Source organism: Cohnella terricola (assembly GCF_007786475.1).
GTDB lineage: Bacteria > Bacillota > Bacilli > Paenibacillales > Paenibacillaceae > Cohnella > Cohnella terricola.
The window spans coordinates 1-57,671 of sequence record NZ_VNJJ01000020.1 but is presented as its reverse complement, the minus strand read 5'-3'; the positions used below and the strand labels follow the sequence as shown (position 1 = coordinate 57,671).

At 53.8% G+C, this 57,671-nt stretch carries 58 protein-coding genes, 1 rRNA gene and 1 riboswitch (1 of these 60 running past the window's edge); of the genes, 4 read left to right on the top strand and 55 right to left on the bottom strand.

Annotated elements, in window-relative coordinates:
* From nadC to FPZ45_RS22695, 8 genes are all read right to left on the bottom strand, one after another.
* On the bottom strand, positions 1-171 hold the start of the coding sequence (gene nadC / locus FPZ45_RS22730) for a carboxylating nicotinate-nucleotide diphosphorylase (protein WP_144706833.1). The gene continues 726 nt to the left of window position 1, outside the view; the window shows 171 of its 897 coding nt (coding positions 1-171); it begins with the start codon at positions 169-171; its stop codon lies beyond the left edge, outside the window.
* A complete protein-coding gene (gene nadB, locus FPZ45_RS22725) occupies positions 164-1,780 on the bottom strand; it encodes an L-aspartate oxidase (protein WP_144706831.1) in 1,617 nt (538 codons plus the stop codon). The genes nadC and nadB overlap by 8 nt, the downstream gene beginning before the upstream one ends.
* A gap of 46 nt (positions 1,781-1,826) precedes the next feature.
* Positions 1,827-2,765, bottom strand: a complete 939-nt coding sequence (gene nadA, locus FPZ45_RS22720; protein WP_144706829.1) for a quinolinate synthase NadA — start codon at positions 2,763-2,765, stop codon at positions 1,827-1,829.
* Positions 2,766-3,337: 572 nt separating this feature from the next.
* Positions 3,338-5,347 carry an ATP-dependent zinc metalloprotease FtsH gene (gene ftsH / locus FPZ45_RS22715; RefSeq protein ID WP_144706827.1) on the bottom strand — a complete coding sequence of 670 codons (2,010 nt, stop codon included), beginning with the start codon at positions 5,345-5,347 and terminating at the stop codon, positions 3,338-3,340.
* Between the two features lie 90 nt (positions 5,348-5,437).
* Complete coding sequence (hpt, locus tag FPZ45_RS22710) at positions 5,438-5,977, bottom strand: hypoxanthine phosphoribosyltransferase (protein WP_144706825.1); 540 nt, start codon at positions 5,975-5,977, stop codon at positions 5,438-5,440.
* A gap of 58 nt (positions 5,978-6,035) precedes the next feature.
* Positions 6,036-7,454, bottom strand: a complete 1,419-nt coding sequence (gene tilS, locus FPZ45_RS22705; protein ID WP_246120551.1) for a tRNA lysidine(34) synthetase TilS — start codon at positions 7,452-7,454, stop codon at positions 6,036-6,038.
* A gap of 27 nt (positions 7,455-7,481) precedes the next feature.
* Positions 7,482-8,405 carry a serine/threonine protein kinase gene (locus tag FPZ45_RS22700; RefSeq protein WP_246120550.1) on the bottom strand — a complete coding sequence of 308 codons (924 nt, stop codon included), beginning with the start codon at positions 8,403-8,405 and terminating at the stop codon, positions 7,482-7,484.
* Positions 8,389-9,147 (bottom strand): vWA domain-containing protein, encoded by a 759-nt coding sequence (locus FPZ45_RS22695; RefSeq protein ID WP_144706823.1) that lies wholly within the window; start codon positions 9,145-9,147, stop codon positions 8,389-8,391. Before FPZ45_RS22695 ends, FPZ45_RS22700 begins: the two co-directional genes overlap by 17 nt.
* A gap of 67 nt (positions 9,148-9,214) precedes the next feature.
* Here FPZ45_RS22695 and FPZ45_RS22690 point away from each other — a divergent pair, with 67 nt between their 5' ends.
* A complete protein-coding gene (locus FPZ45_RS22690; protein WP_144706821.1) occupies positions 9,215-9,553 on the top strand; it encodes a hypothetical protein in 339 nt (112 codons plus the stop codon).
* 254 nt (positions 9,554-9,807) lie between these two features.
* Here the strand turns inward: FPZ45_RS22690 and spoIIE are convergent, their stop codons facing one another.
* The 18 genes from spoIIE to pth form a co-directional block, all read right to left on the bottom strand.
* Positions 9,808-12,357: a stage II sporulation protein E gene (gene spoIIE / locus FPZ45_RS22685; RefSeq protein ID WP_144706819.1), complete on the bottom strand. Its 2,550-nt coding sequence runs from the start codon at positions 12,355-12,357 to the stop codon at positions 9,808-9,810.
* Positions 12,358-12,995: 638 nt separating this feature from the next.
* The gene (locus FPZ45_RS22680; RefSeq protein WP_144706817.1) at positions 12,996-13,439 is read right to left on the bottom strand and encodes a S1 domain-containing RNA-binding protein; all 444 of its coding nucleotides are present in this window, start codon (positions 13,437-13,439) and stop codon (positions 12,996-12,998) included.
* Positions 13,440-13,566: 127 nt separating this feature from the next.
* A complete protein-coding gene (locus FPZ45_RS22675; RefSeq protein WP_246120549.1) occupies positions 13,567-13,875 on the bottom strand; it encodes an FtsB family cell division protein in 309 nt (102 codons plus the stop codon).
* 137 nt (positions 13,876-14,012) lie between these two features.
* A complete protein-coding gene (yabQ, locus tag FPZ45_RS22670; RefSeq protein ID WP_144706815.1) occupies positions 14,013-14,606 on the bottom strand; it encodes a spore cortex biosynthesis protein YabQ in 594 nt (197 codons plus the stop codon).
* Positions 14,603-14,884 (bottom strand): sporulation protein YabP, encoded by a 282-nt coding sequence (gene yabP / locus FPZ45_RS22665; protein WP_144706813.1) that lies wholly within the window; start codon positions 14,882-14,884, stop codon positions 14,603-14,605. The genes yabQ and yabP overlap by 4 nt, the downstream gene beginning before the upstream one ends.
* A gap of 65 nt (positions 14,885-14,949) precedes the next feature.
* Entirely contained in the window at positions 14,950-16,023 is a 1,074-nt protein-coding gene (locus FPZ45_RS22660) for a lactonase family protein (protein ID WP_186438527.1), read from the bottom strand.
* A gap of 105 nt (positions 16,024-16,128) precedes the next feature.
* The gene (locus FPZ45_RS22655; protein ID WP_144706809.1) at positions 16,129-17,829 is read right to left on the bottom strand and encodes a hypothetical protein; all 1,701 of its coding nucleotides are present in this window, start codon (positions 17,827-17,829) and stop codon (positions 16,129-16,131) included.
* Between the two features lie 237 nt (positions 17,830-18,066).
* Positions 18,067-18,348: an RNA-binding S4 domain-containing protein gene (locus FPZ45_RS22650; RefSeq protein WP_144706807.1), complete on the bottom strand. Its 282-nt coding sequence runs from the start codon at positions 18,346-18,348 to the stop codon at positions 18,067-18,069.
* Positions 18,349-18,351: 3 nt separating this feature from the next.
* The gene (locus FPZ45_RS22645) at positions 18,352-18,624 is read right to left on the bottom strand and encodes an HU family DNA-binding protein (protein WP_144706805.1); all 273 of its coding nucleotides are present in this window, start codon (positions 18,622-18,624) and stop codon (positions 18,352-18,354) included.
* Positions 18,625-18,819: 195 nt separating this feature from the next.
* Positions 18,820-20,301, bottom strand: coding sequence for a bifunctional methyltransferase/pyrophosphohydrolase YabN (gene yabN, locus FPZ45_RS22640; RefSeq protein WP_144706803.1), 1,482 nt, complete (start codon positions 20,299-20,301; stop codon positions 18,820-18,822).
* Between the two features lie 6 nt (positions 20,302-20,307).
* Positions 20,308-22,011: a polysaccharide biosynthesis protein gene (locus tag FPZ45_RS22635; RefSeq protein WP_186438526.1), complete on the bottom strand. Its 1,704-nt coding sequence runs from the start codon at positions 22,009-22,011 to the stop codon at positions 20,308-20,310.
* Positions 22,012-22,185: 174 nt separating this feature from the next.
* Positions 22,186-22,728 carry a stage V sporulation protein T gene (spoVT, locus tag FPZ45_RS22630; protein ID WP_144706799.1) on the bottom strand — a complete coding sequence of 181 codons (543 nt, stop codon included), beginning with the start codon at positions 22,726-22,728 and terminating at the stop codon, positions 22,186-22,188.
* Positions 22,729-23,027: 299 nt separating this feature from the next.
* Positions 23,028-24,017, bottom strand: a complete 990-nt coding sequence (locus FPZ45_RS22625) for a GAF domain-containing protein (protein ID WP_144706797.1) — start codon at positions 24,015-24,017, stop codon at positions 23,028-23,030.
* A gap of 6 nt (positions 24,018-24,023) precedes the next feature.
* Entirely contained in the window at positions 24,024-24,494 is a 471-nt protein-coding gene (locus FPZ45_RS22620) for a hypothetical protein (protein ID WP_144706795.1), read from the bottom strand.
* A gap of 497 nt (positions 24,495-24,991) precedes the next feature.
* A complete protein-coding gene (locus FPZ45_RS22615) occupies positions 24,992-26,068 on the bottom strand; it encodes a peptidylprolyl isomerase (RefSeq protein WP_186438525.1) in 1,077 nt (358 codons plus the stop codon).
* A complete protein-coding gene (gene mfd / locus FPZ45_RS22610; RefSeq protein ID WP_144706791.1) occupies positions 26,055-29,576 on the bottom strand; it encodes a transcription-repair coupling factor in 3,522 nt (1,173 codons plus the stop codon). Before mfd ends, FPZ45_RS22615 begins: the two co-directional genes overlap by 14 nt.
* A gap of 204 nt (positions 29,577-29,780) precedes the next feature.
* Complete coding sequence (gene fin / locus FPZ45_RS22605; protein ID WP_144706789.1) at positions 29,781-30,011, bottom strand: anti-sigma-F factor Fin; 231 nt, start codon at positions 30,009-30,011, stop codon at positions 29,781-29,783.
* 81 nt (positions 30,012-30,092) lie between these two features.
* Positions 30,093-30,662: an aminoacyl-tRNA hydrolase gene (pth, locus tag FPZ45_RS22600; RefSeq protein WP_144706787.1), complete on the bottom strand. Its 570-nt coding sequence runs from the start codon at positions 30,660-30,662 to the stop codon at positions 30,093-30,095.
* Between the two features lie 126 nt (positions 30,663-30,788).
* Here pth and FPZ45_RS22595 point away from each other — a divergent pair, with 126 nt between their 5' ends.
* Positions 30,789-30,989 (top strand): hypothetical protein, encoded by a 201-nt coding sequence (locus FPZ45_RS22595; protein WP_144706785.1) that lies wholly within the window; start codon positions 30,789-30,791, stop codon positions 30,987-30,989.
* A gap of 73 nt (positions 30,990-31,062) precedes the next feature.
* On the opposite strand, the gene FPZ45_RS22590 is transcribed toward FPZ45_RS22595, so the two are convergent.
* The 15 genes from FPZ45_RS22590 to FPZ45_RS22520 all read right to left on the bottom strand — a co-directional run bounded on the left by FPZ45_RS22590 (position 31,063) and on the right by FPZ45_RS22520 (position 44,276).
* The gene (locus FPZ45_RS22590; protein ID WP_144706783.1) at positions 31,063-31,707 is read right to left on the bottom strand and encodes a 50S ribosomal protein L25; all 645 of its coding nucleotides are present in this window, start codon (positions 31,705-31,707) and stop codon (positions 31,063-31,065) included.
* 56 nt (positions 31,708-31,763) lie between these two features.
* Positions 31,764-32,720, bottom strand: coding sequence for a ribose-phosphate diphosphokinase (locus FPZ45_RS22585; RefSeq protein ID WP_144706781.1), 957 nt, complete (start codon positions 32,718-32,720; stop codon positions 31,764-31,766).
* 17 nt (positions 32,721-32,737) lie between these two features.
* A complete protein-coding gene (glmU, locus tag FPZ45_RS22580) occupies positions 32,738-34,135 on the bottom strand; it encodes a bifunctional UDP-N-acetylglucosamine diphosphorylase/glucosamine-1-phosphate N-acetyltransferase GlmU (RefSeq protein WP_144706779.1) in 1,398 nt (465 codons plus the stop codon).
* A 172-nt stretch (positions 34,136-34,307) separates the two neighbouring features.
* A complete protein-coding gene (gene spoVG / locus FPZ45_RS22575; protein ID WP_144706777.1) occupies positions 34,308-34,592 on the bottom strand; it encodes a septation regulator SpoVG in 285 nt (94 codons plus the stop codon).
* 110 nt (positions 34,593-34,702) lie between these two features.
* Entirely contained in the window at positions 34,703-35,101 is a 399-nt protein-coding gene (locus tag FPZ45_RS22570; protein ID WP_186438524.1) for a RidA family protein, read from the bottom strand.
* A gap of 17 nt (positions 35,102-35,118) precedes the next feature.
* Positions 35,119-35,943: a pur operon repressor gene (gene purR, locus FPZ45_RS22565; RefSeq protein ID WP_144706774.1), complete on the bottom strand. Its 825-nt coding sequence runs from the start codon at positions 35,941-35,943 to the stop codon at positions 35,119-35,121.
* A 92-nt stretch (positions 35,944-36,035) separates the two neighbouring features.
* Positions 36,036-36,893, bottom strand: a complete 858-nt coding sequence (gene ispE / locus FPZ45_RS22560) for a 4-(cytidine 5'-diphospho)-2-C-methyl-D-erythritol kinase (RefSeq protein WP_144706772.1) — start codon at positions 36,891-36,893, stop codon at positions 36,036-36,038.
* 134 nt (positions 36,894-37,027) lie between these two features.
* Complete coding sequence (locus FPZ45_RS22555; protein ID WP_144706770.1) at positions 37,028-37,210, bottom strand: small, acid-soluble spore protein, alpha/beta type; 183 nt, start codon at positions 37,208-37,210, stop codon at positions 37,028-37,030.
* Positions 37,211-37,351: 141 nt separating this feature from the next.
* Positions 37,352-37,627, bottom strand: coding sequence for a biofilm formation stimulator Veg (veg, locus tag FPZ45_RS22550; RefSeq protein ID WP_144706767.1), 276 nt, complete (start codon positions 37,625-37,627; stop codon positions 37,352-37,354).
* 149 nt (positions 37,628-37,776) lie between these two features.
* The gene (gene yabG, locus FPZ45_RS22545) at positions 37,777-38,655 is read right to left on the bottom strand and encodes a sporulation peptidase YabG (RefSeq protein ID WP_144706765.1); all 879 of its coding nucleotides are present in this window, start codon (positions 38,653-38,655) and stop codon (positions 37,777-37,779) included.
* A 71-nt stretch (positions 38,656-38,726) separates the two neighbouring features.
* Entirely contained in the window at positions 38,727-39,608 is an 882-nt protein-coding gene (rsmA, locus tag FPZ45_RS22540; RefSeq protein WP_281284925.1) for a 16S rRNA (adenine(1518)-N(6)/adenine(1519)-N(6))-dimethyltransferase RsmA, read from the bottom strand.
* Entirely contained in the window at positions 39,609-40,160 is a 552-nt protein-coding gene (rnmV, locus tag FPZ45_RS22535; RefSeq protein WP_144706763.1) for a ribonuclease M5, read from the bottom strand.
* A 173-nt stretch (positions 40,161-40,333) separates the two neighbouring features.
* Entirely contained in the window at positions 40,334-41,491 is a 1,158-nt protein-coding gene (locus FPZ45_RS22530) for a resuscitation-promoting factor (RefSeq protein ID WP_144706761.1), read from the bottom strand.
* Between the two features lie 300 nt (positions 41,492-41,791).
* Positions 41,792-42,008: riboswitch (cyclic di-AMP (ydaO/yuaA leader) on the bottom strand.
* 178 nt (positions 42,009-42,186) lie between these two features.
* A complete protein-coding gene (locus FPZ45_RS22525) occupies positions 42,187-42,960 on the bottom strand; it encodes a TatD family hydrolase (RefSeq protein WP_144706759.1) in 774 nt (257 codons plus the stop codon).
* A gap of 23 nt (positions 42,961-42,983) precedes the next feature.
* Complete coding sequence (locus tag FPZ45_RS22520) at positions 42,984-44,276, bottom strand: HD domain-containing protein (protein ID WP_144706757.1); 1,293 nt, start codon at positions 44,274-44,276, stop codon at positions 42,984-42,986.
* Positions 44,277-44,608: 332 nt separating this feature from the next.
* Here FPZ45_RS22520 and FPZ45_RS22515 point away from each other — a divergent pair, with 332 nt between their 5' ends.
* Positions 44,609-44,863, top strand: a complete 255-nt coding sequence (locus FPZ45_RS22515) for an AbrB/MazE/SpoVT family DNA-binding domain-containing protein (RefSeq protein ID WP_144706755.1) — start codon at positions 44,609-44,611, stop codon at positions 44,861-44,863.
* A 111-nt stretch (positions 44,864-44,974) separates the two neighbouring features.
* Here FPZ45_RS22515 and rsmI read toward each other — a convergent pair whose 3' ends face one another.
* From rsmI to FPZ45_RS22450, 13 genes are all read right to left on the bottom strand, one after another.
* Entirely contained in the window at positions 44,975-45,928 is a 954-nt protein-coding gene (rsmI, locus tag FPZ45_RS22510) for a 16S rRNA (cytidine(1402)-2'-O)-methyltransferase (RefSeq protein ID WP_144706753.1), read from the bottom strand.
* 4 nt (positions 45,929-45,932) lie between these two features.
* Complete coding sequence (locus FPZ45_RS22505) at positions 45,933-46,751, bottom strand: tRNA1(Val) (adenine(37)-N6)-methyltransferase (protein WP_144706751.1); 819 nt, start codon at positions 46,749-46,751, stop codon at positions 45,933-45,935.
* A gap of 135 nt (positions 46,752-46,886) precedes the next feature.
* Positions 46,887-47,255 carry an initiation-control protein YabA gene (locus FPZ45_RS22500; protein ID WP_425457042.1) on the bottom strand — a complete coding sequence of 123 codons (369 nt, stop codon included), beginning with the start codon at positions 47,253-47,255 and terminating at the stop codon, positions 46,887-46,889.
* A 33-nt stretch (positions 47,256-47,288) separates the two neighbouring features.
* Positions 47,289-48,089, bottom strand: coding sequence for a PSP1 domain-containing protein (locus FPZ45_RS22495; protein WP_144706747.1), 801 nt, complete (start codon positions 48,087-48,089; stop codon positions 47,289-47,291).
* Between the two features lie 2 nt (positions 48,090-48,091).
* Complete coding sequence (gene holB / locus FPZ45_RS22490) at positions 48,092-49,069, bottom strand: DNA polymerase III subunit delta' (protein WP_144706745.1); 978 nt, start codon at positions 49,067-49,069, stop codon at positions 48,092-48,094.
* Between the two features lie 25 nt (positions 49,070-49,094).
* Complete coding sequence (locus tag FPZ45_RS22485) at positions 49,095-49,538, bottom strand: YaaR family protein (protein ID WP_144706743.1); 444 nt, start codon at positions 49,536-49,538, stop codon at positions 49,095-49,097.
* Positions 49,539-49,559: 21 nt separating this feature from the next.
* Positions 49,560-49,889 carry a cyclic-di-AMP receptor gene (locus FPZ45_RS22480; protein ID WP_115995932.1) on the bottom strand — a complete coding sequence of 110 codons (330 nt, stop codon included), beginning with the start codon at positions 49,887-49,889 and terminating at the stop codon, positions 49,560-49,562.
* 89 nt (positions 49,890-49,978) lie between these two features.
* On the bottom strand, positions 49,979-50,620 hold the full coding sequence (gene tmk, locus FPZ45_RS22475) for a dTMP kinase (protein WP_144706741.1): 642 nt from the start codon (positions 50,618-50,620) through the stop codon (positions 49,979-49,981).
* A gap of 19 nt (positions 50,621-50,639) precedes the next feature.
* The gene (wsfD, locus tag FPZ45_RS22470) at positions 50,640-52,109 is read right to left on the bottom strand and encodes a glycan biosynthesis hexose transferase WsfD (protein ID WP_144706739.1); all 1,470 of its coding nucleotides are present in this window, start codon (positions 52,107-52,109) and stop codon (positions 50,640-50,642) included.
* A 17-nt stretch (positions 52,110-52,126) separates the two neighbouring features.
* Positions 52,127-53,599, bottom strand: a complete 1,473-nt coding sequence (locus FPZ45_RS22465; RefSeq protein ID WP_144706737.1) for an aminotransferase class I/II-fold pyridoxal phosphate-dependent enzyme — start codon at positions 53,597-53,599, stop codon at positions 52,127-52,129.
* Positions 53,589-55,838, bottom strand: a complete 2,250-nt coding sequence (locus FPZ45_RS22460; protein ID WP_144706735.1) for an MMPL family transporter — start codon at positions 55,836-55,838, stop codon at positions 53,589-53,591. Before FPZ45_RS22460 ends, FPZ45_RS22465 begins: the two co-directional genes overlap by 11 nt.
* On the bottom strand, positions 55,835-56,455 hold the full coding sequence (locus FPZ45_RS22455; protein WP_281284927.1) for a TetR family transcriptional regulator: 621 nt from the start codon (positions 56,453-56,455) through the stop codon (positions 55,835-55,837). The genes FPZ45_RS22460 and FPZ45_RS22455 overlap by 4 nt, the downstream gene beginning before the upstream one ends.
* Positions 56,456-56,608: 153 nt before the next feature.
* On the bottom strand, positions 56,609-56,800 hold the full coding sequence (locus FPZ45_RS22450; protein WP_342780084.1) for a sigma factor G inhibitor Gin: 192 nt from the start codon (positions 56,798-56,800) through the stop codon (positions 56,609-56,611).
* A 248-nt stretch (positions 56,801-57,048) separates the two neighbouring features.
* Here FPZ45_RS22450 and FPZ45_RS22445 point away from each other — a divergent pair, with 248 nt between their 5' ends.
* The gene (locus tag FPZ45_RS22445; RefSeq protein ID WP_144706731.1) at positions 57,049-57,483 is read left to right on the top strand and encodes a transposase; all 435 of its coding nucleotides are present in this window, start codon (positions 57,049-57,051) and stop codon (positions 57,481-57,483) included.
* Positions 57,484-57,553: 70 nt separating this feature from the next.
* Here FPZ45_RS22445 and rrf read toward each other — a convergent pair.
* A 5S ribosomal RNA gene (gene rrf / locus FPZ45_RS22440) occupies positions 57,554-57,670 on the bottom strand.
* Between the last annotated feature and the right edge of the window lies 1 nt (position 57,671).

The following is a 57,671-nucleotide window of genomic DNA, read 5'->3' as shown; positions in this document are numbered from 1 at the left end:
CCCCGCCTGCTTGGCATGAATAATTCCTTTCGAGCGATGGCCATAAGGCACGGTCGACATCGTGCTGACATCTCCCGAACCGAGATCCTCGCTAAGCCATGCGCGAAGCTGATCCTTTACCGCTTCGACTGCCGGTCCTCCGTTCGCCCAATCGCTTTCCCGTTCAAACATCGTCGTCTACCCTTTCTGTGTGAATCCCTTTATTCCGATTAATTATCGTATGCGCTCGCCAGTTCTGATCATCCCTCTCCGGATAATCTTCCCGATAATGACCGCCTCGGCTCTCTTCGCGATTTAATGCACCTTCCGCGACAAGCAGCGCGCAAGTAAGCAAGTTGGCGTATTCCAACTCTTCTATCTTCGAGAGATTCATCTGGAATAATGGCAGCTGCTTCTTCAAGTCTTCAAGCCCTTTTAATAGACCCGAACGGTCTCTCCGAAGTCCGACGTAGCGAACCATGCTCTTCTGTAGCTTCAGCCGTCTTTCGATTAGCGTTCCCGTAAGCACCACGTCTCTCTCCCCGGCGGGGCCGTAATCCGCGGCGAGCCGATTCGGAGAAAGTTCGTTAATCTTATCAACGATACGCTGTCCGAATACGATCGCCTCCGACAAGGAGTTGCTCGCCAGACGATTCGCGCCATGCACGCCGGTCGAAGAAGCTTCCCCGCATGCGAATAAACGCTGGATGCTCGTCTCTCCGTGCAGATCCGTCTTCACTCCGCCCATCATGTAATGAGCGGCGGGAGCTACCGGAATCCAGTCCGTCGTCATATCTAGCCCGTAGTTCAGGCAATATTCGTAGATCGTTGGAAAACGATGCCGAATCAGATCCGGCGATTCATGCGTAATATCGAGATAAACATAAGTCGATTTCGTCGCTTCCATCTCATTGATGATCGCGCGAGCCACGACATCCCTCGGCGCAAGCTCAAGCTGAGGATGATAATTTTCCATAAACCGCTCGCCGCGAATATTCCGTAGGTACGCCCCTTCTCCCCGAACCGCTTCGGAAATCAGAAATCTCGGAGCTCCCGGATAGCATAACGCAGTCGGATGGAATTGATTAAATTCCATATCCCGTATGTCCGCGCCTGCCCGGTAAGCGATCGCCACGCCATCTCCGGTAGCGATTTCCGGATTGGTCGTGTAGCGATACAGTTGGCCCGTACCGCCGGTACATAAAATGGTGGCAAGACCGAATACCGCCACTCGGGTCCCGTCCGGCTTCTGCACGAGCGCTCCGCGGCATTCCTCGTCCTCGGTTAGCAAGTCGAGCACGAAATGATCTTCCCATAGCTCGATAGCCTGGTTATTCTTGACCTTTTCCACCAATGCCCGAACGATCTCATAACCGGTCGCGTCCCCATTGGCATGAAGAATCCGACGCTGGCTGTGCGCGCCTTCTTTGGTTAAGGCATATTGTCCGTCCTCTTCGTCGAAGTTCGTCCCATAACGAATCAGTTCTTGAACGCCGCGAGGCCCTTCATGCACAAGAACGTCAACCGCCGAAGCCTCGCAAAGTCCGGCTCCGGCGATTAACGTATCTTGAGCGAGAAACTCAGGAGAATCGTCATCCGACATGACGGCGGCGATTCCGCCCTGCGCATATCGGGTATTGCTGTCGAACAGTGATTTCTTCGTTATCATCAATACGCGTTTCGTTTCGCTTGCCTTCAGTGCCGTAAAGAGGCCGGCTATGCCGGCCCCGATTACGATGACATCCGTTTCCACGCGAGGAAGCTTATCCAGATCAAAATCGACAACGTACCGAGGTATCATGATTAGTTCGTCCCCACTCAACAATAGAGTTAGCACAGGCTGCGGCTTATTTCACCAGCAGCATGCGCTCCAACGATAAACGGGCTTTGTCCGCAACGTCCTGCGGCACATAGATTTCCGGCTGCATCGTTTCAAGTGCCCGAACAACCTTCTTCAAGTTGTTCACTTTCATGTTCGGGCACACGAGGAATTTCGAAGCGAAATGGAACGTTTTGTCCGGGCTGTCCAGACGAAGCTGATACCCCGTACCGTCTTCCGTTCCGACAATAAATTCTTTATGATTCGACTCGCGGCAATATTTCAAAATTCCGGTCGTGCTTCCCACGAAATCCGCCATCGCGACCACTTCCGGGCGGCATTCCGGATGAACGACGAATTCCGCGTTCGGATATTTCGCCCGCATTTCTTCTACATCTTTAATTGTGAGCATATCGTGAGTATTGCAATAGCCTTCCCAGATGATCATTTTCTTGTCGGTATGCTGGGACACGTAATGGCCCAAGTTTTTGTCCGGACACCAGATGATCTCATCGGAATCGACCGAGTTGACGACTTTAACCGCGTTCGCCGACGTACAGCATATATCCGTTTCCGCTTTTACGTCCGCGGAGGAGTTAATGTACGTAACGACCTTCGCATTCGGATGCTTCGCTTTCAGTTCCCGCAGACCGATCGGATTGACCATGTCCGCCATTGGACAGCCTGCGCGTTCGTCCGGTACGAGCACGGTTTTGTGGGGAGCGAGAATCTTGGCGCTCTCCCCCATGAAATGCACGCCGCAGAAAACGATAACGTCCGCATCCGTAGAAGCGGCCTTCTGCGCGAGTAGGAACGAGTCACCGCGGAAATCTGCAACCTCTTGTATTTCATCACGCTGATAATAATGAGCTAGAATAATGGCGTTGCGCTCTTTTTTAAGTTGCATAAGCCGTTCGCGCAGTTCTCGATTCTGCTCGGCTTTACGCTCCAGGGCCAAGGCCTCCATTAAGCAATCTCCTCCCTAAGCTGCCAAGTTTGTGAATGTATGCACAATCTAGGCGGGAATGCTGTCTTTAGTGTGGACGAAAAGGACTTCGTTCATTAACACTTAATTTACACTTGCCGGGTAAGGCTGTCAATTGATCTGAACAGGTTTTCCGGCAGGTTTTTGGCGTTCCTTCGGCGGAAGCGCGCTGAATGCTCTTTCGCACTTCCTCATTCCCGGTTCATCAGGTTTTGTCGGACTACACTCGCCTCTTCCCCATTCTGCACCGTCCAATCAGGTTTCGCCGGACTACACTCGCCCCTTACCCTATTCTGCGCCGTCTAATCAGGTTTCACCGAACTACACTCCCTCTTCCCCCCATTCTGCACCGTCCAATCAGGTTTCGCCGGACTACACTCGCCTCTTCCCCTATTCTGCGCCGTCCAATCAGGTTTCGCCGGACTACACTCGCCCCTTACCCTATTCTGCGCCGTCTAATCAGGTTTCGCCGGATTACACTCGCCTCTCCTCGCGCCAACAAAAAAACGGGATGTTCGCCGGCGCCGACTTGGCGCGGGAACATCCCGTTTGCTTTATTTAGGCTCTTCCGAGCTTTCGTCTTTGCGTAAATCCGGCGTAGTCAACGGCTCGTCGTCGTCACGGGTTTGAATCCGGACTTTAACGTTGCCGAGCGTATCGACGATCGGTTCAGCCTTCGATTCCGCGGAACCCTCCGAGGAAGAACCTTCACCGTCTTCGCTAACCTCGATGACGCCTTTCTCGATCAACGACTTGATCTGTTCCAGATCAAGCGTTTCTTCATCAAGCAGCGTCTTCGCGATCAGATGCATCTCTTCGCTCTTCTCGGTCAGCAACTTCTTGGCACGATCGTAACATTCGCGCGTAATGCTCTGCATCTCTTGGTCGATCTCGTACGCGATCTTATCGGAATAGTTCTGCTCGTGTCCGATATCCCGTCCCAGGAACACCTGTCCTTGCGACGTACCGAATTGCATCGTTCCGAGCTTCTCGCTCATCCCGTATTCCATGATCATCGCGCGTACGATACTCGTCGCTTGCTTAAAGTCGCTATAAGCGCCCGTGCCGATCTCGCCGATGAAAATTTCCTCAGCAGCGCGACCCGCGAGCAAGCCGGTTACTTTATCCAGCAGCTCTTGCTTAGTGACCAGCATGCGGTCTTCCTTCGGAAGCATGATGACATAACCGCCCGCGCGTCCGCGTGGAATGATTGTCACCTTATGCACAGTATCGGCATGTTCGAGGAAGAAACCCGCAATCGTATGGCCCGCTTCGTGATAAGCGACGATCCGCTTCTCGCGATCGCTGATGACCCGGCTTTTCTTCTCGGTACCGACGACGACGCGGTCGATCGCTTCGTCGACTTCCTGCATCGCGATGTCTTTCTTGTTGCGGCGAGCGGCAAGCAACGCCGCTTCGTTCAGCAGGTTCTCTAAGTCGGCGCCGGTAAAACCGGTCGTCCGCTTGGCGATCGTGCCGAGTTGCACGTCTTTGTTGAGCGGCTTGCTGCGCGCGTGGACTTTCAGTACCGCTTCGCGGCCCTTCACGTCTGGACGGTCAACCGTGATTTGACGGTCGAAACGGCCCGGACGGAGCAAGGCCGGATCGAGAATGTCCGGACGGTTCGTTGCCGCGATGATGATGATGCCTTCGTTCGCGCCGAATCCATCCATCTCTACGAGCAATTGGTTCAACGTCTGCTCGCGTTCGTCGTGTCCGCCGCCGAGGCCCGCGCCCCGTTGACGACCGACGGCATCGATCTCATCGATAAAAATAATACATGACGCGCTCTTCTTCGCGTTCTCGAACAAGTCGCGAACACGGGAAGCGCCGACGCCGACGAACATCTCTACGAAATCCGAACCGGAGATCGTAAAGAACGGAACGCCCGCTTCGCCCGCAACGGCACGAGCCAACAGCGTCTTACCTGTACCCGGAGGGCCGACGAGAAGAACGCCTTTCGGAATGCGCGCGCCGAGCGCGGCAAACTTGCGGGGATCCTTCAAGAACTCGACGACCTCAACCAATTCTTGCTTCTCTTCGTCCGCACCAGCTACGTCCTCGAACGTTACCCGTTTTTTCTCTTCATTATAAAGGCGGGCACGGCTCTTGCCGAAGTTCATCACTTTACCGCCGCCGCCCTGCGCCTGATTGATCAGGAAGAAGAACAGAACGAACATGATGATGAACGGAATGACGGATGTTAAGAAAGTCAGCCAGAAGCTTTGTCCCGGCATTTTTTTAGGTATGAATTCGAAGCCCTTCTGCAAGCTCAAATCAGAAAATTGTTTAATGGCGTAATCCGCTAAAGGCGCGCGACCCATGAAGGTTTCGCCCTTCTCGTTCGGAGACTTCGGATTATTAAACTCGCCGGTAACCAAATAAGTTCCGTTCTGGATTTGCATCGTGATTTGTTTGACATTGCCTTGCTCAACGACTTTAACGAGCTCGTTGTAGCTGTATTCTTTCGTTGTATCTTGCTTGCCGATAAAAAACTGTACGATCCCGACGGTCACCAAAAAAATAAGTAAGTAAAAGCCTGTGTTCCGGATGAACCGATTCATCCCCGACCTCCTCTCGACACGCTCACATCATTTTAACATAGCCTGTCTTGGCATCACAATCAAATCGCGTCCCCGCGCGAGCGGAGGACGTTAATTCGTATAAATCTCCGGCTTAAGTACGCCGACGTATGGAAGATTGCGGTATTTCTCCGCGTAATCCAGTCCGTAGCCTACGACGAACGCGTCCGGAATGATAAAGCCGGTGTAGTCCGCGTTCAAATCGACCGTTCTGCGGCCCGGTTTATCGAACAAAGCTACGACGTTGACGGAAAGCGCGTTGCGGCGTTCCAGGACGTCAATTAGGTAGCTTAGTGTAAGCCCGCTGTCGATAATGTCTTCCACGATAATGATATCGCGGCCCTCGACCGAGGAATCCAGATCCTTCACGATCTTGACTTCTCCGGAAGAACGCGTGGAATTGCCGTAACTCGATACCGCCATGAAGTCGAGCTCGATCGGTATCGTAATGTTTTTGGACAAGTCCGCCATAAAAATAAAAGCGCCTTTCAATACGCATATCACGAGTGGATTGCGTCCTTCATAGTCGCGGCTAATCGCCGCTCCCAATTCTTGTACCTTCTGCTGTATCACTTCTTGCGAGTAAAGAACTTCTTGAATGTCGTTTTGCAAAGAAGGTGCCTCCCAGTGAGATTATTACACGGTATGATGGCTTTGACACGATCATGCCCTAGTTTTCGGCGTCGACGAAGGTGATCCGCAGCGTCTCTTGGGTCTCGGCGCCGATTAATGCCCAGCTCGAACGCCTCATGCCCGGGATCCATAGCACGCGCCCTTCCCGATCCGCAAGCAACGGCAGCTTATCGCGGCGAGAACGCGGCACTTTGGCATCGACGAACATATCTTGCACTTTTTTGGTGCCGTTTAGTCCGTACGGCTGCATGTAATCGCCGGGCAGCCGACTGCGGATGCGCAGAGGAAACGAAATTCCATTCGCGTCGAAGCAAGCTTCGTGGCGGTTCGTCCGATCTGCAGGAACGGAACCTTTAACCCGCTCGAACCGAACACGCTGCCCGATTTCTTCGATCGCGATTTCGCTCGCCGCCTCGGTGACGATGTACGTAAAACCGGCCAATTCCGCCGGTTCCGGTCCGATGTACGCCTCGTCGTATTCCCTTTTCAGTACCCACCCGTCCCCAAGATCCAATCGATTAACCGTCGGATGCTCCTGGGCGATTGCTGTCGCGATTTCCTCCACTTGCCGGAAATCCAGCATTCGGCGCGGGTCTGAAGAACAGTTTAATATTAATTTAATCAATCTTCGTTGTAAAGCGACGTGAAGGCCGCGGAACCGTCGTCGCTCCAACCGGAAGCCCTTTTCCGAAGGGGTCACACCTTCGCGGAACGCCTGAAGGGTTTGTTCTTCCATATAATCGTCATCCGCCGACGCCATATCGGCCAATCTGATTAATGATTCCTTAAGCCTCGGATTGTAAGGCTCCAGCATCGGCATCAGGTCAAGCCGCACGGCGTTGCGAAAATAATGTCGGTCGATATTGCTGCTATCAACCGCGTAAGGCACCCCGTTTCGCTTACAGTAATCCAGAAGCTCACATTTGGTTATACGCAGGAGAGGCCGAATCAGTTCCAATTCATCCTCTTTTCTTCGAAACCGGATGCCCGCAAGCCCGCCTATGCCGGTTCCCCGGATGACTCTCATAAGCACCGTCTCCGCTTGATCATCGGCATGATGGGCTGTCAGAAGATAGGTCGCGCCATAGTTGCGGGCAACTTCCTTCAGGAAATCATAACGCTTCTCCCTTGCCGCAGCTTGTGCGTTCTCCCCGCTATCCGACAGATAGGCCGGCATACCAAGCTCCGTCGTCTCGAACGGAATCCCCCATTCTCCGGCGACGCGGCGGACCAGCTCTGCCTCGGCATCGGATTCCGCTCCGCGGAATTGATGGTTGACGTGAGCGGCCACGATCCGGAAGGACTCCTCATTCGCCATCGTGCGAAGAAGATGAAGCAGCGCCATGGAATCCGGTCCTCCGGACACTGCGGCGACGACCGTTGCGTCGGAGCGCCGCCAGCCGTCAGACCGCGCCTTCGCTTTGATGTCATGCGTCCAATCGTCCTGCGGTTGCACCGTTTGTTCTCTCCGTTTCCTATGTACTTATTGCAGGAGCCATATCGCCGCCAACGTCGTGCTGATCACGATAGCGGCGCCGAGCAGGCCAGCCATCCAAGCGGGAACCCGGTCGCTCGAGGCCTTGGGCTTCTGTGAGATCCGAACGGCCTCCCTCCATTCTCGGCTGGATTCCCTAGTGCTTGAGAATTGGCCGGCCAATGCTTTCTCGATCCAGCCTTCCAACGGTTGCAGCCGAGGATTGCTCTTCACGAGCTTCATCAATTCTCTCGGATGGCGATTTTGCGGGATGAGTGTGCGCGTAAGTTGGATCAATCTTTTGCCGTCCATAGCATGCAGCCATAAGAGGCCCACCGCAAATAGATCGTACGACGGCTCCGCGGTCCGGCTTCCCCCCGACCAGTAACCGCGATCATAAATTTCCGTAAACTGGCGAACGCTTCGGCCGATGGCCGAAGCTCCCCCGAAATCAACCAATTCCACCCGCCCGTATTCTCCAACGAGCACGTTCTCGCTCTTGATGTCCCCGAACACCCATCCGGCCTCATGCAATTGCGACAATCGCTCCAATAACCGGTAGCCGATCACTCCCATCCAATGCGGACCATGCTGGCGCAAAAAAGCTTTTAGGGGAATCCCGGGTACATATCTCATCACGTAGAAAGGCACGTTCTTGCCTGCCACCACAGCATCGTCCACGTCTAGTAGAAACGGCGGGCGGCCTTTCTCCGAATGGTCGAGAGAGGTCAGGATATTCACTTCGCCTTGCAGCTCGGCGGCTTCATGGCCGATCTTAACCGCATAAGTTGACCTTTTCTCCGACGAAGCCAAATAAACCTGCCCGTTCGAGCCGAGCCCGAGCAGTTTTTCCAAGCGATAGCGCTTCCCATTCCATTTGCCTCTAATCTCCGTGCCTCTAGCTAAAGGTTGCTTCTCAGATGACGTTATCACTCCGCACCTCGCTCGACTCGCCCGGCGATGCTTGAATCGGCTCGTCCATTAGCTCTATTCTGCTTATTTTACCACAAGTCTCGCGAATATAATCAACGACCTGCAATAGAGCCGGTCCCGTCGGGGTCGTGCCGCGCATGCGGATTTTGCCGAACAAGGATCCGATGCTTGAAGCATTGGATATCCATCCCGTATCCATCATGCAATATGTGTACTGGTTTTCACCCGGAAAATGGAATACGGACACCTGGCTCCTGCCCTTGCGGGCTTGCAGACTCAAAGTCAGATCGCGAATTGCCTCCTCCACGGCGTGCAGCTTCGGTTTCATGCTGGCGCTGGCGTCGATTAGGAGCGCGACGGAGAGTGACATCGTTTCCTCCATCTCCTCCATCACTTTAACGACTTCTCCGCGCTTGGGCGGGGGCAAAGCCCCGACATCCTCCACCCCGAACAATTGGCGCAGTTCGTGGTTGACCGCCTGCCTGATCGTGCCTGCCACCGTCTGCCTCGTCATCATCTGCACCGTACGGGAGAGCTGGCGGCTAGTGACGATCCGGCTGATTCCTCCGCCTGCCCGGGCGATCTCGGCAATCTCCGTCGCCCCATACTCTCCGATCGCGCCTTCGTCCACGACGCCGGCGACGTTCACGGTGATCCCTTCGGCAAAAGCCTGCGCCGCGGCGACGACCGGGCTTTCTCCGACGTTCGAACCGCCGTCCGTAATGAGTAAAATCTGTTTCATTTCAAACACTCCTCATAGGTTTCTAGTATCTATTAAGAGTGTCGCCAAAGATTGCGAGATTTAACCTTTGACTGTCGCCATTGCTGCTTTTTGCGACAATGAGAGGGATGTGGCTCCTATGGACCTCTCCATTGCTGCTTTTTGCAACAATGAGAGGGATGTGGCTCCTGTGGACCCCGCCATTGCTGCTTTTTGCGACAATGAGAGGGATGTAGCTCCTACGGACCTCGCCATTGCTGCTTTTTGCGGCAATGAGAGGGATGTGGCTCCTGTGGACCTCGCCATTGCTGCTTTTTGCGACAATGAGAGGGATGTGGCTCCTGTGGACCTCGCCATTGCTGCTTTTTGCGACAATGAGGGATGTGGCTCCTGTGGACCTCGCCATTGCTGCTTTTTGCGACAATGAGAGGGATGTGGCTCCTGTGGACCCCGCCATTGCTGCTTTTTGCGACAATGAGTGGAATGTGGCTCCTATGGACCTCGCCATTGCTGCTTTTTGCGACAATGAGAGGGATGTGGCTCCTTTGGACCTCGCCATTGCTGCTTTTTGCAACAATGAGAGAAACAGCACATCTCAACGCAGGCGGTTGCATCAAAAAAGGGCTGCCCATCGGTCACCGGACCTCTCGGACACCCCTGCTTATCAAGTCCCCCTCCCCCTCAGCTCACCGTCCGCGGCCGCTCCAACCGAGCGAGGCCCGGCCACTTGAAAGCCGCCCACTCCGGATAATGGCGCGTGATCCTCGTGACGACTACCGTCATATCATCCTTCGCTCCGCCCGGATGCTGACGCAGCGCCGTATCGAGAAGCGCATCGGCGATATCCTGCGGCTCGTCGGCATCCAGCTCCTGGAGTACCCTTTTCATCCACTGCTCCTTGTTTACCGCATAGTCAGGCGCGTCCAGAATGCCGTCCGTCATCATGATCAACGTATCCCCCGGCTGCAATTGTATGCTCAGCAGATCGATCTCGATATCGTGCAGAATGCCGATCGGCAAGTTGCTCGCGGCAATCGGAATAATCTCCCTCCCTCTCTTGATAAAGCTTGGCGTCGAACCAATCTTCAGCATCGTCGCGTGCGCCGTGTACAAATCGATCAAAGCCAGATCCACTGTCGCGAACATCTCGTCCGGCGACCTGAGCAGCAGGATCGAATTGACCGACTTGACCGCGAGCCGCTCATCTATCCCGGACTGCAGTAGCTGTTCCAACATCGACAAGGCCGCGCTGCTTTCCATTCGCGCCCGGACCCCGTTGCCCATGCCGTCGCTTAACGCCACCGCGAACTTGCCGCTGCCCAGCTCGACCATGCTGAAACTGTCTCCCGACAGCATGTCGCCGCCCTTAGCGGCGCCGGCCACCCCCGTCTCCACTTCGAAGAGCTTCGCCGAAGCGAACGTCACCGTGCTCAGGTGAGCCGCGGGAACCCCGACTCTCTCGCTGGCGACCGTGACCGTCTCACCCAAAATCTCCGTGAGAATCGGCGCGATCATCTTGCGGCATTCGTCGTAACCGGTACGAAAGGCGTGCACCATCTCAATGTCGACATGTCCCTCCTCCAGGCTGATAATATCTATGCTTTGAATCGCTAATCCCAGATGGTCAAGCGCATCGCGGATCTGTCTCTCTTGCATCTCCATCTGCTTGGCTTCGCGCCGAATTTCTTTCACGAGATCGTCCATGACCTGGGACACGCCGGACAACTGATCCGCTACCAAGAAGCGGCTGTCTTGCAGCTGCTGCCGCCAAACCAGATCATGGCGGTACACTTCGTACTGGCGTTTCAACACGTCGAGCACAAGCGGCGTCTTCACGCATACCCGGCTCCACGACTTCGGCATCTCCGCCGGCATGATATCAGGCCGCTCTTCCACCGCGGTCATCATATCCGTCATGAGCTTGTACGTCTGGATGAATTGCCTGTCCCAGCACAACCCGCAACGATGGCAGTTCGAGCAAGCGCGCTCATGCACCTCGTTCACGAAATGATCGAAATCGCGGTTCTGCATCGCTGGTTCCCCGGTCTGGGTCATCTGGCGAAAGCTGCTCGACAACTGACGGAACACATCGGAGAACCTCTCCACCCGTTCGGCCGTCAAATCTCTCACTCTCCGGGCATAATCATGCTGGAGTTGCGCATAGGATGAATGACTAGGCACGAATTGGGACAACGACTCCATGAGCGAACGCGGAGTGAGCAGCAGCATCACCGCGGCCACGACTGTCGCCCATGTGGACGCCATCGTATCCGACGCGCTCCCTCCGAACAACGCAAGGACGGAAGTACCGAGCAGCAGACCGAACACGGATGCCGCCTTGCCTCCTTCCCGGAGCAATCCGGCCATTAAGCCGCCGAAGGCCAGCAACCCGATCTCCGAATTCGCGCCGACATTGGACAAGGCAAGGATCATCCCTGCGACCACGCCGGCGGAAGTTCCTAGGGCGGGACCGCCCGCAACTGCCGTTACGACGACAAAATAACGAGACAGTATGCCAGCCAGTGAAACCCCGTATATCGTCCAGCCCGACAACCCAGTCAGCAGACAGGCCAACAGAATGGCAACGCCGATCCATTCCTCATGGCGCAATTCGGACGATTTTCCGACCTTGGCAAGAACGGAGAGGGCGTGCACGAAAAGCAGCGTCAGCACGAACGCCAACAAAGCTTCGACAAACGTCAAAACATAAGGAAGCCAGCCGGTGCCGCTAATCAGCAATGCACTAAACAGCTTTACGATCAACGTCGCGGCGAATACGACGACCGGGGCCTGCGATAGATCCGCTTTCTCGTACATCACCAACCCGCGATAGAGTAAATAGATGACCGCGATCTCCGCGCAGATGGCCGCCGGCATTGGATCGGTCGCCCAGAAGCTGCCTGCCGTAAGGGACACTAGCGCCCAGAAAGCCAGATCCTTGCGTAAATAAAGCACGACTCCGAAAAAGGCCGCCGCAAACGGAGCGATTCCTCCTAACATAGAAGCCCTGCCCAATAAAAATCCGGCTCCGACGATCAGCAGCAGCCATTGCTGCGCGCGAACCGCCTCCCCCCACCTCGCCCATATCGAATGCTTGCGAGAATTCCCTTTGGATTTCGAATCGGCGGAGAATATCCGCTTTCGGTACCAGCCCTTACTTTCCCTGCCCGGCATGGAGGAAGGGCCTGTTCCCGTGCGCGGCACGAAAGGAACGACCGACGGCTTGTCCATGATGCACACCCCATTCACAGTTTGAATTGTGTTTTTTATTATAGGGGGGCCGTTATATGAAGTTTGTCAGAAACGGTTGCCGGGAAAAAAGTTTTTTCCGACAGGTTCGGCCGGGATTTGGCGATGCCCCGCGCGGTCCGGTCAAACCTATGGCGCCCATGGCATTCCCCTCTCCACTGCCGTATGCTTGGACAGCAAACCCATCAATTACGACAGCGAAAAAACGCGCTCATCCGACGAGGGATGGCGCTCCTTGCCGCCGGTCCGCAGACGCGAACCGCGCACGCATGCCGGATAGTCGCGAAGGATGCGGGCAAACTATTTTTTCTTGTAAAAGAGGAACTAGAAATACGATGCCTATCATCGTTATTCCGTTCGTTCGCCCATGCTGCTATCGCAATAACGATGTTCGTCACCGTTAATTGCCGATAAATTGGTCATTTGACCGCGATTGTACGTCTAGTAGGATGTTATGCATCGCTATTGGCTAACGTCCACCCGATTAACGATCATTAGCGATGTTTTGCATCCCTATTACTATCCAGTAACCAGGCCCTCAGCATCCATGCCGGAAGCCGCCATAAACAGCAAAGCCGGACCCTAGGGGTCCGGCTCGATAAAATAGCGTAGCTTATATCTTAAGAACGACGTCCTCCGCGTCCGCCACGTTTGGATTCGGTGCTTTTCTTAAGAGAAGAAATACGTTCTTCGCTGTCCTTGAGGAAGCGAGACAATTTGTCATCAAAAGAGGGAGATCTTCCGAAACCACCTGGTTTGGAGGGACGACCACCACGATCGCGAGGTCCGCGTTGTTGCACTTGTTGCATTTGTTGCTGTTCCGGCGGTTTGTCCACGGCTTGACGAATGGAGAGGCCGATCTTGCCATCCTTATCCACGTTAATGACTTTTACCTTTACCATGTCATTAATCTTCAAATGCTCATGAACGTCTTTCACGTAGCTGTCTGCGATTTCGGAAATATGGACAAGGCCCGTAACTCCACCCGTTAAATCCACGAAGGCTCCGAAATGTGTAATGCCGGTAACTTTGCCCTCCAGTTTGGTTCCCACTTCGATGGCCATAAAAACCAATGTTCCTCCCTGAACCTAATTATGCCCAGACGATATAAGTCCGGTTATGAAAATTATATACGACAATCCGAATCAAGGTCAACAGACGTTAGACTAACCATTGGTGGGATGGATTGGGTTATTTGGTCTTGATCGGAACTTCCCCGGGTAAACCCAGCCCATATTCTTTACGGGCAATCTGACCGATATATTCATCGTCGTTCAAACGCGCGACTTGCTGCTTCAATTGTTCGTTCTTCGCTTGGGCCTCGGCTAACTTCTGATTGGCTTCGCTCAATTGACCCGAGCGGTCGCTAATCTGTCCGTATTGGGAGATCAGAACGTAAGCTGCCCAACTCATGAACAGAATCAAGACGAAGAGCAACAGCTTCAATCTTCTGCGCGCACCTGTCGCGGCGGGTGTAACGGTCATCGTGCGTGAAGACAATCCAAGGCCTCCTTCCCAAGCAAGTAAATCATCCATGCCCCCTGACTAGAGAGAGACGCGATCATTATAACACACTGCGCACTTGGGAAAATATCCTTCTAACGATGCAATTCAGCAAAAACACTGTCGAACGAAAGTTACGGTTTTTTCCTGAAAATGTCCCTAATTTGTCGGATTCGCTCGCGAGTTCGCCGATAAAGGTTCACGACCGGGGCGAATTTCCGTCTGACCGGAAGAAGCTTGGCCCATAGCCATCCCCCTAATCTACTCAACGGTTTGAGGAGCAGCTTGCCGATCCAGAGAACTAATGCGGCCGTGACAATAAACAAAACGTCCAGAAGCTTGGCCAACAAACGAACGATCCAGAGAAACGGAACGATCGCTAGCGTATCCGTCAGCTTCCAGACGAACCGGGAGAGGGCTTTGACGATGTCGATCAGCTTACCCGAAAGCTTGACCACAAAACCGCTGAACAAGCCGAAGTAGCCTGTCACGCCGATTCCCAGACCTAAGAAAACATACAGCCGAACCTCGCCTTGATTGTGGTTCAGCAGCACGGAGAACACGCCCAAGGTAGCCGCTGCCCAGTACGCCACGTCGAGCCCGGGAAGGAGCCAGCGTGCCACATGAAACCGGTGGGAGGCGACACGATAGACGTCAAAAACGAGCCCCATGGCGAGTCCGCACAGCATCATGGAGGCGATCGTCATGCCTTGAGCCGCCGCACTCACTTGAACAATTTCCCAAACAGGCCTTTAGACTTATTTCCGGTGCTGCCGTCCAGATAGACGAGGGAATGGATTTGCCCCTCGATCGAGACGAGCCCCTGGTCCAGGCTTAAGTTTTTCATATGCAGATTTTGCCCGCGTACGGTCAAGTACCCGCATTCGGTTTCCAGCAGAAACTCCTCGTTGTCGAAGCTTTCCACATTGCTGACGCCCGTAATATCGAGCGACTTCCGGTTCAGCATGCGGACTTCCTGATGCTTGGCTCCCTTAACGTGCTCCATGGCGCGTCCCTCCTTGCCTTTAAGACTAGCCTATGGGCGCGGCAAGGAAATTAGAACAGCTTGCCCTATCGAATCAGCACGCAGACGGGCTTGCTTACCGCAATCTCCGTTCCGGCATAGATCGGCAAGCCGGATTGCGGTTCAATGCGGAACAGGACGACTGAGTCGGAGTTCTGGTTCGCGGCGATCAACCAGGCGCCGTCGGGAGACAGCGCGAAATTCCGCGGCCATTTGCCCCTTGTCGAGACGTGGCCCGCAGGACGCAGCTCGGCCGTGCTTTCGTCGACCTGGAAGACGGCAATGCTGTCATGTCCGCGGTTGGAGGCGTACACGAAACGGCCGTCCGGAGAGACGAGAATCTCGGCGCAGTAGCTTTCTTCCTTGTAAGAGGCAGGGAGCGTGGACAACGACTCTTGTCGCGTCAGCTTGCCGTCCTCGTGGGTAAACCGCGTTACCGTACTATCTAATTCGTTCACCGAGTATACCGTTTGGCCCGACGGGTGAAAAGCGAGGTGGCGCGGTCCCGCGCCCGGCTCTAGCGAAACGGCGTCGTACGCGGACCACATGCTCTCGGGATCGCGGGCATAGATCATGATCTTGTCCATTCCGAGGTCGGGAACGAACAAATATCGGCCGTCCGGGGAAAAGGCGACCGAATGCGGATGGGGCGCTTCCTGACGCTGCTCGTTCGGTCCGCTTCCGCTATGCCTGAAACGAATGGACGGCGGTCCCGGCCGCGTGTCCGGCGCGATCACGTACATCGTGACGGAAGATCCGCTGTAGTTCGACACGGCCAACCAATCTTCCGTCGGCGTCAGCGTCAGGTGGCACGGATGAGCTCCATGTGTAGGCTGGAATTGTCCCGGTCCGAGCTTGCGCGTCTCCGCGTCGATCGGGAAAGAAGCGATCTGTCCGCCTTCGGCTTGATCTCCGTCCGCGTCGATGTGATCATTCGTCTCGCTGACGGCATACAGACGCGTACCCGCTTTGTTCATCCGCAGAAAGGACGCATCGTCGATTCCGCTATACTCCGATGTCTTGAACAGCTCCCCGGTTGCCGGGATCAATTCTGCCCGCGTGATTCCCGCTTCGTTCTTGGCGCCGTAGCCGCCGATCCATATTTCGAGAGCTCTTGTCATCGCACCTTGCTCCTTCGGATAAAAAATAGAGGCCCGCCCACAAACGCGGAACCTCCGTCTATCATACAACATTTAGCTTTATTCCACAGGGGAAGAATCTTCGCATTATAGCCTGCGGGACGCGCCCAAGAACACTTCCGAGGTCAAAAACCTGCTCAATAGCAATAATAGGAGAACCGGCGGGAGACTGACGATCGCTCCGGCCTGCAGCAGGGTTTCGGGATATTGATGGATATCCACATTGTTTCCTAATACAGCGAATTTAGCAATCGGAGGATAATATTGGATTCTACTAAGATAAATTATTGAATGGATATACGAGTTCCATAGGCAGACGAAATTCAGCACGCCAAGCCCCAATAGCGGTTTCCATACCTTGGGAATGAATAGCAGGAAAAAGGCGCGCATTTCCCCGCGGCCCTCCTGTTCGGCCTGGAGCTTCAACGACGCGTAGCTTGCGTTGAACGTCCCTTTAAGCACGAATACGCCCGTGATTGCGATAATTCCGTTAAATAGCAACGGCAAGACCGTATTGATCATTCCCATCTCCCGATAAACCATAAATTCGTGCAATGTCCCGCCCGTTCCGATCGTCAATGCCAACAACAGCAGGAGCTTGTACAAGCCGCGTCCGGGCAGCTTGGAAACGGTCAAAGGATAAGCAAGCATAATGATTATCATCAAGCCGATCAAGGTTGTTATTCCGTAAAGGAGAAGGAAACCGACGAAATTCGCAGCCGAGAACACATCGGACAATCCCGGACCGCCGCTATCGCCATGAAGGAAAGGATGGACGAACAAGAAATAAAGAAAGAAAAGCACAATCGCCGAATAGAGTGATGCCGCGAGAATTCCGAGTGCGTTCTTCCCCGATGACAAACCGGATTCGATGCCGGCACTCTCGTTGGTCTTCGATAATTTTATCGGAGCTTGTACTGTCCCTTCGGCGAACAGATCCCGAACAAACCACGTACGAATGAGAAAATAGACGATTAGGGTAAAAGCAAGCTGAACCGCGAACTGAAAAACCCACAAAGCCGAGCCCATGCTGAAATTGGCGTTCATAAAGCCGATTCGGAAGCCAAACGTATCCACCGTATCGCCGACCGAGTAAACGATCGGATTGTTCAGCCGGTTAAGCAGCTCGAAATCGGTGGACAAAATCGTGGACAGTTGGATGAGCAAAAAAGCGACGAGCACCCGGAAAGCGGGGTAGAATGAAGAAGTCTGCCGAAATCCGGACGCAAGCGACCTTGAGCGGTAAGCCCGTATCGCGGTTAACGCGAGAAAGACGGGAATGCCGCAGGTTTTCAAAGTTTCCAGCAAATAGACGACCGCCCTGAAGTAGGCGGGATCGGATAAAGGGAAAAAGCCTCCCCCCGATAAAATCGATTGCGACGGCAATAGCAGGTATGCCGCGGTATCTGCGAATACGGCGGAAGGAATGAAATAGGGAATGAGGAATAAAACAACGAACGCATTTCGCAGCCTGTCCGAACGTATTCCGCTAAGAGCGACCGCCAGAAGAAGCGATAGAGCTCCGACGACTCCCAGATAGGATAGCTTAATTGCGAGCGTATTCGTCAGGATGTTCCCGAATTCCCGCATATCGAACAAGGCTTTAAAATTCGCCCAGCCCATCCATTCGCTCCCGAACCACCCGTAAAACGTCTTATAATCAACGAAAGCCATGTAAATGCCGATAAAAAACGGAATGAATTTCAATAATAAAATAACCAGCAGAGGCAAGAACGCCAGCAAATAGTGAAATTTGTACTTCCAAATCCGTTCGAGAAAAACGTTCAACGTATGGGCCTCCCGTGCTCGGCTAGGTAGAACTACTCCGTCAGTTTACACTATTTTCCTTCCTCCCTCTACTAATTTCTCTCAAATATTGATACTTTCGACATTACTTAAAGCCCGCAAACAAGAAAGAAAAGCGCATGCCGCTCCAATGTGAACAGGAGCGGCATGCGCTTTCTTTATGTGAAGTGAGACTAGAATGATGTAGGTTGGACCATAGACGTCGAAGAGATAGACTGCTCACAGTCCAAAAGGATCTTCCTCGCGCTTGCGAGCTTCTTCCTTCAGCACGGTGTAGAGCCCCGTGACGTCTTCCTTGCGGCTAGACTCCGTCAACCGTTCGATCTGCACGGTCAACGTGCGCTGTCCGTATTGGATGTCCAGCACATCCCCGATCTTGACGGTCGCGCTCGGTTTTGCCTCTCTACCGTTTAGAAGGACGCGCCCTTGATCGGACACGTCCTTCGCAACGGTGCGCCGCTTGATTAGCCGCGACACCTTTAGGAATTTATCAAGACGCATTTATTACTTTACGGCGTCTTTCAGTTTGTTGCCCGCTTTGAAAGCAGGAACTTTGGAAGCTGGAATCGTGATGGATTTGCCCGTTTGCGGGTTGCGGCCTACGCGGCCGGAACGGCTGCGAGTTTCGAACGTGCCGAAGCCGATCAGTTGAACTTTGTCGCCTTTGGACAGAGCGTCCGTGACTTCGCCCAGGAAGCCATTCAATACGGATTCTACGTCTTTCTTCGTTAAGCCGCTTTTGTCTGCGATGTTGTTGATCAGATCTGTTTTGTTCATGATAGGGAATTCCTCCTATTGATCGTTACTTTGCGTTCCGCCACGCCTTATAGGCCGTCGGAATCGTTGATTTTTTGATGCATGAAGGATACTATTCTGTCCCTTGTTAAAAAAATCCTGCCAGTTAGTAAAAAAATTTCTCGAAATAGGTAGAAAGTATGGGGAAATCGGCGAATTTTAGATTATTTTTAGGTTCTAAAGGCGCTCTTTCGCCTCTTGCCACCACTCTTCCATCTCTATCAAGCTAGTTTCTCCGAAAGTGCGTCCGCTTATACGCAATTGCTTCTCGATGTATTTGAAGCGCTCCGCGAACTTCCGGTTCGTGCCCGCAAGAGCTTCTTCCGGATCGGCCTTAATGAACCTCGATGCGTTGACGACCGCGAACAGCAAATCTCCGAGCTCATCTTTCTGGCGCTCTAGGGACTCTTCGCGTACCGCGCGTTTCAGCTCTTCCAGCTCTTCTTCGATTTTGTCGAATACGCCGTCCAGATCCGGCCAATCGAAGCCGACGGATGCCGCCTTTTTCTGCACCTTGTGGGCGCGGGGCAGAGCGGGCAAGTCCTTCGGAATGCCGTCGAGAAGCGATTGCCGTTCAGGCGCGCCTTTGCGCTTCTTCTCCTCGGCTTTCATCTGCTCCCAGTTTTTCAACGCCTCTTCGGCATCTTGCGCGTTCTCGCCGCCGAACACATGCGGATGGCGGAAAATCAGCTTGTCGTTCAGTTCGGCCAGCACGTCGTAAACGTCGAAGGAACCGGTCTCCTCCTCCATCTGGCTATGCAGCAGCACTTGCAGGATGACGTCGCCGAATTCCTCCTTCATACCGTCCGGATCGTCCAGATCGATTGCTTCGATCGCCTCGAACGTTTCCTCGATAAAATTGCGCCGGATCGATAGGTGAGTCTGCTCGCGATCCCAAGGGCAGCCTTCCGGACTGCGCAGTATGCCGACGATCTCGTGAAGCCGCTCGAATGAACGCCTGCGAAGGCCATCGTCCTCGCTCGCCGCTATGTAGATCAACATCAGGTTGCCGTAGCTCTCCAATCGGTCAAGCTCGTACAGAGGGACGCGCCGGATATTCTCCTGCCCTTCCACCCCAAGCGCTTGTCCGACGATGATAGGATAGTCGTCCGGATAGACGTTCATCAGCGTCAGTTTGACTTCGGAGGCGGTGTAAACGTCGTAGACCTGACCGATGACGGTGTGCAGGCGGGGCCTTATTTGCTCCCTGGTTAGATCTCCGGCATCGAGCAACTGGAAGCCTTCGATCGGATCGAAGCCCAATCTGGTGAACGCCTGGTCAAGAAAGCTCTCGCCGCCGAGCAGTTTCAGCTCGATGCCGGCTGCCGGAGCCCGCTCTCTGAGAAGCTGCACCGTCCGCTCCGCGACCATCGGATGCCCGGGAACGGCGTATACGATCGTCTCTTCGGGGCGGTCCGCCGCTTCGGCAAGCAGTTCGCTTGCGATCGTTTCATATACTTCCTCAAAGGAATCCAGCTGCTCGTACAATCGGTCGTACGCTTCGAACGCGATGCCCCGAAGCTTCAAGTCCGCGACGGCCGGGTGATCGGCCGTACGTAAGAAACGGCGGGAGGTTTGCTCCAATACTTTAAGCGTGCCGAGCGTGAGCTGGTCCTCTCCTCCGGAGCCGAGCCCAACGATAGTGATCGAGGGTTTCATCTATGATCATCCTTCCTGGTTATCCCGATGAGTCAGGGATCGAATGCGAAGCAGTATGCCATCGGCGCGAGAGCCGGAGATACCCGGCAGCTCGCGCCAGTCGCGCGGAGCGATGGCGCCCGAGGCGACGAGCGCCGCGGCGAAGACGGCGGCCCCAACCGCGACACCCGGCAGGGCGACGAGGAGGGCCGATACGCGCTCGGGCAAGGCTGCGGTCAACGCGCCGAGCCCTAGCGCGGCAAGCGCGACCGCGGCCGCCATCGCGGCCAGCGCAGCGCCGGAGCGCCACGCGAGGCTCGCGCGCGGGGCGGGCAGTTGGACGCGCTGGCGTAAGCTCAGCGCGTTGAGCACGGCCGCCATCGCGTAGGCGATAGCGATGGCGGCGGCTGCGCCCGCGATACCGTAGGCGGGCACGAGGGCGACGTTCAGCGACAGCTTCAGCAGAGCGGCCGCGGCCAAGTTGACGGCGGGCGCTCGCAGCTCGCCCAATCCTTGCAACAGCGCGGCGCTTACCGCCTGAAGCGTGCCGCCCGCGGCGGCTAGGCCGACAAGCGCCATTGCGCCCGTACCGCTGCCGTCGCCGAACAATGCTTTATTGATCGGCGACGCGAGCAACACCAAGCCGATGGCGGCGGCGCAGCCCGCCCACCAAGCCAGTCGCATCGCGAACCGGGCGCGCGAAGTGAACGCCTCTCCATCGCCGCGTGCCCGGGCGGCCGTAAATGCTGGCACGAGCGCGGACGCGGCCCCAGCGGCGCCCATTATGACAAGTTGCAGCAGAGCGACCCCGCGGTTGTAGACGCCGAACTGAGCCAGCGCCCAAGCAGCTTCCTCGCTCCCCCGTTGCAGCAGCCGAGGAATGGAAAAAGCATCGATTAATCCGATTAACGGAGCGACGACCGACGCGATAGCGACCGGAATCGCTACGCCGATAATCCGTTTCAGCAGTGCCCGGCGCGACTCGGGCAGGCTCGCTGGACGAACGGGCGCAGGCGTGTCGCCGTCTGGGCCGAATCGTTTTTTCGCGCCGATCGAGCTAATGACGATCGGTCCGTTCCGGCGGCCTCCCGCATAGACCATCATCGCGAGGAGTCCAGCGATCGCCCCTGCCGACAGTCCTCCGTGAACGGCAGCGGCCGTCGCCGAAGGCGACCACGCGGCGTTCAGAGCCATCGCCAGTGCCGCCAGCATAAAGGCGACGCGCGCGATCTGCTCGGCGAGTTGCGATATCGCAGGTCTAAGCATCTGCATTCGGCCTTGGCGATCTCCGCGCAAGACCGCAGTCGCCGGAGCGAATAGCAAAGCCAGCGAGGACATGCGGATGGCATCCGCTGCGGAATCCGCTCCCATCCACATGGCGAAACGGTCTGCTCCTATCCATAAGATGCTGAACATGATCAATCCGCTAATCGTCAGCAGACCGAGCGCCCATCTGCGGATTCTCCGCGCGCCCTGTTCGTCGCCCTGCGCCGTGCGCTCGGCAACAAGCGCGCTTACGGCTACGGGAATGCCCGCCGAGGCCAGCGTCATCCACATAATCGCCAAAGCGTATACCGCGCTGTACAGGCCGAATACTTCGTCTCCGGCTAAGTTCTGCAGCGGAATTTTCTGCAGCGTGCCGATCAGCTTGGAGAGCAGCGCCGCCCCTCCGAGCAGCGCCGCTCCTTGCCACAGCGTCTTTTTCCCGGCATGCCGGGCCTCGTATTCCATCCGCATCCCCGTTTATTCCCCATTCCCTTGCGCCGATAGCGGCTTCCGATCTCTCCGTTCGTATCCCGTAATATGCATTATAATCGAAAGCCGTACAGCAAAAAAGCTTCCCAGAGAACAGACCGAGCTGCCCGGGAAACTTTTTCGTTCTCTTCGTTCGCGCCGATCCTGCCGCTATTGCTCCATTTGCTTAGCCAGGAACCCCGCCGCAGTTTCTACCATCTTGCTTTCCATCTCGCCCATGCTTACCCCCGCGTCGCGGCTGAGAAGAACGACCGTTCCGATCGGATCTCCGCCCGCCACGATCGGCGCGGCCACGAACGAGCTGATCGATTCGTGCACATCCCGCAATACCTCATAATTGCCGGACGCGGGTTCCAACATGATCTTGCGGTTTTCCATGCAGCTCTCAAGCACGTTCCCAATCGCCTTGTCGAGGTATTCTTTCTTGGAAGCCCCGGCCACCGCGATAAACGTATCGCGATCGGAGATCATCGCGATATGTCCCGTGCTTTCGGACAACGACTCCGCGTATTCCTTGGCGAAATCGCCCAATTCGCCGATCGGGGAATATTTTTTGAGAATAACTTCACCATCGCGGTCCACGAAGATCTCGAGCGGATCTCCTTCCCGAATGCGGAGGGTTCGACGGATTTCTTTCGGAATGACGACTCTTCCGAGGTCGTCAATGCGGCGTACAATTCCGGTTGCTTTCATAACCTTTGTTGCCCCACTTTCATTGGTGTATTCGCTCTGCTGCCGCCGGCGCGAATGACATGCCGGCCTGTATGACGAACGTTTGAACAATCGGAAAAAGGTGTCATGGAATCGTAAGGGTAGTATTCAACCTCTCCCATTTTCTTATGCGTTCGCCCTCTGCTGGAGGAATCATCCAATGAAGCGGAAACGTTCAGAACAATCGAATATCCCGCTTGTCGAGAAAGCGAAGCGCCTCCTCCAGCCCGTCCGGAGCGATCCCGAAAGTATGGCGCATCATCTTCATCCAAACCTGCCGGTCAGTATATTCGTGGACTTGCACCGTATCTTTGGTCTTGACCCACAACTTGTTGTTGATGACGGAATAAGCCGTATCCGGAGTAAACAGCGTTGCCACGATTCTTCGCATGAACGGATTGTCGTTCCGGTAAGCTCCCATCTCCAGCATCCGGTCGAAAACGTTCGCCTATCTTAGCCAGATAACGATCGTCCAGATCGTCGAAAGACTTTTCCGCTATGCCCGTTTCTTCGCAGCAGACGACCCCGATCCGTTCTCCGAAGGCCATGACGGGAAAGGCCAGCAAATGATTCGGCAAATCTCCGCCACCCCATTCTCCCCGGTCCGATCGGCTTGAGTTCGCATATCTCATCTGTGAGCTAATATTTTGCATCCGAATCGGCATATCCCCCGACCCTGCCCATTCTGCAAATCGCCTCATGGACGCGAACGCGGAGCCTTCCTTCTCCGCGCCGGGTATGCCGCGTGAAGCAAGCAATCGCGGCGACTGATCCTCCTCGTCCAGCGCCCAATACGCGGCGCGGTTCATGCCTAACGTCTCCGAGAGCACCTTCAGCAGATCCCCACAAGTTTCCGGAACCGGAGCGAGATGCTGCGCTTCTTCCGAGCATTTCCGAACGGAAAGCACGCGGAAAATCAGCATCGAACGGAGCGGCAGCGGGTTCGCCAATCCGGCCATCCAAGCGATCGCGTCCATATGCTGCCGAACCGACTCGAATAAGGCGCCGCCCGACTCCGCGTGTATATATTCGGCTTCAAGCTCCCAGTGCAACAAGTCCCCCGGCGTCGCGGTCTTGATAAAGACAAGTGGACGAACGGCAAGATTAAGCTCCGTCTTGTTCAGCATTTGATTGGCAATCGCTATGTGCTCATCATCCACTAACCATATTTTCGATAGATTCGCGACGTTAGGCCGCCCGTCTTCTCCGCTGGTCACGATGATCGAGGGAATCGCTCCGCGAAATGCGGACATCATTTGGGACAGCATCATCGACGGTCAGCCCTCCCTTTCATACAACAAAACACCGGCGTCAGGGCCTGGCGTTTGCTGGTAGACGGCCTGCGCCCGGATCCCGATACTCACGCAATCGGCCGGGTTAACGGAGATCAGCGGAGCATAATCGGGAAAATGACGGGACGTCAAACGGATTTGCGCCTCTAGGAAGGATCTGTCCCGGGCGTTCAAATCCTCCTGCCTCTCCAGCTCGCCTTTGACTTGATAGGACTCATTGTCGATGCCGCAAGTTAACAACGCCGCAAGCGCGGTATGCTGCCGCATGCATGCTTGAAGGCGGATCCACTGGCTCTTCAGGATTCCAATCCGGACCAGACCGCCCTCGGCATCGAATCTTGCCGTGTAGCCCCTGCAGCCGAAAGGCGGGCGACCCTCCCCTGCCGCCGCGATATGGATATAGATGGGTACCGGCCGTTCCAGAAATCGGTCAAACGCGACTGGCCACTGCATCATAAGATTGCCTCCGTTACGTCTTCTTCAGCAAAATTATACCATTTCTCGGCGGGATGCCTATACGCTTAGAGAAGAATAGCAGAGTGACAACCCGGATTTCCTAATTAGCGATGCAAATCATCCTATTTACTCCTAACCCGTGCCTCACAAGGCGAAAGTACGATGTTTTTCATTGCTAATAAGACCCGGGAACGAAGAAAAATAGTGCCACGCCGTTACTAGCGATGTTTTGCATCGTACTTGCTCCCAACCCGTGCCTCACAAGGCGAAAGTACGATGTTTTTCATTGCTAAAAAGACCCGGGAACGAGAAAAAGTGGTGCCACGCCGCTACTAGCGATGTTTTGCATCGTACTTGCTCCCAACCCGTGCCTCACATGGCGTAAGTACGATGTTTTTCATCGCTAATCCGGCCCGGGAACGAGAACGAACAAAAAACGCGCCCGGAGCTTCATCGCCTTGTGGCGGTTGAAGTTCCGAACGCGTCGGTAGTTTGCATTATTTTGCGGACGCCGAAGGCGAAGCGCTAGGGGATTCGGACGGAGACTCACTAGGAGCGCCCGACTCGCTTGGGCTTGGCGACGGCTCTGGCGGCAAGGTGATCTTGATGCCGAGCTTGTCCTCTTGTTCCTTCATGTAATCGCTGAATTTGTTGCCCGCTACTTCCTCGATAATGACGTCCTTCGCTTGCTGCGAAAGCTTGTCCGCGGAAGAAGCTTCCTCGCGTTTTTCTACCTTGATTACGTGGTAGCCGAATTGGGTTTGCACCGGATCTCCGATCTCGCCGATCGGCTGCTTGTTAGCCGCATCCTTGAATTCGCCGACCCATTTCTTGGCAACTTGATTCTCGTACAAGCCACCGTTATCTTTCGACCCGGTGTCCGTGGAATACTCCTTAGCCAGAGCAGCCCAGTCTCCTCCTGCTTCCAGCTTGGCTTTGACTTCCTCGGCTTTCTTCAAAGCATCCTCGTCCGACATGAGCTCGGCGCCCGAATTCGGATCGTTCGTTCCGATCAGAATATGCCGGACCGTGACGACGTTGTAATCCGACGGCGTCTTGTCGAATTCCGTTTTGATTTCATCGTCCGTCACTTGCTTCTTCAGTTCATCTTCCTTAGCCTTATAAGCGCTTTGCAGTTCGGCCGTTTCTTGGTACATCGCGACCGCATCTTTCACGGATAAGCTGTCCGCGTCCATTTGTTTTTTCAGATCTGGATTCGTCTTTCTCGCTTGCTCCAGCGTTTTCTTGAACGAGTCCGCCGCCGTTTTGGCTTGTTTCTTATCTTCGTCGGAGACCGATTTGATTAACTCTTTGTTGATGATATATTGCTTGATGATCTGTTCCTTAAACTGAGGAATCGAGGCGTACATTGCCATCTGATTTCCAAGAATCGAGCCTTGGAACGCGATATACTTGTCGAACTCCTTGTCCGTAACCTCGCCGCCGTTGTACGTGGCGATTACGGTCGCTTTCGCTTCTTTCTTGCCGCATGCGGAGATCAATGCGACGAGCATGACCGCTGCCAGCGCTAATAAAGCGAGCCGGCGATACGGCATGCTTCTATGGTGCAACATCCTGTAGTTCCCCCTTTGATTTTGTCGCTTCTTTGTATTGTACCAGAAAGTCCTCGACGAGCGCCAACAAAGCGTTCTCATCGAGCCCTCGTACCTTAAAGCGCGCGAGGATCTGCTGGTCGCTGGTATCCGCGATCATTCTTCCCTGAAATTTCGCTTCCAACGCCTTCAGCTTCTTCCGGTCGACATCATCGCGACGGCGTTCTTCCAGCTTTAATGTCACGTCATCGCCCCTGCGAACGATGGACTCGATGCCGTATTTGCGTCCATATACCTTCAAGCGGGCGACAGCCATCAAGTTAAGTACCGCTTTTGGCGGCTCGCCGAACCGGTCGATCAGCTCTTCGAACAAATCCTCGACGTCCTCGAGCGATACAGCTGCCGCGACTTTCTTGTATATCTCGATCTTCTGGATACTGTCGTAAATATATTCCGGAGGCAAATACGCATCCACGCCCAGGTCGAGCTGGGTGTTCACCGGCTGCGGCGGAAGAGCCTCGCCGCCCAACTGCAGCTTGCGGCTTTGGATTTCTTCTGCAAGCATCTGGGAGTACAGATCGAAGCCGACCGATGCGATGAAACCGTGCTGCTCGGCACCAAGCAGATTTCCCGCTCCGCGAATGGACAAGTCCCGCATGGCGATCTTAAAGCCGGAGCCCAACTCCGTAAATTCCTTAATCGATTGCAGGCGTTTCTCTGCGACCTCGGAGAGCACTTTATCCCGTTGATAAGTAAAGTACGCATAAGCGATCCGATTGGAACGTCCGACGCGGCCCCGCAGTTGATACAACTGGGACAGCCCCATTTTATCCGCATCGTGCACGAGCAGCGTGTTCACGTTCGGGATATCGACGCCGGTCTCGATAATGCTCGTGCTAACCAACACGTCATATTCACCGTCCAGGAAGTCCAGAATCGTCCGTTCCAGCTCTTGTTCGGACATTTGACCGTGCGCGACGGCGATGCGAGCAGCCGGTACGAGCGCGCCGATCTGTTCTGCCATCTGGTAGATGCCTTGCACGCGGTTATACAGATAATACACCTGTCCGTCCCTCGCGAGCTCCCGCTCCACGGCCTCGCGTACAAGCGTCGGACTGTATTCGACCACGTAGGTTTGCACGGGGAACCGATTCTCCGGCGGTGTCTCGATGACCGACAGATCCCGCACGCCGAGCATGGACATATGGAGGGTGCGCGGAATCGGCGTCGCCGTTAACGTCAGCACGTCTACGTTCGTCTTGATTTTCTTTAGCTTTTCCTTATGGGTGACCCCGAAGCGCTGTTCTTCGTCAACGATCAGCAGCCCGAGCTCCTTAAACACGATATCCTGAGACAATAATCGGTGCGTGCCGATGACGACATCGACCGTGCCAGCCTTTAGCCCTTTCATCGTCTCGGTCTGCTCCTTGCGGCTCCGGAAGCGGCTCAGCACTTTAATGTTAAACGGATAACCGGAAAATCTCTCGCGGAAAGTCTCGTAATGCTGCTGCGCCAATATCGTCGTCGGCACGAGCACGGCTACCTGCTTGCCTTCGATCGCCGCTTTGAACGCGGCTCGGATGGCCACTTCCGTCTTCCCGTATCCAACGTCTCCGCATAACAAACGATCCATCGGCCGAGGGATCTGCATGTCTTTTTTGATCTCGGCAATCGCCCGAAGCTGGTCGGACGTCTCCTCGTAAGGAAACATCTCCTCGAATTCCTGTTGATAAGGCGTGTCTTCCCCGAAGCCGAAGCCGGTCGTTGCTTGCCGTTCCGCATACAGCTTGATCAGATCGTCAGCGATATCCTGCACGGAGGAACGAGCCTTAGACTTGGCCCGGTTCCATTCCGCGCCGCCCAGCTTGCTCACTTTCGGTTCTTTCTCTTCGTTCCCGATGTATTTCTGGATAAGATCGAATTGCTCTACCGGGACGGAGAGCCGGTCGCCTGCCGCATAGACGATATGAAGGTAATCCTTGTGAATGCCGCCCACTTCCAGCGTGCCGATGCCCAAATACTTACCGATCCCGTGGTTCTGGTGGACGACGTAATCGCCGACTTTCAGCTCGGTATAGCTTTTGATCCGTTCCGCATTGTCCAAGTGGCGATCGACGCGTCTGGCTTTGCGCTGCTTCTGGCTGAACATCTCACCTTCGGTAATGACGACGAGCTTGATCGAAGGCAGCTCGAAACCGCTCTGCAAGTTGCCTTGCAGAATTTCCGGAGGTTCGATCTGATAGTCTTCCAGAACCCTGCGCATTCTGTCCGCTCGCTCTGCATTTCCCGCCAGCATCAGAATCCGCACGCCGCTTTTGCGCCAGCGCTCCGTTTCCGCTTTCAGAACGTTCATCTGGCCGTGGAAGTTCTGCATTGAGCGGTAGACGAAGTTGATGATATTTTGCGGTTGCGTATGAGGTATTTGCCGAACGAACAACGACAAATACACCGTTTGGAAGCCCTTAGGATACAGCGCCTGCTCCGCGGAAACGGCGAGTACGTAACCGGGCAGAGATTTGCCCTGCTGCAGAAGATGGGTCGTCCACTCCGACTCGTCGCGCTCCAATTGGCGCGCGGTCTCCCCAAGCCTGTTCGGCTCATCCATCAGCAGAATCGTCTCTTTAGGAATGTAGTCTAGCAGCGTCTGTCGTTCCGGATAGAGCAGTGAAATATATTTGTAAATTTCGGGAAAATACACGTTTTGTCGCAATAGCTCGATTTCCCGGGAAATCTCCGAATGAAGCCTTTCTTTGGCCTGACGGTCTGTCATTCGCTCCAACTGCTGATCGAGCAAATCCCGCGCATGTTGAGCGGCGTTCTGGAATCTTCTCTCCACCGCAATCCATTCCCTGCTGGGCTGGACCGTATAGGCTTCGAGCTTGTCGATGGAACGCTGATCAGTTGGATCGAACGTCCGGATGGAGTCGATCTCGTCGTCGAACCATTCGACTCGGTATGCAATCGCGGACGCGAGCGGGAAGAAATCGACGATTCCGCCGCGCACGCTCATATGCCCTTTCTGCTCAACCCGGTCCACTCTCTCGTATCCAAGCTCGACCATTCTGCGCAGGAAATGCTCCATAGGCAGAGTCTGGCCCACGCCGAGATCGATGCGGGCTTCGGACATCGTCTTCAGATCGGGTTGAAATCTCCGAACCCCTGCGAACGGCACGACAATAACGCCGCGGAAGCCTTCCGCAAGCTTAAGAATGACGTCCAGACGGCGCGCAGACGTCTCCGGACTAGATATCGCCGTCTCAGCGGCGATCAATTCGTTCGCCGGGTAGAGCAGCACCTCTTCGGACGAGAGACATTCCTGAAGATCGTCAGCGATCTTCTGCGCCGAGAACATATTATGAGTAACGACGAGAATCGGCCGCCCGATTTCCCGATACAAGCCGGCAATCGCCGCCTGGCGCGCGGAGCCGGACAAGCCGGCGACAAGCTGCTCCCGCATCCCGCCTTTGAGCCCTTGTATCACGCTAATTAAATCGGGATCCTTGACTAACGATTGGATTAGTGGCTTCATGGCATTTCCCCTCTCCAAGACCAACGCTTCATCCGTTCATCGTGCCTTCTGCCCTGCGAGCCATGCTTCCGCAAGTTCGTTCGTCACGGGAAAGCTGAAGCCATTCTATAGTTCATTCGTTAAAACTTCCGCGTAAAATCAAGAAAAAAGCCCCGGCACATGCCAAGGACTCCTTAAGGATGTCGGAACGTGATGCTGTCGGCGTTATTGCAACGGATTGGAAAGCAAAGCAAGCTCCGGATGCGTCTCCAACGTTTGGCTGCAATATTCGCAGATGACCCGTACGGTCACGTCCCCGTTGGAATTATACGCTATTATACGCTTTCGCTCTTCGGGGGTCAAGAAATGAAGGCCCAGCTTGTATTCCGGAACTTCCGAATTCTCGAACCGTCCGAGCGGCATGCCGCAATGTCGGCAAATATAGTTTACAGCCATATGTATGCCTCCTGGAGTAAGCTTATGCGGCATTCCCCGCGTCTTCTCTCCATTATGCCCGTAAACCCCGACTTTTAAGCGTCAAGATCCTTTCGCGTTATATTTAGCCATCGTTTGTTCGAACGAATGGCCCAGCGCGTACTCAATTGCGTCGCAAGCTTCCTCTATCGATTTGCGCAGCGCTTCCTGTTCCGACTTGGCGAATTTGGACAGAACGTAATCCGAGATGACGATTCCCGGTTCCGGCCTTGAGATTCCTACGCGGACGCGGTTGAAGCTTTGAGTACCTACATGCTGAATAATCGATTTAATGCCGTTATGTCCGCCCGGGCTTCCTTGGTATCGCAGACGAATCCGGCCCACATCAGTATCCAGGTCGTCGTAGACGACGATCAAGTCTTCCAGTTTTACCTTGTAATAATCCATAAAAGCGCGCAGGGATTCGCCCGACAAATTCATGTACGTCATCGGCTTAAGCAACGCCGCTTTTGTATCTCCTACTCGCGCTTCGCCTACTAAGGCTTTGCATTTCTGCGCAGAGACATCGATGCCCCATCTGCGCGCCAGTTCGTCAACGACCATAAATCCCGCGTTATGCCGCGTATGGGCGTAAGACGATCCGGGATTCCCCAATCCGACTATCCAACGCATATCCCAGCTCATCCTCCTGATGTAAACTGAACAAAAACTGAAAAAATAATCGATTGATGCAACGATTCCCGCTTTCCGCGTGTCCTACATTTTAAACACACTTTTCGAAAGGGGGGGTGAATTGATATGTATATGAACGGCCAGATGATCTATGAAGATCGGCACTTCCTAGATCATATGTCTTCCCAGGTTCCCGTGCAAATCTATTACGGTCAGCGGCACAGCGACATCGGGCTCATCGAATATTATGGCAAAGAATTCGTTCAGGTCAACAATATTTTCTACAATCGCAGGCAATTTACCTTCGTTTCGCGTCCGGGATATTAACGATCTGTTTCAATGCCGATTCGCTTTTACCGTCGAAAGGGGCCGCGCAGCGAGCGCGGCCCCTTTCCCTGATTCAGTCCTTCTCCACTGCTATGGCATTTTCTCTATTTTTCCGGTTCTCTTCCACTTCGACGTCCATATCGTCCAGCTCGTCCTCCGAACGTTCCTTCTGAGGAGCGAGAACGGCGACGACAATCGTCTCCGGGTCTTGCGTAGAAGTCACCCCGGAAGGTAGCTTTAACTCCCCGACGGTCAGATGATCTCCCATGCCAAGTCCGCTGACATCCGCTGCGATCGCATCCGGAATATCCTTCGGATAACATTCGATGTCGATCTCGTGAAGAACGAGCTGCAGCATGCCGCCTTCCTTCTCTCCCGGAGACGCGCCGGTAATATCCACTCGCGCTGACGTCGCGATCTTCTCGTTCATATTGATTTTATGAAAATCGATATGCGTCACGTGCCTGGAAATCGGATCCCTCTGCAAATCGGACATCATCACGGGCTGCCGTCCTGTTCCAGGGATATCGATGTCGATAACGGCATAAGGATGGCTTCTCAGCATTGCCTCGACATCTTTGGCGTTGACCGTGATGGCGGAGGGGGCGCTAAGGCCCTTACCGTATACGACTCCCGGAACATAGCCAGTAGAACGGATTCGCCGTAAATCGCCTTTAGTGGAAACTTCGCGTAATTGCGCCTGAAGCATCGGACTCATTCCTGTTTCCTCCCTCGAAAGCGGTATAGCTTTGTTTTACCCCAGGGAGGAGATCATTAAACATGCGGTTCGAACAGCTTGCTAAGCGACTGCTGCTCATGGACCCGCACGATCGCTTCCGCGATCAGCGGCGCCACGGACAATACCTTGACTTTATCGGTTCCGCAAGGCTGCCTTAGAGGGATCGTATCCGTAACGACGATCTCGACGAGCGGCGAGGCCTCAAGACGTTCGATCGCCGGGCCGGACAAAACCGGGTGCGTGCAGCATGCATAGATATCGGCAGCCCCCGCTTGCTTGAGTGCGTTCGCGGCCAATGCAATCGTACCAGCCGTATCGATAATATCATCGATCAGAATCGCCGTTCGGCCCGACACGTCCCCGATAATGTTCATCACCTCGACGACTCCGGGCTCCGGCCTGCGCTTGTCGATGATGGCAAGCGGAGCCAGCAGCGTATCCGCCAATCTGCGAGCCCTCACAACTCCGCCGTGATCCGGAGAGACGACGACCGGAGACCGCAGATTTTTGCTATGAAAATAATCGCCCAGAATGGGCACGCCTAACAAATGGTCTACGGGGATATCGAAAAAACCTTGAATCTGCATCGCATGCAAATCCATGGCGATTACCCGATGAGCGCCCGCGGTTTCGATCAGATTGGCTACAAGCTTAGCCGTGATCGGATCGCGGGAACGGGCTTTACGGTCCTGTCGAGCGTAACCGTAATAGGGCAGCACAACGTTGATCGTCTTGGCGGAGGCTCGCTTGAGCGCATCGACCATGACAAGAAGCTCGATCAGATGATCGTTGACCGGAGCCGACGTCGATTGGATAACGTAGACGTCAGCCCCTCTGACGCTGTCATCCAGTCGAATGTGGATCTCCCCGTCGCTGAAGCGGTTCATGACGGCATTGCCTAGCTCTACCCCGATATGCTTCGCAATCGATGCGGCCAGTTCCGGATTGGAGCTGCAGGAGAAGAGCTTTAAGGTTGGATCCGAATAGACCATCGAATTACCGCCTTTGTTTATTCGGTGTCTTTATCTTTCTTCGATCGGGCGCGGGAGCGAATTTTATCCGCATACCCCGGTTTGTTGACTTGGCGCTCCCGCGCGATGGCGAGATCGTTATCCGCTACATTGTGGGTAATGGTGGATCCCGCGACGACATACGCTCCGCTGCCTATTTTGACAGGTGCGATCAGGTTCGAATTGCTTCCTACGAAAGCATTGTCGCCGATTTCGGTAATCGATTTATTATACCCATCGTAATTGGCCGTAATCACGCCGCAGCCGATATTCACGCCCTTGCCGACGATCGCGTCGCCTACGTAGCTCAAATGCGGCACTTTGCTATGTTCCCCGATTGTCGTGTTCTTAATCTCTACGAAATCGCCGATCTTCACATAGTCTCCGAGTTTCGTTCCTGGACGCAAGTATGCGAAAGGACCAACTTGGCATTCCTCTCCCAGTTCCGCCCCGTCCGCCACCGACTGGCGCACCGTTGAACCGCTGCCGACGATCGTATCGTTAAGATCTGCCGACGGACCGATCACGCAATCGGAACCGATTGCTGTCTGTCCGCGGAGAACGGTTCCCGGGTAGATAATCGTATCTTCCCCTATCGTTACCGTAGCTTCGATATACGTATTATCCACATCGATGAAGGTCACGCCATTCAATTGATGTCCTCTATTAATTCTGGCTTTCATCAGCCGTTCGGCTTCTCCGAGCGCGATGCGGTCGTTCACTCCGAGCGCCTCCGCCGAATCGGAAGCCAAATAAGCGCCGATCGTGTTGCCTTCTTGCTGCAAAATACCGATGACGTCCGTCAGATAATACTCGCCTTGGGCGTTGTTATTGGTCACTTTCTTGAGCGCTTCGAACAGCATGCGGTTATCGAAGCAGTAAATTCCCGTATTAATCTCCTTGATCGCGGCCTCTTCCAGAGAACAATCTTTATGTTCAACGATGCGCAGCACTGCGCCATCCGCTCCTCGAACGATTCGGCCATAACCGGCCGGTTCGGCGAATTCGGCCGTGAGGATCGTAGCCGCAGCTCCTATGCGCGTATGCAGGTCGACCATCTCGTTCACGGTCTCCGCACGCACAAGAGGCGTATCCCCGCATAGAACGACGGTTACGCCTTCTTCCTGCTCCATCATCGGAGCGGCCTGCAGAACGGCATGTCCCGTCCCAAGCTGCTCCGCTTGCAAAGCATATTCCGCTGCGTCGCCTAAAGTAGCCTTAACCGCCTCCGCGCCATGTCCGACAATGACGACGGTTCGTTCGCATGCAGCCCTCCGTGCAGTATCCAGAACATGCTCCACCATCGGCTTGCCGCATACGGAATGCAGCACCTTATATAATTTCGATTTCATGCGCTTGCCTTGACCGGCGGCAAGCACGATCGCCATTTTCTTCATTTGTTACATACGCTCCTTTCCTTCCATCCCCTGACAAAGAACTTTCTTCAGAATCATAGCTTATTCTTGCCAAATTGAAAAGGGAGCGAGCTGCGGTCCTCTTCTCATTTTTTTCAGAATCTTAATCAAATGAAAAGAGAGCCAGCTACGGCCCTCTTCTCACGGTGACATATTAAGCCCCTTCTACCAAAACTTCTTCATCCTGCGCAGCCCGCTCATATTCAGCCAGCACTGCGGCTTGAATCTTCTCGCGCGTTCCGGAAGAAATCGGATGGGCAATATCCCGAAACTCCCCATCCGGTGTCCGTTTACTCGGCATAGCGACGAACATGCCATTGTTCCCGTCGATGACGCGAATGTCGTGTACGACAAACTCGTTATCGATCGTGATCGAAGCAATGGCCTTCATACGCCCCTCCGAATTGACGCGGCGGAGTCTCACGTCTGTAATTTGCACTTGTGTTCACCACCTTTGTCCCATCAGAAAGACTTGGTGTAATATTCCACAAATCCATGCAAATTCCTTCTTAAATATGGAAAAACAACTGCTAAAAATCAAATAATTTTTTAATTCTTTACAGTTTCGACAGTTATCGCCGCGATCAATTCTATTTCGACAAAAACATCTTTAGGCAGTCTGGACACTTCGACAGTCGAACGAGCTGGCGTATGCGTGCCGAAGTAACTTGCGTACACCTCGTTGAACTCTCCGAATTGATTCATGTCCTTCAGGAACACGGTCGTCTTAATGACATCCTGAAATCCGATTCCTTCCGCCGCCAAAACCGCTTTCAGATTGGTTAACACTTGGTGGGTTTGTTCCTGAATCGTGCCGATCACGAGCTCGCCAGCAGGCGTTAGCGGGATCTGGCCTGACGTATAGAGCAAATTGCCTGCGCGTACGGCTTGAGCGTATGGCCCGATAGCTGCTGGAGCCTGGGAAGTGGAAACGATCTTGAGCGTCATGATAAGTCCTCCCTCTTCTAGTAGAAAAAGTTACCCGGCTGGACTTTGATCTGACGGGTCTTGAGATCGACCTCCGTCAGTCGGGCAAGCGATACGTAGTCGTGAAGCAACCGTTCTTCGCTATCGATCTCTCCCGATTCCACGAACACGCCGACACCGGCGACGACGGCGCGGAACTCGTACAGCAGATCGACCATCCCTTGAATCGTTCCGCCGGCTTTCATAAAATCGTCGATGATCAGAACGCGAGACTCTTCCTTAAGTGCGCGGCGTGCCAGCGACATCGTCTGAATCCGCTTGGTCGAGCCCGATACGTAATTGATGCTTACGGCGGAACCTTCCGTCACTTTATGATCGCGGCGCACGATCACGACCGGAATGTTCAAATACTGAGCGGTCGCATGCGCAAGAGGAATCCCCTTCGTCTCGACGGTCATAATGACGTCGATATTGCGGTCCGCAAAAGCCGTGGCGAAGATGCGCCCAACCTCTTGCATCAAAGCGGGCTGTCCTAATAGATCGGTCATGTACAAATATCCGCCCGGTAGCAATCGATCCGGTTGTTCCAACTCGCGGCATACCGTATGGATCCGCTCCAGAGCTTCGTCCTTGCGGCATTTCGGAACGAATCGTACGCCCCCGGAAGCGCCGGCTAGCGTCGTCAATTCGCCGATTCCTTCATCCTCGAACACTTCTTTTATGATCGCCAAATCTTCGCTGATTGACGATTTAGCCGATTGATAGCGCTCGGCGAATGCTGTTAGGGAAATTAACGTATGCGGACGGGCCAATAAATATTGCGTCATCTCCACGAGCCTAGCGCTGCGTTTCAACTTCTTCAAGTTCCCCTCTCCCGTCCAAATCCGAATATTTTACGAGTATATTATCATTTTTATACGGTTTTGTCCAAAATGGATGACCCAATTCAATCCAATTATGTTAGCATTCTTGCCACATAAACTTCTTTACAGAAGCCACGCAGGCCGTTATAGACGCGCGCAACCTTCACTTCCTTGGAGACAAGCCCGAACACGGTCGGACCGCTGCCCGACATCAACACACCGTCCGCGCCCGATTTGATCATGCAATCCTTGATTTGCTTCACCTCGGGGTAACGGTTCAGAGTCACCGACTCCAATACGTTGCCAAGAGACGCGCACATATCGTGGAAGGACTGGCGGGACAATGCGCCCATCATATCCGCAACGGAAGGATGCTTCGGGATATCGCTCACCCGGAATTTCCCGTATACGTCAGCGGTTGAGACGTTGATCGGCGGCTTCGCCAAAATAACCCAGCATTGCGGCGGCGGCGAGATCGTCTCCAGCTTCTCCCCGCGTCCTCTGGCTAGGGCGGTACCTCCGCGTATGCAGAAAGGAATGTCGGAGCCTAGCTCAGCGCCCAGCGTCTCCAGTTCTTCCGTGGATAAGTTCAAGTTCCATAGGCGGTTAAGCCCTCGCAAAGCGGCTGCCGCATCGCTGCTCCCGCCCGCAAGGCCGGCTGCAACCGGTATCTGCTTGTCCAAATGAATATATACGCCTCTCTTGACTCCGTATCGCTCTTTAATGAGCCGGGCAGCCTGAAAAGCCAGATTTTTCTCGTCCAAAGGAATAAAGCCGGCTTGGCTAGACAATACAATCTGATCCCTCGGCAGTTCTTCCATCTCCAACCGATCCGCCAGATCGACCATTGTCATGACCATCTCGACCTCGTGAAAGCCGTCTTCCCGTTTGTTTAATACATCCAATACCAAATTGATTTTGGCAGGCGCTTTCTCATAAATCTTCGACAACTTTAATCACCACTTCCCGAATAAAACGGCTCCAAGTATCCTTTACATATTATAACAAAGGGAGCCCCTAAATGCGAAAAAGAGGTCGAACCCCCGGATATCGGGAATTCTTCCCCTTCGTTGTTTGGCTGCCGTTATGGGCGCTGTGACCGGGCTGCCGCCTGTTCGGCAATCTGTATCGCCCGCTTCACCATGTTTCCGGCATCCTTCGTGCTGATGCTCCCCCAGCCTTCCTTCTGCACCGTATCGTATATTCCCAGATCCTTGGCGATCTCCGCCTTAAACTGTTCCGACATTACGCTTCTTCTGCGGCCCATCCCCTTCGCCTCCTCTTAGATTCTCGTCCAATCAAGCGGCGGTTCCGTTCCTTAGGATGCCTCGAAAAAACGCCGGGCATGCAAAACGGGCAGCAAGGCGCCGGTAAAAACCGGTGCGATGCTGCCCGTACTATAGAACCGTCAGTGCGATAAATAATTGATGCGAACCTCACCATCGTCATTGCACAGCATGACTTCCACGGATTCGGTTAAGATATCGGCGTAACTGTACGAAACCCGCTTAAATGTGTGCTGTTCCTGATCCAGTTTAACAATGAAAACCGATGGGTAGATTTCTTCCAATACTCCCGTGCGTTCGATGGTTTTGCGTCGACCACCGTTGGCGCGGAGCATGATTTTGGACCCGACGTGCGGTTCCAGGCTTCGCTTGATCTCGAGAAGGGCATTTTTAGCCATGATCCACTACCACCTCTTTCCCTGTAAATTATATCTAAAAACAGGGGAGGTGTCAAATGAATAAAATATTATATCAACGATGCTGAATTTCTGTCAACGGTCATTTTCCTTACAGGATGCGGGTTCTTCTAAAAAAATCTTTATTTTTGTCACAAAACGTTCACATTTGTCTCGGAATTTGCGACTTTCGTATTCGGAACGCCGATCCGATATCGTCCCATTGTCTCGATACCGCCTACGCCCTGCCTTCCGCTAATCGTATGCGCGATAACATCAGTAATATTGATCGTGTCGCGAAACGGCGTAAATGCGGCTCTTACGGCCACGTACACCGGGTCCAGAGCATGGATCATGATTCTTCCCGGGGAACTGGCGAAATTCGCTCCCGCATGCAGCAAAGCCTCGAAATGGGATTGGCAAGCGCCGGCGACGACGACCAAAGAATCGCGGCTTCGCTCGTATTCCCTCGCGACGTTAACCGCATGAACAAAATTTAATGAATTTTTGTAGCTACTAAGCTGATCTAGATCCTCACGCTGCTTCAGCACGCCGTCATGGCCCGTAATCACAACGATGTCCGGGCGGTATTGAGGCAGCATACGCATCAGCATGTGCGCCATTTGGGATTCGTGGCAGTAGATGCCCTCCGCTGGAACTTTAAGCTGCGAGTAAACCTGCAAGCTTTTCTTCAGATAATTGGCGTCGCCGTCCAAGTGTAACACTTTCCCAGGCATTTCGAAGAACGGCTGCCGCCGGTCGTCGAGAAATCCCATATATCCGACTCGCCCGGCCTGCCGATTGCGTTCCTCGCTAATCCGGCGGAACGATTCGTTCGCCATGATGCGCGCCTGACGCGTTCCCCCGAGCATGTCCGGATTTCGTACCGTTTGAAGATCCTCGATCGGCGCGTCGGCGAGCAAGCGGTAATCCGTTCCTCTCAGCACAGCTTGCTCTGCAGCGAACGCCGCTACGCGGAACAACACGTCCCCGCCATAGGATTTCCGTACGACTAGATCCCCTTGCTTCATGGGCCACTCACCTCTTCGTCTATCCTATGGAACGGTGAGACGATGGGTGCGCGTCCAGATGCATATCGAGTTTACGCCAGCATTCCGTGCCTAGTCAGCATCTCGCACACGAGAGCGAATTCTTGGAGCGTCAGCGTCTCCGCACGGCGTTCTGGCTGAATGCCGCACTCCCTCAACAGCTCGGCCAATTCCCCCTTGCGCTCTTTCCCCGACAAAGCAGACAGATTGTTAGCGAGCGTCTTGCGCCGCTGCGCGAATGAAGCCTGCACGACTTGGAAGAACTTTGCTTCGTCCGCGACGCTTACGGCGGGCTCTGCACGACGTTTGAGCTTAATGACAGCCGAGTCCACGTTAGGAGCCGGTATGAACGATTTGCCCGGTACGATGCACACGAGCTCCGGTTCGCAATAATACTGCACGGCAATGCTTAGACTGCCGTAGTCTTTCCCGCCGGGTTTGGCGGACATTCTCTCCGCGACTTCCCTCTGAACCATCACGACGATATTCTCGATCGGCAGACGTTCTTCGAGAAGCTTCATAATGATCGGGGTCGTGACGTAATACGGAAGATTGGCGACGACGCTCACGCCGGCCAGATCGGAGAACTGTTCCTTCCACAGCTGCTGCAGATCGGTCTTCAGAATGTCGCTATGAACAACGCTGACATTCGGGTAGGGTGACATGACGTCCTGCAAAATGGGAATCAGACGTTGATCGATCTCTACCGCCGCTACTTTTCCCGCGGATTGAGCCAGCCTCTCCGTCAGGGAGCCGATGCCCGGTCCGACCTCCAACGCTCCGCGGGAGTGATCCAATTCCGCCGCGCCGATAATACGATCCAGGACGTTGCCGTCGATCAGAAAGTTCTGCCCCAGGCTTTTCTTGAAGGTGAACCCATGCTTGCGAATAATGTTGCGCGTGCGACTTGATGTCGCGATTTCCTGCATGCTCATCTATAATCCTTCCCGCTCCAGTTGCTCCAATGCGGCCGTGAATTCGGCCCGCGTAATTCGGAACATGAGACATCTTTTGTAAAATTGTTTGCCATTCGCATATCCGATCCCCAGAAGCTCTCCCATGCGCTCTCTGCGGCGTGCGGAGGACCCGTGCACGATCAGCCCGGAATCGAGCAAATCGCTCCATTCGATCTCTCCCGGGCCGGCGGAATCGGTCTCGGGACCACGGACGCGTTCGAGCGCTCTGCGGATCGCTTCGTCCGAAGCGTGTTCCACGCCGATTCCCCTTCGTCCTCTCGCCTCATCTTTCGTCAGAAAGGCATGCTTGCAGCCCGGCACTCTCTCCGATACGATCTTGCGAATCCGCTCTCCCGGAGCATCCGGATCGGTCAGCACGATGACTCCTCTGCGCTCCTGGGCAAGCTCGATTCTCTTGAGCACGTCTTCACCGATCGCCGAACCGCCCGTCTCGATCGTGTCGGCGTCGACGGCTCTGCGTACGGCCGTCGTGTCGTCTTTGCCTTCCACGACAATCATTTCTCTAATCATTCGTTTTCATTCCGCCTTTACGAAACCATTCCCTCAAGCGTATACGAGATTACGCCGATCGGCAAGTCGGCCCTTCTTAAAACTCCGGACTTCCGAATACGCAAAATCGGGAAGAAGCCCGAGGGCTCTTCCCGATTCGTTCTTATGTGATCGCAAACCACTGACGTAAGGTTTTAATCTGCGGACGGTTTGACCGGACCGATCACATACACCGTATAGCCGCGTTTTAATCCGAACCTGTCGGCATGCGTTTCGTTATCGTAATAAATATCGATTTTCTTGCCTTTGATCGCGCCGCCCGTATCTTCCGCTCTGCGGAACCCGATACCTTCGATGTATACCCACCAACCGATCGGAATGACTCGGGGATCAACGGCGATCGTGCGACCTTCCTTCACGACGGCTCCGGACGACGTAATCCCGTAGCCTTCATCGCCTTTGGACTTGCCGGTCGAAGCGAATCCCGCGGAATAAGCAGTCAACGTGACGTTACTGAGCATCCGCTTCACTTTGACGCTTTTGCCATTCAACTTCACGACCTTAGCTTCCGCCGCGGACGGCGGACCGTTGAAAGACAACGTCGCGACTTCCGGCTTTTTCTTCGTACCGATAGCGACGACTTGCTGCACGGCCGGTTTGGCGACCGTTTTCTCGATCAATTCTTGGCTGACCAGCTTGCCATTCTCGTACACCCGCTCGGTCTTGAATACGACAAGCCCGTTCTGCCCTGTGGTGACGACCTTCTGTTTGCCTTCTTCTAGCTCCGCGTTGTCTTTCTGTACGACCTTAAAAGCGATTGGATGCTCAGTCTCTGTGACTTCTTTACGCACCCGGATAACCGATACGGTCATTCCTTCTCTCAAGGGGCTGCTCGGCGCCGGAATTACCCGATCATGCTCGGACAGCTTGATTTGCAACGATTCGATAACTCCCCCAACCGTATCTTCGGTCGAATAAGCGACTTGCTGATTGCCATCCGCCTTAACCGCTACGCTTACGGCCCGATCGATGACGATTCGGCTTCCCTCATTCAGGGAATCCGTAGGCAACATCGACAGGCGATCGTATGGCCCGACGTAAATATCCTGTTCTTCGAGAAATCCAAGCACGTTCGAGGTCTTGGTCTTGAAGAAAGACGTCACTCCGTTATCGATAATCGTGATGTTCTTGGTCGCCGCTTTGTTCAGCAGCGAAACGAACATGATGGTGATGGCAAAAACGAGAATTGCGCCTAATAGTGCTGCGCGCAAATGCTCATGCTTCCAACGCAGTGCGAATAGCTTGCCGGTCGGTCGTGGATCATGGGTTTCCTGAACAGGAATAACGCCCATATCTCGTTCCTCCTTCATAGCCCCGCCGTCGACGGTCATGCATGATACTTGTCAGACGCGACTAATCCAAAATGGTTAACGACTCTTGGCTTACGGCCGAAATTTTCGCTGATTTGGGCCGAATTGTCCAATCGCCGCCTTCCCCAGTATGTCCGCGCTTTCCGGCATAAACGTTCCGTTCCGTCCGTTTAGACAGAGACATGTGTTTATGCTTGCAACACAAAAAGCCATCGAGACAGAGGATCTGTTCGTGGCTTCCGCATGTAATCAGCTGTGGGAAAATGTTCGCGGCACGAGGGCGACCTCTCTCTATTACGCTTGCGGGGTTAGCTGTCGGATTCGGACAAGAGAGTTGCCCTAAAGGCTGCATGGCATGACGAGCGACTCAGATAGAGCCTCGCCGTGGCACTTGCCTTATTCACCCCAAGATTGCTCGGACCGCATTGGACGCCTTGCTTGATCGCCGCCGCGTTGGGTCCCCCACTCTCCGACTCCGGAGATTAAGCGCACTGGAAAAGGATTGTCATATTCAAACTTCTGTTGATGATCATAACCTCAATCCAATCTCGGTGTAAAGACGATCCATCGGACGAATTTATCCGTTTTTCACGAAAATTATAGTGATCTTGAGGATTATGCGCAGCAAAAGCCAGTTTTTTCTTCCCGACAGTCCGTTTTCCTCCCGAATATTCCATTTATCTCCCTATGCCCAAACATCGCCTGGCGTTCTCACTCGTAATTTTGCCGATTTCTTCCAATGAAAACCCTTTTATTTCCGCCGCGGTCTCGGCAACGAGACGAACGTAAGCGGACTCATTTCGCTTCCCTCGATGAGGGTGAGGAGTCAGATATGGAGCATCCGTCTCGAGCAATAATCGATCAAGCGGAACGCGTTCCATTACCTCTTTGGGAACCCTGGCATTCTTGAACGTAACCGGCCCTCCGAACGAAATATAGAAGTTCATGTCGAGGCATTTTTTCGCCGTTTCCCAACTGCCGGAGAAGCAATGCATGATCCCCCCCGTTTCCTCGGCTTTTTCTTCCTTCAGCAGTCTCAAGACGTCTTCGTGGGCATCGCGGTTATGGATGACGATCGGTTTGTTCAGCCGTCTGGCCAAGCGAATCTGCTCGCGGAACACCGTATGCTGAATGTCTTTCGGGGAGGTGTCCCAGTAATAGTCGAGCCCGATCTCCCCGATCGCCACAACTTTCGGATGAGCGCATAGGCGCTCGATCCATGCCAGATCCTCTTCCAGCTTCATATCCACGGCATCTGTCGGATGCCAGCCGACGGCCGCGTAGATAAACGGATATTTCTCCGCTAACGCCATCGTCGTAGGAATCGTCTCGCGGTTAAACCCAATATTGACGATCGTGTCGATTCCCGCCTCAAGCGCGCGGGCGATCATTTCTTCGCGGTCGTTGTCGAACTTGGAAGAATCCAAGTGTGCGTGCGTGTCGATCAACATAACTGCATAATCTCCTTCTTCCTTTATATAGACAGTTTCTTGCGGGTTTCCGGACTAAGTTGCCCAGCGTAAGGAAACACCCTATCCGCAGGATAATACATGTAGTATTTCCCGCGTTGCAGGCCGGCGATGGAGCGGATAATATCGGATTTCATCGAGATTTCGGTTAACTGCTCCCGTTCGTCCAGAATCAGAATCGGGGGTTTATCGCGCCCGTCCGGCAACGCGCCCGTTTTGTAGACGTCGTAAGGGGAATCGACCGGCGTGTCGACTTCCATATGATAGGCCGGATCGAGGCCGATTCTCATCCATTCGTCTCGCACCGTTTCGAGCCAATCGCGGTCTTCCGAAGTGAGAGGTACATATTTGTACAGTTGTCGGCGCATGAACCGGCCGCACAAATCCGACAACAACTCATCCCGTTCCTCCGCCCATTGCCCGAAAGCGGTTTGAACCATTGCCTCATCTAGTTTCATATACGATCCGAGCGTTATGGAACCAGCCAGCAATTCGCGAATCGGCTCCAGCATGAAGGCGAATTCATAACCGGTGTCGTATAGCTCGCGTGCTCTTTGGAAGATTTGACGCAGCACGATCTCCGAACTCCGAGTGACAGGATGGAAATAAACCTGCCAATACATTTGATAGCGCGACATCAAGTAGTCTTCGACGGCATGCATCCCGCTTTCCTTGACGGCGATCTTCCCTTGATAAGGACGAAGGACGCGCAGAATGCGATCCAAGTCGAACGTTCCGTAATTCACGCCCGTAAAGTACGCGTCCCGAAGCAAGTAATCCATCCGATCCGCATCCAATTGGCTGGACACCAGACTGACGACGATCGGCTTCTTGTATGTCTTGTCGATGACAGAAGCCACTTGTTCGGGAAATCTCGGGTCGACCTCTCTCAGCACTCGATTCACTTCCGTATCTCCAAGAACGACCTCGCACGTCCACTCCTCGTGGTTCGTTCCGAAAATCTGCTCCACCGAGTGGGAAAAAGGACCGTGTCCGACATCATGCAACAAAGAAGCGCAAAGACTGAGCAATTTTTCCTCTTGCGGCCAATCGGCATATCCATTACGCTCAAACTGAGAAATGATTTTCCTTGTAATTTCATAAACACCCAACGAATGGGAGAAACGACTGTGCTCCGCTCCATGAAACGTGAGATAGGAGGTGCCTAATTGGCGAATTCTTCTAAGTCGCTGGAACTCCGGCGTATTGATGAGTTTCCAGATGGTTAGATCCTGCACATAAATGGAATGATGGACCGGATCTTTGAAAACCTTCTCCTCGTGCAATTTCGTGAGCATGAGTACCACCCCAGATATTTTCATTTTTTCGACAAAGTCTATCAAAATAGATGACTTAATGTCGTTTTATGTCGAAAGATGTGCTTTCATCAAAACCTCTCTGAATTCGACCCGCCATTTATTATTTTACTCGATGTTTCCTAGTATTTTAAGGCATTTTTCAGGTTTTTTCCCGATTTTACGTTAACCGAATAGGTTGACTTTTTTGGGAATGGTTGGTACGATAGAAAACGGAAAATAGAGAACTTTGTCGAATGTTGCCGAATATGGACAAGCTCTGTTATATGTCCGTTTGTTTTTATTTTATTCCTACGAGAGGGGTATTACCAAAAATGATGAAATCAACAGGTATCGTGCGCAAAGTCGACGAATTGGGTCGGGTGGTAATTCCGATCGAATTGCGTCGTACGCTTGGCATCGGAGAGAAAGATGCGCTAGAAATTTACGTGGACGGCGAACGCATCATGCTTAAAAAATACGAGCCCGCGTGCATCTTCTGCGGCAATGCGGAAAGCGTAACTTACTTTAAAGGAAAAATTGTTTGCAGAGAATGTTTGAAGGATTTGCCTTCACCTGTGACAAACTAGAGAAAATAGTTTATAATAAAAGTTGTATTCTAATAATTGTTAATTCCAACCTTTTTATACTTACTCCTTGCCCCCTCCCGAGATCGCATATCGGGAGGGATTTTTTTTGCGTTAAGATTCGTCGTCCACACTATCGGCAAGCAATGCCTGATAGACATCCCGTTTGGATATCCCCCGATCCGTGGCAACCGCCTTCATGGCCTCTTTGCGTCCATGCCCCAGATTCTCGTAATGAGCGACATGTATCGGAAGCGTTAAGGACGTCCACCAAGCGCCTTCCTCTCCGCCTCCGGACCCGCTCTTCTTCTCATTCTCTGAACGCGTTCCTTCTATTAATATACAACACTCTCCGAGCGGAGGGTTTTCCTCGATATGGGCGAGGCAGGCCGCCACCGACCCCCTTACCGCTTCCTCGTGTTTTTTGGTCAGTTCGCGGACGATGGCCATCCGGCGTTCGCTCCAGCGATCGCTTACGACGTTTAATGTTTTCTTCAGTCTATGAGGAGATTCGTAGAAGATCAAAGTTCCCGTCTCGCCCTCAAGACCGTCCAGCAGCTTATTCATGCCTTTTCGCTCACGAGGCGGAAATCCTACGAATAGAAACCGGTCCGTCGGCAAACCGGATACGATCAGCGCGGACAAGGCCGCGTTCGCTCCCGGAATCGGAACGACGGGAATACCTTCCGCTACGGCGTCCCGTACAAGATCGGCGCCGGGATCGGAAATCGCCGGTATTCCGGCATCGCTGACAAGCGCGATCGCCTGTCCGTCGAGCAGCATGCGGATGAGTTCGGGACCGCTCGCCTCGCGATTATGCTCGTGATAGCTGACCAGCCTATTCTGAATATCGAAGTGGGTCAGCAGCTTGCGCGTCTGCCGGGTATCCTCGGCGGCAATCAACTGCACTTCCTTCAAGATTCGAATCGCGCGGAACGTCATATCCTCCAGATTGCCGATTGGAGTGGCAACCAAATATAAAGTTCCGGGTTTCTCGCGCTGCGCGAAACTCCGCTGAACGGAAGCTGCTTCCTGCTGCGTTACCGAATCGTTCCGGGTATGTTCCATTGGCTTAGCCTCCATTCTCTTGCTCCTGTTTGTTGATGGACGGAGCGCGTCCGTTCTGCCGTTTGAAATCGGGCAGCTCCGCGGCTTGTCCGTAGAAGACCGCCAGCAGTTCCTGAGTATATTCCCCATCCTCTTCGTATACGATCAGAGGGGGCAATAGCCGCACTTCGGGTTTGCCGCCTAGTGTTCCTTCTATTAATATCATGTTGGCTTCCGCTTCCTTACGCGGGTGAACGAAGCGGATTCTTTTCGGCTCGATCCGGTAACGACGCATCAGATCGATGATGTCGACCAATCGGCTCGGTCGGTGGACCATGGCGACCCGCCCGCCGACGCGAACGGATCTGGCGCACGCCGCAACCACATCTTCCAGCTTGCATCCGATCTCATGACGGGCCATCGCTTGGTGGATGTTTTCTTTACGGTCGCCGCTCGTGACGGGCAAATACGGCGGGTTCACCGTTACGGCATCGTACAGCTCTCCCTCCGGCTTCCATTCCCGCAAGTCGCCTTCTATAATATGGACCCGATCGTTCAGTCCGTTTAACTCAACGCTTCTTCGCGCCATGTCCGCCAGACGGGGCTGAATCTCGATGCCGTCGATCGTCGCTTCGGTTCGCGTCGTCAGGAGCATAGGGATGACCCCGTTGCCCGTGCACAGATCAAGAATGCGGCCTCTTGGCGATACACTGGCGAATCTAGCAAGCAACACAGCATCCAACGAGAAGCTGAACACTTCGGAGCTTTGAATGATTTTCAAATGATGGGTAAGGAGATCGTCCAACCGTTCTCCAGGCCTTAAAGGATATTCCTCGGCGCTCACGTGTCGGCACCTCTCTGATCTAAAATGGTTTACGCCCCTTAGCTTACTTGATTCCTCAGCCGATCGCAATGTCGAGACCCTTCAACAACAAGAAAGCAACGACCTATAAGGAAGGCCGTTGCTTCTTCTTAAACATTATTTACTTAAAAAAGACAGGCAGAACAAGCAATCGCCTTCCATCCGCAAATGACCGTAGTATACGTTGCAAATATGGAAGCCTTCATGATAGAGGCGGGCCAGATTATCATAGCCTTCGCCGACACCCGTATTCGGCGCGAGCGGCACGTCCCCCTTGGCGGCAGCCGGTTCTTCCGCCGCTTCCTGAGAGACCGCTACGGTATCCGTTTCCCGCTTCAGCACTTTTCTTAACTGCTGATTTTCGATTCTAAGCCGCTGATTCTCTTCAAGCAGCTCTTTGATTTTCAGCTTGAGATCTCCGAAGTCGGCATGCACTTTGCCTAAATCCGATTCGAGCTCTTCCATGCGAAGGAAAATGTCTTTCATGAACAAATATCCACCTCAAGGCATCCGATTATGTCATTTTAAGACGACATCGTCAAATGGCAGCTCTTTCACCTTGCTCAGATCGAACAACTGAACGTGTACGCTTCGAGATCCAAGGTTTATTCCAACGACTTTGCCTTCGCCCAGCGATGTCACAACCAACTTGCCCACTGCGGGCAGTTCTTCTTTGGCGCTCTCGTAATTGTCATGCTCGTATTTCAGACAACACATCAAACGGCCGCACAAGCCCGATATTTTCGTCGGATTCAGAGATAAGTTCTGATCCTTCGCCATCTTGATGGACACCGGTTCAAAATCGCCGAGCCATGAAGAGCAGCATAACACGCGGCCGCACGGACCGATTCCGCCAAGCATCTTGGCCTCGTCGCGAACCCCGATCTGCCGCAATTCGATGCGGGTCCGGAATACGCCGGCCAAGTCCTTTACGAGCTCCCGGAAATCAACACGTCCTTCGGCCGTAAAATAGAAAATGATTTTGTTCCGGTCAAACGTGTATTCCACGTCCACGAGCTTCATCTTCAGCGCGTGATCCTTAATTTTCTGCAGTCCAACGGTAAATGCGTTCTTAGCTGCGTTGCGGTTCTCCTCGACAGCTTTCGCGTCGGGGTCCCCGGCTACCCGAATGACTTTCTTCAAAGGAAGAACGACATCCTCTTCTCCTACCGTCTTCGGGCCGACGACTACTTTGCCGTATTCAACGCCGCGCGCCGTCTCCACGATGACATGCTGATCTTTGGATACCGGATGCTCGGCGGGATCGAAATAATAGATTTTGCCCGCTTTCTTGAAGCGGACTCCCACCACATCGTACAACCCTATCCCTCCCGCACGTTCACCAGAAATTGCTCCAACGCCAACTGGGGCGCTACGTGAGCTTTTATTCTTCTCGCCGCCGTCAGCGCGGACTCCATCACAGCGACCCAGGACTCGATCGGCCGGCTCCACGCCGTCTTCGAGATCCAATCCGCTTGATCCGGAAATACCATTCGGCTCTGACGATCGGTCATGGCGTAAATCATATCTCTATACCACAAAGCTAACAACTGTAGCAATAATTCAACATGTTCCGAGAGATCCGTCTTAAATACCTGCTGCTGCGCTTGAAGCAGACTTGCAGTGAACCGGGACGGGTTCTCCTTGCCTAATTGTATCACTACGTTTCGGATATCTGCAAACCAATTCTCTTCTACCAATTTCCGACTGGAAGCGAGACCGGACGACAGATTCACCGCCGCGCGGGCGAGTAACGGGGATTTCCCCTCCTCGACGAGAAGCTTTTCCAATGCTTCCCGGTCTCCCGGCACGAACGGGACAAGCTGGGTACGAGATAAAATCGTGGGCAATACCGATTGCGCGCTTGGCGCAAGCAGGATCGCCACAACGGGGGAAGGCGGCTCCTCCAGAAATTTCAGTAGGCTATTGCTAGCCTGGGTCGTCATCGTCTCGGCGCCTTCGATTATATACACTTTATATCCCGCTCCGGAGCTGCGATAAGCCAATTCCCGCTGCAACGTGCGGATCTGCTCGATCTTTACCGTCGCTCCGTCCGGTTGAATCAGATGAAGATCCGGGTGGTTGCCATGCTCTACCTTGCGGCATTCCAGACATTCTCCGCACGCGTCATTGCCGCCTCTCTCGCAGAAGATCGCCTGTGCGAATGCAATCGCCATCTCCATTCTCCCGGAACCCGGCGGTCCCGCGAACAGATAGGCATGCGCGATCCGGTTGGAGGCAAGCCCGTTCTGTAGCAGCGATTTCGCCCGGTCTTGTCCCGATATATGCCGAAAACCCATGACGCGTAATCCTCCGAATCTGCATTTAAAACACGATATTGATCAACATGCCGCGGATCTCGCCGACCTTCTGAAGCAGATCGATTCTGCCTTCCTCGCTCTGCAGCAATTCTTCTCCCATGCTCACGAGCATCGCATCGGCTTCCTCCAGCAGCTTATATCTTTTGCCGCGGCCCCTTCGATCCCAGCCCTTCGTTTCCTTCAAGGCAATCCCGCGGCGAACGGTATCCTCCAAGAACGCCTTGACCATCTGACGATACAGCAGCAGTTCTCGAACGGTCATGGACCGGGACAATCGTTCGCCTTGCATCCGAATGTCTTCCAGCTTGCGCTGAAGTTCCTCGTGCGTCCGCTGTTCATCCTGCTGCTGCATCAGATCGCCGAAGTTCTGCGATTGAGCCGGCCTGGAAGTCATCTCTCCGCGTTGGATCGTCTTGTTTACGGGATATAAACCGGGTTGGATCTTCATGTCCATCACCGCCCAACCGAATTAGAAATGTTCGAACCTCTCGACAGGGAGCACGAATACGGCAGCTCCGCCGACCTGTACTTCGACCGGGAACGGAATGTAGGAATCCGCCGCTCCGCTGACGGGCGATACCGGCGTGACCAACTGGTCGCGCACTTTGCAGTTCGCGCGAATAACGTCCAGCGCGCTCTGAATGCGATCGTCCTCGATCCCGATGAGGAACGTCGTGTTGCCCGCACGCAAGAATCCTCCGGTACTCGCCAGCTTGGTCGCGCGGAAACCTTCTTTAATCAATGCGTTGGACAACCGGTTGCTGTCCTTATCCTGAATTACGGCAATTAGCAATTTCATTGTTCAGGCCTCCTTATAAAATCTTGAATGGGGGTCTGCAGCATGACTACATATATAAATTGGACACGCCTACGGTAAAATCCTCTTTTTTATCCTTGCGCATCTAACGCTTTCTTCACATGCTCCCAAGCCTGGTCGACGATCTCCTCAGAACTTCCCGAAGCATCCAGCGTGCGAATCCTGTCCGGAAACCTTCGGACGATCTCTAGGTAACCTTCTCTCACTTTCTTATGAAACGCCAAGCTTTCCAGATCGAGCCGATTCACTTCGCGATGGCTGTTGGCCTCGATGCGCGACAATCCGACTTCCGGATCGATATCGAGATAGAGCGTCAGATGAGGCATGCAATCTTTCGTCGCGAACCGATTGATCTCCCATACCTTATCGATTCCCAATCCGCGCGCGTAACCTTGATAAGCAAGGCTGCTGTCCACGAAACGGTCGCAGACAATGATTTTACCTTCGTCTATTCCCGGCATGACCACTTCGACGAGATGCTGCCGGCGGGCAGCGGCATAGAGCAACGCCTCGGTTCTACCGTCCATTTCCGTGTTCTTCGTGTCCAGAATGACGTTGCGGATCGATTCGGCGATCGGAACGCCTCCCGGCTCCCGTGTAATAAGCGTACTTCGTTTCGTTTCCTGAAATATCTTTTCCGATAACTTGGAGATCAACGTCGACTTGCCCGCTCCTTCTCCGCCTTCTATCGTGATGAATACTCCGCCTCGCACCCAAGCTTCCCCTTTCAACCTATCCCATTATCCGGCCTCTGCGTTCCACGAGTTTGATTACCCCGTAGACCGCTCCCATAATCACGCTTATTACCATCATATCAAAGCAGACATTAAACATAAACAAATGCTTGCCAAGATCGGCCTCTCCGTCCCCGATTAACGGGACGATACAAGCGAATATGCCAGCGAGATTCACGACCGCGAAAGTTTCCGCCGCCAATCGCAGCCTCCGCGACCGGGTGCTCAGCCACAAGAGGAGCAATACGATATCATACGCAACGAATAGGCAGATGTACCAACCGGAGCTTCGGGGCATGTAATTCAATTTAAATTCGCTCCATCCACTAAACGTATACGAGATCGATCTCGGTGGTTTCCCCGCGGATTCGTCGTAATTCCCCAAATAATACGGCCGTATAAACACCGCGTTGTCCGCCGCCCTGTCCAATTTCTGAATGAACCGGACCGGATGCCGCACATAATAGAGGGCGATATCCTTGTGGCTGAGCTTCTCCAGCACTTCGCGGTGCAGATCGGGATTATTCTGCGGAATAGCGGTATCTTTCTGAAAATAGTTCGTTCCCGCGAGCCCCACGTATTTCTCAGGGATACCAAGCTCCCTCATATCCGCAGCGACGTGGGGCGAGTCTTTTAAAACGCCAAAGAAGATCGACTGATACAGGTTCGTATGCTTCAGCCGATCCGGCGCAACGACGATCATGAGCGCCGACCCGACGATCAGGACGGCTAGCCCCGCGCCCGCTTGGCGTTTCCACCTGCGATCGGACCTCAGTCCGAGCATGCGCCAAGCCAGAAGCGCAAAAACGAAGCCAAGCGGCGCATTCTGGATTTTCGAAGTGGCGACGGCAAGCGCCGCGATCACGAATAAAGCGAACAGCTTGCCGGATGGCTCAGGCGATGACGCCAATCCGAGCGCCGAAGCCCCCAATAGCAGCATGGCTATTAAAGCATACGGCTCGCCGAAAAAAGACTGGAAATATGCCGTGTATCCGATGTCCCCGAACACAAAAAGCAAAGCGGCCGCAAGTACCGTTGTTGCGATAAACGTACTCGCGCGGTGCTCCGCTTTCGGCGCATGTCGGACGAGCAACGCGATCGCCCCTGCATAAAGAACGGTGTAACATGCGCCAAGCACGCGGATATCGAATATTTCTCCGTTCAAGATTCTGCCGATCAATCCGGCGACTGCGACAAGGATGACGTGGGTAGAGACGTAACCGCCTATTCTAAAACCATCGTAGCCGAAGTTCTGGTGCGCGTAATTAAAATATAACTGTTCGTACGTTTGTTTGGGATGCAGCACCGCCAAGCCCGCCACGCTAAGCACGCGGCCGAAATCTCCGTTGTCCGCGACCCCAATGATGGGAGGAATCATCGTGAGTCCGATCGCGAGAGCGCCTGCCGCGATCCCTGCGATCCATGCCGCGACGACGCGGACATCCCGTTTGGTGCGTTCCCTGAACATGAATCCACCTCTGACCATTACTCTTCCGTACGAACCTGGATCGTGCGAAGCTGCGAATCCTTCGCCCCCTGAATTTGCGCGCCTTTGTGTCTCCAGCGCTGTAATTGTTCGACGGTACTCTCTGTAATGGTTTCGCCCGGAAAGAGAATCGGTATACCCGGAGGATACGGAATAACCCATTCGGCCGACACCCGGCCTGCGCATTCCTCGAGCGGTATGGGCGTTGATTCGTGCTGTTCCCTTCCGAACTGCACCGGTTCAGGAACGGAATCTTGCGTGCCAAGCATCGCGATTTCCCCGTTAGGCTGCGGACGTTCGCTCTTCTCGGAGAGTTTCAACCGGAGCGAGATATCCGCCAACGCTTCTCTCAAGCGTTTCCCATCTTCCGCGACAGAGCCGGTTCCGAAAGCCATTACCGAATACCGGGCATCCGCCATCTCCGCCACGCAGCCCCGTTCCGCCAGCGCGTCTCGAAGCGCAAACCCGCTCATCGCTCCGGACTCGTCGAATAACGATAGCTTTAACGGATCGTAGTCGATCCCGTCGCTTGCGCAATTCCCGTAACCCAATGCCCTGAACGGGGTCAGCTCCAGTCCGACCGTTGCTTCCGCCAGCCCTTCCAACGCCGATTGGAAAGCGAGTTCCCCTTGCATATGAAGCTGCCTACGGGCCAAATCCAGTGAAGCCATGATTGGAAACGAAGGGCTTGAGCTCTGGATCATCGCTAGTGCATGCCGGATGGCCGGTCTCGGAAGGCGTTCTCCTTGCATGTGAAGCATCGCGCCCATCGTCATGGCCGACAGCATTTTGTGGGTCGATTGCACGACAAGATCCGCGCCGGCTTGCAGCGCGGAACCCGGAAAACGCGGATGAAAACCAAAGTGCGCGCCATGTGCTTCGTCGACGAGCACTGGGACGCCATAGACATGGACGGTATCGACGATCGATTTCAAGTCGGGACTCATTCCGTAATAGTTAGGGGAGGAAACGATGACCGCTTTGGCCTGCGGGTAACGCTTTAACGCCTCCTGGATTAGCTGAGGCGACGGAGCGACGGCTAATCCCGACGGCCGGTCGATGTCGGGCGGCAGAAGCACCGCCCGAACACCGCCCATCATCAATCCGTGGATGATCGATTTGTGCACGTTGCGCTGAGCGATTACGAGTTCGCCCGGACGACATATGCCGAGAATCATCGCCAGATTGCCGGATGTGCTGCCTCCGATCAGAAAACGGGTTTCTTCCGCGCCGAAGCAATCCGCCGCGAGTTCCTGTGCCTCCAGCAGCGGTCCTTCCGGATGATGCAGATCGTCCGTGTCCGCCAGCTCGGTGACGTCCAAAGCAAGCAAGTTCCCATAATATGCGGTAGTTCCTTCCCCATCGTGCCATGCCGAGCGCTGTTTGTGTCCCGGTACGTGAAAGGCGGTTGCCCGCAAGCGATCATGGGCAACCAACGCTTCGTACAGCGGCGCTCTTGATTTATCCGCCATATGGATCGTAGCTCCCCCGATTTTTCACGGCTTCCGGCTCCATGTTCCGTTCCTTCTTAAACGCCCTGGGCAGCACAATCAATGCCGGAACCAGCATAGGTAGCAAAATGTAGCAAAGTACGACCAGACCGACAATGACAGCTGCAGCTAGCTCGATAAGCAGAACGAGACCGGACGGGATCAACGTCGCGAACGTTCCCCCTAGAATGATCATAGCGGAGATGATGACGCCTCCGACGCTCTTCGCCGACTTGACGATCGCTTCCTTCGGATCGATCTTGCCATATTCCTTATACCTCATCATGAGGAAAATGCTATAATCCACTCCGACCGCCACGATGACGATGAAGGAGAAGAACGGCACGAACGATGATACGCCATCCGCTCCGATCACGTATTCCGTTACGAGCTTCGAAGCGCTCATCGCCACATAATACGAGGCGAGCAAGGCGAGTACGATGGATACCGCCGGCCAGAACGCTCGAATAACAAACATCAGCACGATAAATACGCTGACGATAACGATCACCGCAGTGCCGTTAAACGATTTGATCTGGGCTTTGTTCATATCGTAAGTCATCGAGCTTGGCCCAGCCGCTCCGACCGTCGCGTTCGCGAGCGTCGTTCCTTGAAGGCTCAGCGACAATTGTTTGTTGATTCTCTCGATCGTATCGAGCGCCGCCGGAGAGTAAGGATCGTCCTTGAGGATGACAATCAATTTCGTAATCTTGCGGTCCTTGGACATGAAACCCGCCATAGACTTTCCGAAGTCCGGGCTGGCCAGCAATTGATCCGGAACGAAGAACTTGGGAGTGCCGTCCGCTTCCGTCTGGCCGCTCGCATAGAAAAACTCGATCGGCGTACCCTGCGGCTGCGTAACGCTGGACACCGCTGCTACTCCGTCCACCTTCTTCAGGTTGCTCGTCAGCTTCTCCACCGCGCTTAACGCGTCGTTATGATCCATCGGTTGATCGGCTTCGATCACGACTGTCGTCGGAAGGGCCTGACCCCGGCTAAAGTGATCCCCGACGAGGCTAAAGCCTTTTGTCGAAGGATGATCGTATCCCATCTCCTCTAGTTGGTCGAAGCTCAGCTTCTGCCCGCTTGTCAGCAGTGCCGGAATAAGCAATATGATAATGACAACCGTCGTCAGAACCGGACGTTTCACCGACACCTGGGTCAGCTTCGCCCAGAAGCGGCTTTCCTTATGGCTGGAAACCTTCTTGGAAGGCCAAAAGAGCTTCGTTCCCAACGTCTTCATCAGGAACGGCGTAAGCGTCAGAATCTCCAGCACGAGCACAGCCGCGCCGATCGCTACAACATTCCCGGATTTATAGATTCCGAAATCGGACAATGTAAGTCCTGCAAACGCGATAAATACGGTAAGAATGCTGTATACGATCGTTTTGCCAGCCGTCTTGTAGGACGTTACGATGGCATCGTCAACCGAGCTTCCGCGGGCCAGTTCTTCCTTAAAGCGATTGAATAACAAAATGTTATAATCCGTTCCGATCCCGAACAAAATGAGAACAAGCAACATCTGCGTCACGCTGGTGATCGGAAAATTCAGCTTATCGATAATCTGCGCCGCAATGCCCATCGAGCATAAATACGAGACGCCAACCGCGGCAAGCGATACAAACGGAATGACAATCGACCGAAACATTGCGATCAAGACGACAAGAATAAAAATAACGGTCAGCGCCGCGCTTTTCTCGACTCCGTCGGTCGTGGCTTTAATGTAATCGTTCTGAATGAAATCTTCGCCGCTTAAGTAGTGCTCGACCTTCACGTCTTTCAGCGCCGCTTCGATCTCCTCCTGGATCGTATCGACGCTGCGGCCGTCTTTCTCCAGAATAAAGCTGGCCATCAGCGTCGTCCCGTCCGGCGAGATCAGCGAGCTCTTCGCCTCAGGTACTGCGATCGGATCGATCAATTGACGAAGTCCCAATTCTTCCTGCTTCATCCTCAGATTGCCGATACCGGACTCGATCTGTTTCATATCGTCGTCCGTCAGTTTATTTTCGTTGTAGAAAATCAAAATGTCGCTCAAACCTTGGGCTTCGTTCATCTTGGCGAGCAGCTTTCCGGCGACCTTCGACGGACTATCTTCGGTCAGCGGATCCTGCCCCCTCTCGTGCAAAATTGCATTCACGTCCGGTTGAAACGCGGTCAAGAGCACCGTCGCGACCAACCAGATCGACATAATCACCCAACGCCATTTAATGATACTTCTCACTCCATACCACTCCTCTTTCTAGTCTCTTGATGAATTAATGCGTTAATGCCTTGGTAATTCACAAACAGAAATTGATCGACGAGCTTTCTAAGCGTGTCTCCTTCCTCGTTATCCCTAAGAAGCAGACACAACCCTTCCATCATCGTGGACGAGAGCATTTGGACGAGCGCATGATCTTCCGGAGACAATCTCGTCTCTTCGCCTCGAATCGTCAACAGCACCCTCTCCAAGATGGAGTAAACCAACTGCCTCAAGTCCGACTTGACGTTCTCGTATTTTGTTCCCGTACTTTGGTTCAACATGATTGTGAGCTCGGAACTGTACGTTTTGAACAGCTCGACGAGCGTGCTTTCGATGTTTTTGAAATAGACGGGATTGATCCTTTCATCGCTCTGGTAGCTCAGTTCTACCTTGTGGTGGATCTCCTTCATGTTCACGGTATACTGCTCGAATACCGGCTGCACGATCGCATCGAAGAGCTGCTCTTTACTCTCGTAGTAGCGATAAATATTACCGCTGGTCACCCCTGCGGCCTGGGCGATCCGCCTCATCGAAGCTTGCAAGTACCCTTCTCGTTTGAACTCCGACAATGCTGCCTCCCTAATTTTATTGCGCACATCTTCTTTTAGAATTTGCAATAGTAATCACCTGTTCATTATTGGTCTCTAAAAAACCATTATACGGATTCGGCTCGGCCGATGCAAATTCGCATCCAAGAACAAAAAATAACCGAGCAGACGACTCTGCCCGGTCTTCTCGACATCTATGACTTACACGTGAAACCGAACCCACAATTGCCTTAGCTGTCTGACGAAAAAAGGATATTTGTCCTCTTCCGCGCTCGTGCGCACCATCTCGGACTCGCAAGAAGTACAGATGAATTCCGTTACGATCGTTATGCCTTCTTCCTTCGGCTCGCCGCATACGATGCAGGTTCTACGTTCGTTCTCTTCCATGAACATCCCTGCCCTTCCCTATTGTTGCATCTAGTATGCCCGAATTCTATGAAAGTATACGCATTCATAGTTGGAAATCTATTGCAAACGTAACAATCTCGCCGACATCTTCCGATAGTAATGAACAGAAACGTTTTTGCGCAAGGGAGGATTTATTGGAAATGGGCGAATCGTCGCCATCACGGGAAGCTACTTACTATAATTATAAACTCATTCGCAAAATAGCATTACGCGCAGAAAGCAAGTATAGTTACATGTCTACGATCTTGTTATTGTTCGGGGTCATGTACTTGCTGAGCGGATGGCTTGGTCTGATCTATTCGACGATCGGCCTTGCGCTTATGCTCGCCGTGCATGCTCTTGTACTCAGGATCACACTAAGGCGCGTTGACGAATTGTCCGAGAAGAGATGGGCATTCCGCCGCGACTGGCCGTGGATCGGCCCTCTGCCGATCATGGATACGCAATTGTCGCTTTTCCGCCGCTTGCACTTCCACCTGTTTCTTGTCGGTTGCTGTTTCGCGGGATTGTTCTATCCTTGGGCGCATTCGTCGCTCGTAATCTCCCTCGTATATTGGCACTTCTGGCTGCTGACCCCTCGCGTGAATCTGCTGATGGCTTTGCGCCGCGAGCGCGGCGACGGAATCGTTCGCCTGGAGTCGAAAGAAGTTTCTTTCTATCACCAATAAGCTCCGAATCGTTGAGTTGTCTGCGGATAAAGCAAAAAGCACCCTGTGAAGGGTGCTTCTTTGATATCCAGCCTGGCGACGTCCTACTCTCCCAGGACCCTGCGGTCCAAGTACCATTGGCGCTGGAGGGCTTAACGGTCGTGTTCGGGATGGGTACGCGTGGAACCCCTCCGCCGTCATCACCAGAC

What these genes read in the sequence shown, in the direction of transcription:
- yabP (WP_144706813.1), bottom strand. Translation starts at nt 14,884, where the DNA reads ATGGAGCACGTTAAGGGAGCCAAGCATCAGGAAGTCCGCATGCTGAAC.
- FPZ45_RS22625 (WP_144706797.1), bottom strand. Translation starts at nt 24,017, where the DNA reads ATGATGCTGTCCCAAATGATGTCCGCATTTCGCGGAGCGATTCCCTCG.
- FPZ45_RS22645 (WP_144706805.1), bottom strand. Translation starts at nt 18,624, where the DNA reads ATGAACAAAACAGATCTGATCAACAACATCGCAGACAAAAGCGGCTTA.
- FPZ45_RS22520 (WP_144706757.1), bottom strand. Translation starts at nt 44,276, where the DNA reads ATGCTCACGAAATTGCACGAGGAGAAGGTTTTCAAAGATCCGGTCCAT.
- rsmI (WP_144706753.1), bottom strand. Translation starts at nt 45,928, where the DNA reads ATGGAACATACCCGGAACGATTCGGTAACGCAGCAGGAAGCAGCTTCC.
- FPZ45_RS22450 (WP_342780084.1), bottom strand. Translation starts at nt 56,800, where the DNA reads ATGTTCATGGAAGAGAACGAACGTAGAACCTGCATCGTATGCGGCGAG.
- FPZ45_RS22660 (WP_186438527.1), bottom strand. Translation starts at nt 16,023, where the DNA reads ATGACAAGAGCTCTCGAAATATGGATCGGCGGCTACGGCGCCAAGAAC.
- rnmV (WP_144706763.1), bottom strand. Translation starts at nt 40,160, where the DNA reads ATGATTAGAGAAATGATTGTCGTGGAAGGCAAAGACGACACGACGGCC.
- ftsH (WP_144706827.1), bottom strand. Translation starts at nt 5,347, where the DNA reads ATGAATCGGTTCATCCGGAACACAGGCTTTTACTTACTTATTTTTTTG.
- rsmA (WP_281284925.1), bottom strand. Translation starts at nt 39,608, where the DNA reads ATGAGCATGCAGGAAATCGCGACATCAAGTCGCACGCGCAACATTATT.
- FPZ45_RS22480 (WP_115995932.1), bottom strand. Translation starts at nt 49,889, where the DNA reads ATGAAATTGCTAATTGCCGTAATTCAGGATAAGGACAGCAACCGGTTG.
- nadA (WP_144706829.1), bottom strand. Translation starts at nt 2,765, where the DNA reads ATGGAGGCCTTGGCCCTGGAGCGTAAAGCCGAGCAGAATCGAGAACTG.
- yabN (WP_144706803.1), bottom strand. Translation starts at nt 20,301, where the DNA reads ATGAAACCCTCGATCACTATCGTTGGGCTCGGCTCCGGAGGAGAGGAC.
- FPZ45_RS22500 (WP_425457042.1), bottom strand. Translation starts at nt 47,255, where the DNA reads ATGAAAGACATTTTCCTTCGCATGGAAGAGCTCGAATCGGATTTAGGC.
- FPZ45_RS22465 (WP_144706737.1), bottom strand. Translation starts at nt 53,599, where the DNA reads ATGGCGGATAAATCAAGAGCGCCGCTGTACGAAGCGTTGGTTGCCCAT.
- FPZ45_RS22555 (WP_144706770.1), bottom strand. Translation starts at nt 37,210, where the DNA reads ATGGGCCGCAGAAGAAGCGTAATGTCGGAACAGTTTAAGGCGGAGATC.
- mfd (WP_144706791.1), bottom strand. Translation starts at nt 29,576, where the DNA reads ATGAAGCCACTAATCCAATCGTTAGTCAAGGATCCCGATTTAATTAGC.
- spoIIE (WP_144706819.1), bottom strand. Translation starts at nt 12,357, where the DNA reads ATGGACAAGCCGTCGGTCGTTCCTTTCGTGCCGCGCACGGGAACAGGC.
- spoVT (WP_144706799.1), bottom strand. Translation starts at nt 22,728, where the DNA reads ATGAAAGCAACCGGAATTGTACGCCGCATTGACGACCTCGGAAGAGTC.
- wsfD (WP_144706739.1), bottom strand. Translation starts at nt 52,109, where the DNA reads ATGTTCAGGGAACGCACCAAACGGGATGTCCGCGTCGTCGCGGCATGG.
- yabG (WP_144706765.1), bottom strand. Translation starts at nt 38,655, where the DNA reads ATGAAGCAAGGGGATCTAGTCGTACGGAAATCCTATGGCGGGGACGTG.
- FPZ45_RS22595 (WP_144706785.1), top strand. Translation starts at nt 30,789, where the DNA reads ATGTATATGAACGGCCAGATGATCTATGAAGATCGGCACTTCCTAGAT.
- pth (WP_144706787.1), bottom strand. Translation starts at nt 30,662, where the DNA reads ATGCGTTGGATAGTCGGATTGGGGAATCCCGGATCGTCTTACGCCCAT.
- FPZ45_RS22445 (WP_144706731.1), top strand. Translation starts at nt 57,049, where the DNA reads ATGTCTACGATCTTGTTATTGTTCGGGGTCATGTACTTGCTGAGCGGA.
- FPZ45_RS22620 (WP_144706795.1), bottom strand. Translation starts at nt 24,494, where the DNA reads ATGATGCAGTGGCCAGTCGCGTTTGACCGATTTCTGGAACGGCCGGTA.
- FPZ45_RS22590 (WP_144706783.1), bottom strand. Translation starts at nt 31,707, where the DNA reads ATGAGTCCGATGCTTCAGGCGCAATTACGCGAAGTTTCCACTAAAGGC.
- FPZ45_RS22515 (WP_144706755.1), top strand. Translation starts at nt 44,609, where the DNA reads ATGATGAAATCAACAGGTATCGTGCGCAAAGTCGACGAATTGGGTCGG.
- veg (WP_144706767.1), bottom strand. Translation starts at nt 37,627, where the DNA reads ATGGCTAAAAATGCCCTTCTCGAGATCAAGCGAAGCCTGGAACCGCAC.
- FPZ45_RS22530 (WP_144706761.1), bottom strand. Translation starts at nt 41,491, where the DNA reads ATGGGCGTTATTCCTGTTCAGGAAACCCATGATCCACGACCGACCGGC.
- FPZ45_RS22635 (WP_186438526.1), bottom strand. Translation starts at nt 22,011, where the DNA reads ATGGAATACGAGGCCCGGCATGCCGGGAAAAAGACGCTGTGGCAAGGA.
- holB (WP_144706745.1), bottom strand. Translation starts at nt 49,069, where the DNA reads ATGGGTTTTCGGCATATATCGGGACAAGACCGGGCGAAATCGCTGCTA.
- FPZ45_RS22485 (WP_144706743.1), bottom strand. Translation starts at nt 49,538, where the DNA reads ATGAAGATCCAACCCGGTTTATATCCCGTAAACAAGACGATCCAACGC.
- FPZ45_RS22680 (WP_144706817.1), bottom strand. Translation starts at nt 13,439, where the DNA reads ATGGCCATCGAAGTGGGAACCAAACTGGAGGGCAAAGTTACCGGCATT.
- nadB (WP_144706831.1), bottom strand. Translation starts at nt 1,780, where the DNA reads ATGATACCTCGGTACGTTGTCGATTTTGATCTGGATAAGCTTCCTCGC.
- FPZ45_RS22570 (WP_186438524.1), bottom strand. Translation starts at nt 35,101, where the DNA reads ATGACGCTCAAGATCGTTTCCACTTCCCAGGCTCCAGCAGCTATCGGG.
- FPZ45_RS22585 (WP_144706781.1), bottom strand. Translation starts at nt 32,720, where the DNA reads ATGGTCTATTCGGATCCAACCTTAAAGCTCTTCTCCTGCAGCTCCAAT.
- fin (WP_144706789.1), bottom strand. Translation starts at nt 30,011, where the DNA reads ATGGCTGTAAACTATATTTGCCGACATTGCGGCATGCCGCTCGGACGG.
- FPZ45_RS22615 (WP_186438525.1), bottom strand. Translation starts at nt 26,068, where the DNA reads ATGTTGCACCATAGAAGCATGCCGTATCGCCGGCTCGCTTTATTAGCG.
- FPZ45_RS22525 (WP_144706759.1), bottom strand. Translation starts at nt 42,960, where the DNA reads ATGTTGATCGACACGCACGCACACTTGGATTCTTCCAAGTTCGACAAC.
- FPZ45_RS22695 (WP_144706823.1), bottom strand. Translation starts at nt 9,147, where the DNA reads ATGAAACAGATTTTACTCATTACGGACGGCGGTTCGAACGTCGGAGAA.
- FPZ45_RS22650 (WP_144706807.1), bottom strand. Translation starts at nt 18,348, where the DNA reads ATGCGTCTTGATAAATTCCTAAAGGTGTCGCGGCTAATCAAGCGGCGC.
- glmU (WP_144706779.1), bottom strand. Translation starts at nt 34,135, where the DNA reads ATGAAGAAAATGGCGATCGTGCTTGCCGCCGGTCAAGGCAAGCGCATG.